The organism is Flavobacterium sp. LM4, assembly GCF_002017935.1.
Taxonomy (GTDB): Bacteria; Bacteroidota; Bacteroidia; order Flavobacteriales; family Flavobacteriaceae; genus Flavobacterium; species Flavobacterium chungangense.
In genome coordinates, this window is record NZ_MUFW01000001.1 from 1,614,802 (window position 1) to 1,672,472 (window position 57,671).

Sequence of the window (57,671 nt, forward strand, 5' to 3'; positions counted from 1 at the left end):
TAAGAATATCTATAAATTCTTGATACAGCAATTCCATTTAAATATTGTGGTTTATAAACCGCAGATATGTTTTTTATCAATTGCTCCAGTTCATTGCAAATATTTGGATTAGGAGCAGTTGCTTTTACATTTGTAATCTTTCCTTCAGCATCTATTTGAAATGAAAAACTAGTTTTGATAATTCCGGTGAGTTTTGTTTTATTTCCGATAGTTCTTTTAAAATTATTGACAACAATTGTTTTAATATTTTCATTCATACAATTGTCCAACTCCTTTGAGCTGGATAAATGGCAATCTTTATCGAAAATTGGAGGCGTATGTACAAAAGGCTTCTCGTTAGACATAATAATATTTTTATTATATCTATTAATGATAATAGGATAACTGTAAGAATCTATAGTGTTTAGAGGTTTGATATTTAACTTTTCAAAGGGAAAATATCTAAAAATAGCAACAAGCTGATTATTAAGCTCTGTATTTGCATTCGTTTTAATATTAATTGGATTGCCTTTTTTGTCAATATCAAAATAGATACTAAGCACAGGAAAATCTATAAGAGGAATATCATTTAACTCCTTGTTACTTATATATTTTTTAAAGTGGAGCGCCAAGTCACTATTAGGATTTAAAAAGGAATCATTTGAATACAACTGTTCATTATATTCTTCTACTTCTTTGGTATATTCATCATTTTTGGATTCTATTTGAAGATCAATTGTTTTTTCATAAGTAAAACTTGTTGGTATACCATTTCTGGTGGCCGGGCTTTTGGCCTTTGGAAATAATGCAATGATGCGATTTAATTCCCGGCTAAGACTATCTGTTGGTGCTTTACAGTTTATTTGTTCAATAACTCCTTTTTCATTTATTAAGAATTTAACACGTAAATTTAATTTACCTAATATTTTAGCTTTAGTAATTTGTACAGGAGATATAGTATTTGCAATATATGCTGAAAGCTGACTATTAAAACAGTTAGACAACTTAGATTTGATTGCAGACGTTTCGCAGCCTTCAAATACTGGATTCCTGTCATAGACTACATTTGTACTGCAATTAACAACCATTTTATTATTTTCTTGAGAAAGAATCTGAAGTGTATAAATATTTAGTTGGCTCTTTTCAGCAATATTCAGATCTTCTATATCAAAATATTTAAAAGCTTCACGAATACTTTTGTTTAATTCTGAATAAGGAGAATTAACAATTATACGAATTGGTTTATTTAATTTGTCAAGGTTAAATGTTAAATAAATATATTTTTTGTTTTTTATCGTATCAGTAATTTGGTAAGAATCAATCAATCTGGAATCGATTCTTTTTGCAAAATATTTAGAGAGATTATTTGTTTTATTTGGTTTTGCATACAAAGCAAATTCTTCATATTTATCAATAAAGGCTTGATATTCTGATTGTGAAAAACCAGTAGTAGTATATAAAAAGAATAATAAAAACAAAAAGTACTTCATAATAGAATATAATTAATGCTATAAATGTATGAAATCACTTTGTAATTTTATTTTTTTATTTAATGAAACCGCTTGGTTTGAGATAAAATTAAGAAAATATAAGTTTTAAAAAAGCCAAAAAAAATTCCAAATCTCAATTTATAAAGTTGGAATTTGGAATTTATTTTTTTTGAAATTTCAACGATTATACATCATCAAAATCTACATAAATAGTTTCCGAAGTTGGATGTGCCTGACAGCTAAGTACCAAACCGTCGGCAATTTCCTTATCGGTTAAGATTGAGTTTTTCGTCATTTCGGCACTCCCTTGAGTTATACGGCAAAGACAGCTGCTGCAAATTCCGCCCTGACAAGAATACGGAGCATCGATTCCTTGTTTTAAGGCTGCATCCAAAATTGTTTGTTTTTGAGACATTTCGAAAGTAACTTCTTCATCATCAACCAAAACAGTAATTTTTGTATGTCCTTCTAAGGAAGTTTTTATTTCGTGCTCTTGAGATGAGGTAGTAAAAAGTTCAAACTTAATAGCGGAGTCTTTTACGTTTTTCTCTTTTAAAATTCCGGAAACCGTATTGATCATTTCTTCCGGACCACACAAATAAAACTTATCAAATTCCAGTTCCTTGTGTTTGTTATTCAAGACAAAATTTACTGCCGATTTATCGATTCTTCCAAACAATGCATTTTCCGCTTTAGCCTGACTAAATACATAATGCACAAAAAGACGTCCTACATATTGTAGTTGTAAATCGTGCAGTTCCTGATGGAAAATAGTTTCATCGGGAGTTTTGTTTCCATAAACCAATACAAAAGTACTTTTTGGTTCACTTTTTAAAACCGATTTTATGATAGAAAGAACAGGAGTAATTCCGCTTCCTGCAACAAAAGCTGCGTAGTTTTTTTGTCTTTCAGCATCAGGTTCAAACGTGAATTTTCCTTCCGGATGACCTACTTCAAGTACATCTCCGGCCTTAAGTTTCGTATTGGCAAATTGTGAAAATAAACCATTCTTAACCGCTTTTACAGCAATTCTCAATTCGCCGCTTTCAGGTCCTGAGCAAATAGAATAAGCACGACGAATTTCCTGATTATCAAGAGTTAATTTTAAATTTATATATTGTCCTGCAATAAATTTATAATCTGGTTTTAGTTCTTCGGGAACATTAAAAAGGATTGAAACAGCATCAATAGTTTCGCGTTTTACCTCTTTAATTATGAGTTTTAAGAATGAAGGCATGATATGATATTTTATGCAAATATACTAAAGACAAAATGTTTCCTGAAAACAAAAAGGCTGAATTTAACATACATAAGTTATCAATGTATAATTTTCTTATGTATATTTGTTTGTCAAATTTAAGATAAAAATGAAAAACTCACAATTATACAAAGGCAGTCTTAACACCATAATAATGAAATTACTAGAAGAAAATGGTAGGATGTATGGTTACGAAATTACCCAAAAAGTAAAATTGATTACAAATGGTGAACTTAATATTACCGAAGGTGCTTTGTATCCGGCTCTTCATAAATTAGAAGCCGATGGTTTGCTGGATGTTGAAATCGAAAAAGTAGATAATCGTATGAGAAAATACTACAAGCTGACAGAATCCGGGCAAAAGGAAACCATCAACAGATTGACAGAATTGGAGAGTTTTATCAAAAACATGCAAAGTTTAGTAAGTCCTAAACTTGAATTTTAATTTTTGGAAACATGAAATTAACCATCGAACAAATTGCAAAAATAGACGAAGCCTTAGTGTTAAACGGAATTATTTATGAGGATATAAAATTAGAGATGACAGACCATATTGCTTCTGAAATCGAGTATGAAATGACCGAAAACGCAACTGATTTTGAAATTGCTTTTAAAGAAGTTTTCAAAAATTGGAAAGAACAATTTAAGCCAAAAACCTATGGTGTTTGGCTTGGAAATTATGCAGGAGCCAAAATTTTTATGGATAGATTTTTACAATTTACTATAGACGAATATAAGGCAGGATTTTGTTTATTAGTAATTTTTATGATTCAGAAAGCATTAAATTTTGATGTAACGTTTACAGATGATGGCGCAAATTTTACAATAATAGCTTTGAAAGCCTTACTGTGTATTGTTTTTATAATAACAGTAACAGGAAGAATTATGCTGAAAAAACATCAATTTAAAACCACTTTTTCAGAAATATTTAAGCGTAGATTTTATTTAACAATTGTTTATTTTTTGGGATTTATGCTTGGAGCTTTTCCTATTTTGCCATCTTTAGAAAACAACTATAGTGACAGTTATTCAATCTTTCTGGTTATAATTTTTATATTTTATAATTTGAATAGTTTTCGATTAGTAGCAAAACATTTCAAAATAAAGAAACAATTTGAAAAGAGTTTTACAAGCTAAGATTGTGCAACATTTGATTTTACGTATTCGTTCAGGGATTTTTAATCTAAAAATTTCAGCTCACGGTTTGTAATTTGGTAAGAAGTTTTCAGCTTCAAAATATTTTGTAACGTTTTCTTACATTTGATTACATACTACGAAACTTAAACCAAATAACCATGATTAAAAAGTTTATTTATCTCGAATGGAAAGCCTTTACAAGATCGGCATCGTTTGGTGCTAATTTAGCAATGAAAATTCTGATAGGTTTTTTAATGGTCTATTTTTCCATCATTTTTGTCGGAATGGGAATAGGAGCATTTTACATCCTAAAGAAAATGAATCTCGAACCCTTACTCACAGTCAATAAATTTTTGATTTATTATTTTTTATTCGATTTAGTAGTTCGATTGTTAATGCAGGCCATTCCGGTATTAAATATCAAGCCATTACTGGTTCTGCCTTTCAAAAAACCAACGATTGTCCATTTTTCATTAGGTAAAACAGCAATATCATTTTTTAATTGGGCACATGCTCTCTTTTTTGTTCCTTTTTCGGTAGTACTTATTATTGAAGGTTATGATGTTTTGGGGATTCTTTTTTGGCTGATAGCTGCTTTTTCCCTAGTATACATCAACAATTTTTTGAATATTATTTTGAGTAATATCGATAAATTATTTGTTGTTTTTATCGCAATCACATTGGCTTTAGGTGCTGCACAATATTATAAATTCTTTGATATTACGTTTTTTACCGGACCAGTTTTTCAGTCATTTTATGATGCTAAAGGATTATTTTTAATTCCGGTTTTGGTATTAATTGGCCTGTATCAATTTACATTCAAATATTTTAAGAACAATTTATTTTTAGATGCCGGCCTTTCTAAAAAAGAAGATATTGCTACAACAGAAAACCTTGTCTGGCTAAATCAATTTGGAACTTTAGGGACATTTCTAAAAAATGATATCAAGCTGATTAAAAGAAACAAAAGATCCAAAACTACAATTTTTATGAGTATTCTCTTTTTGTTTTACGGATTGATCTTTTTTGGAAATACGAATCAACCGGAAATCATGCATATTTTTGCGGGAATATTTGTTTCAGGCGGATTTATGTTTGTCTTTGGTCAGTTTGTACCAAGTTGGGACAGTTCATATTATCAACTCATGATGACACAGAATATTCCCTATCGGGGATACATCACCTCAAAATGGTGGCTGGTTGTCATTGCTACTTTTGTTTCGACCATTTTAGCATCATTTTACCTTTTTTATGGATGGGAAGTTTATCTGACCATTGTGGTTGGTGCAATTTATAATATAGGAGTCAATTCGCATTTGGTCCTTCTGGGCGGGGCATTTACAAAAACACCAATTGACTTAAGTAATGCCGGAGGCGCATTTGGAGATAAAAAGGCATTCAATATAAACGCTATGTTATTGACACTGCCGAAATTATTATTACCATTAGGACTTTATGGAACCGGACTATATTTAGGAGACAAAACCCTTGGATTGTTGCTGGTTGCAGGTGCAGGAGTTTTAGGTTTTGTGTTTAGAAATACTGTTTTTTCTATAATTGAAAAAAGATATAAAATCGAAAAATACAGCACGATCAGCGCTTACAAACAGAAGAACTAATTAGCCAATTTGAAAATGTGTCAATTAGATAATTAGTCTTAATTGATAAATCTAATAATCTTAATTCAAAAATCTAAAATTACCATGATACAAGTAAATCAACTTTCAAAAACATATAACGGAACAACAGTTTTAAACATAAACAATCTTGAAATTCCAAAAGGGCAAAGTTTTGGCTTAGTGGGAAATAACGGAGCAGGAAAAACTACTTTTTTCAGTTTATTACTAGATCTGATTCAGCCTTCAACAGGAAATATTAGCAGTAATAATATTCAGGTAAACACAAGTGAAAACTGGAAATCTTTTACAGGTTCATTTTTGGACGAAAGTTTCCTTATTGGATATTTAACACCCGAAGAATATTTTTATTTTATCGGAGATTTGCGTCATCAGAATAAAGCTGATGTCGATGCTTTATTAGCCCAGCACGAGGAATTTTTTAACGGAGAAATTTTAAAAAACAAAAAGTACCTGCGTGATTTATCAAAAGGAAACCAGAAAAAAGTTGGAATTATAGCAACGCTTATTGGTAATCCCGAAGTAATTATTCTGGACGAGCCTTTTGCCAATTTAGATCCAACCACAGTAAGCCGGTTAAAAAAAATCATTAAAGAATTAGCTGAAAATCCAAACGTTACAGTTCTCGTTTCCAGTCACGATTTACAGCATACGGTTGAGGTTTGTGATCGAATTGTAGCTTTGAATAAAGGAGAAATTGTAAAAGATATTCAAACCTCAAAAGAAACCTTACAAGAGTTAGAATCGTTTTTTGCGGTATAAATTTCTATATTTCAAAAAGAAGCGTATTTTTACCAGTCATTATACTAAAAATCCTTTTTAGAAGTTAAATGATCTAAACTCTTTTCTATTGAAAAAGAATACGCTGAAATATAGTTTTCCTTTTGTTTTTTTGTTTTTTTTGATAGCCTGTTCTACCAAAAGAGATACTTTTTTGGCTAGAAACTCACATGCTTTGAGTACCAAATACAACATTTTGTATAATGGCGGGATAGCGTTGGATAAAGGATTGAAAACCATTCAAAATAACGATCAGGATAATTTTTGGGAAATGCTTCCAATCGAAAAAATGCAAATCGATGAAAGTATTTCTGAAAAGGAAAAAACCAAAAATCCCGATTTTGAACTGGCTGAAACAAAAGCAACAAAAGCGATTCAGAAGCATTCAATGAATATTGGCGGAAGAGAAAAAAACAGTCAGATTGATGAGGCCTATTTAATGCTTGGAAAAGCACGTTATTATGATCAGCGTTTCATTCCGGCGCTTGAAGCATTCAATTATATTTTATATAAATATCCAAATAGCAGTAATATTTATACCGCAAAAATTTGGCGTGAAAAAACCAATATGCGTTTAGGAAATGACGCAATTGTGATAAAAAACATCAAACTGTTATTGAAAAAAACAGATTTAGATAAACAAACATTTTCTGATGCAAATGCATTATTGGCAGAGGCATTTTTACATTTAGAAGAAAAAGACAGTGCCGTTATCAAACTTAAAATTGCCGAAAAGTTTTCTAAAAGAAATGAAGACAAAGCACGCTATCGTTTTATTTTAGGTCAGATGTATCAGCAAGCAGGAAAAAAAGACAGTGCTGTTTATTTTTACAATGGTGTAATCGATATGAATCGAAAAGCCGACAGAAAATATATGATGCAGGCATATGCTAAAAAAGCGCAGATGTATGATTATGAAAGCGATAATGATACTCTGTTTTTAAAGACTTATAACAAGTTAGTTGCTGACCGCGAAAACCGACCATACTATGATGTTCTGTTTTATGAAATAGGGGTTTTTTATGATAAAAAGAAGCAGCAGGAAAATGCTTTGGAATTTTATAATAAATCATTGTCAAGAAAATCGAAAGACTCTTATTTGATAGCATCGACTTACAGAAATATAGGTAATATGTATTTTAAGAATACAGATTATACAATGGCTGCCAAATATTATGACAGTACATTAATAAAATTAAACCCAAAAACTAGAGAGTTTGCCTTTATTGAGAAAAACCGAAAAAATTTGGACAATGTTATCAAATATGAAGCGATAGCAAAACGAAATGACAGTATTATTGAGGTAAAAAGCTTTTCGGATCCGGAGAGAAAATTATATTTTGAAAATTATATAGCAGAATTAAAAAAGAAAGACGAGGCGAAACGCATCTTAGAAGAAAAAGAAAAAGAACGATTAGCGAATATTGAACAAAACACTAATTCTAACAGTGCTCAGGAAGTCGTAAATCCTCAATCAACAGGAAATAATTCGCCTGTTGGTATACCCGGAGGTTTCAATCCGCCAATAGAAAATGATGTTTCAAGTACTTTCTATTTCTACAACCCATCAACGGTAGCTTACGGAAAATTGCAATTCAAAAAAATGTGGGGCAACAGAGGATTATCAGGAAACTGGAGATTATCTGCTTCAAGATCAAATGAAGATACAGCCCTTACGGATGAAATGAATAGGAAACAGGATTCGATAGATGCTTTGAAAGAGGTAATCGTTATCGAAAAGTACACAACAGAATTTTACGAAAAACAACTTCCAACAACTCAGATTGCTATGGATAGTATTGGTAAAGAGCGCAATTTTGCCTACTACCAATTAGGATTAATTTATAAGGAAAAATTTAAGGAGTACGATTTGGCCAGCAATAAATTTGAGCGATTGCTTCTTAATAATCCTGAAGAAAAATGGATTCTTCCATCGATGTATAATTTATATAAAATTTATCAAATTACAAATCCCGCAAGAGCCGAAAGGATAAAATTTGATATTACTACCAATTATCCAAACTCGAGATATGCCCAAATTTTAGGTAATACAAATCCTGAAAGCGGCAACTTATCGCCCGAAAAGGAATATGAGAAATGGTATAAATTATTTACAGATGAGCAATATGATCTTGTTTTAGATAATATTGATAATTTGATTAACCAATTTTCAGGTGATGAAATTGTTTCTAAATTTGAATTGCTAAAAGCAAATACTTTGGCAAAAGCAAACGGTTTGGAAGCCTACAAAAAAGGTCTGGAAACAGTAGCGGATAATTATCCAAATAGTGACGAAGGTAAAAGTGCCCGAGAAATTTTAGAAAAACAAATTCCAGGCTTAGAAAAACTTGATTTTACCACAGTTGATGCAAAAAACTGGAAAATTGTATATCTGGTTTCTAACAGTGACACCAAAACAGCTAAAAAAATCGAAGAAGCTATTAAAGTTTTTTTATTAGTTGAAAATTTCGAAAGACTAACAACTTCTTTAGATAGATATAACAGGACAGAAAGTTTTTTCGTAATTCACGGTATTAAGTCAGAAGCTTATGCAAAAGATCTTTCGGAGCTTTTTCGTGAAGATAACAAGTATAAAATAACACATCCTGCAATTATTATATCAAGTGATAATTATAAAATAGTTCAGATGAAGAAAAATCTTCAGACTTATTTATCACCTAAAACTCCATAATTATGTTTGAAAAAGCAAAAAAAAGCGGCACAGAGCTTTTAGGAAAAACCAACAGAATTGTTGAAGGAACTTCTATTATTGGTGATATTGTTTCTAAAGCTGATTTTAGGCTGGATGGAGAATTGATTGGAAATTTTACGTCACAGGGCAAACTCGTTATCGGATCATCAGGAATTATAAAAGGCGATATTATTTGCCATAATGCTGATATTGAAGGAGAATTTCAAGGCAAACTAAAAGTTTTAGAAATCCTTAATATAAAAGCTACTGCAAAAATTCATGGAGAAGTTGCGGTTGGAAAACTTTCTATAGAGCCAGGAGCAGATTTTACAGCTACTTGTACGATGCTGACACAAGCGAATCAAGTAATTATGTTGGAAGATGGAAGAGGAACCGAATAATAATAGAAGAAATAAATGGCTGGCATTTATTAATATTCCATTTCAAATGGGTATTATTATTTTTGCATTTTCTTATTTCGGAACTTGGCTTGACGAAAACCATCCAAGCCGTAAAGTGTATTATAATACTATTTTTGTATTGTTAGGTGTTGGAATTGCTTTATATAATGTAATTCGACAAGTAAACGATATTAATAAAACAAAGTAGAGTTGCATATTTGCATCAAATTAGTTCAAATGCTTATAAATTATAAAAAACCGATATTTTCTTTTTTTTGTCTTGCTTTGGCAGCTTATATTTTACACAAAGTAATTTTCTTTTTTTTGGAAATTAATGTTCAAAATTTTCATTACAGTTTAGAGTTACAATATTTATTCTTTTTCGGGATTTCTATATTATTATACCTTATATTATTACTAGTAAAAAAGAAGAATTTTGAAATAGTTGGAATGATTTTTTTATTTGGAACTTTTGCACAAATGTTATTAGCATATTTAGTTCTACAGCCAATTTTAAAAAACAGTACAATACAAACAGATGTTGAAAAAATCAGTTTTTTTATAACATTTGTGCTGTTTTTGTTATTTCAGACGCTTTTAACTATCCGATTATTAAATGAAAAGCCTTAAATTAGCGATTCTGTAAAACAACGTTCAAAAATAATTTTTCAGATCCTTTTTAATATTAATAAAAAATGTACCTTTGCACCAAATTTTAGAAACGTAAAAAAATAAGATTTTCCACGATATGGTGATTTCAAACAAACCGCTCAGCTTTATTCTTGCCGCTTTTGTAGCTTCTCTACCAATTATGGGTTTTGCAAATCCAGAGAATGACTCAACGCATGTTCAAACTGAAACAGCTCATGAAGAGAAAGTAGTTTCACATAACGCTCATCAAGGAGAAGAGCATGTAGCTCTTGATCCAAAAGTAAAAGTGGATGCTTTTATTGATCATCACTTACAAGATTCTCACGACTTTGTTTTCTTTCAAGATGAGAAAGAAAACAAAAGCTATGGTTTTTCATTACCAGTTATTTTAATTGATGGAGGATTGAAAATTTTCTCTTCTTCAAAATTGCACCATGGTGAAGCAGTTGCAGAAGTTGACGGAAACTTCTACAAGTTAGTTCATGGTAAAATTTACAAAACAGATGCAGCTGGAACAATTAACTTTAACGAGCACGGACATCCTGAAAACGAAAAACCTTTAGATTTTTCTATTACTAAAAATGTTGTTTCAATGCTTTTTGTTTCAATACTATTGTTCTTCATGTTTACTGGTTTAGCAAAATCGTACAAAAAAGGGCCAATTCCAACGGGATTTGGAAGAGTCTTAGAACCGCTTATTATTTTTATTAGAGATGAAATCGCAGTTCCTAACATTGGAGAAAAAAAGTATCGTAAATATATGGGTTACCTGTTAACTGTATTTTTCTTTATATGGTTATTAAACTTATTAGGAATGACTCCTCTGGGAATTAACGTTACAGGGAATATTGCTATTACAGTTTGTTTAGCAGCATTTACTTTCTTAATTACACAATTTAGTGCAAACAAAGATTATTGGGGACACATTTTCTGGATGCCAGGAGTTCCGGTTCCAATGAAAATTATCTTAGCTCCAATTGAAGTTTTAGGAACACTAACAAAACCATTTGCATTATTAATTCGTTTGTATGCAAACATTACTGCAGGTCACGTAGTAATTATGAGTTTGATCGCTATGATTTTTGTAGGTAAAAACTTAGCTGCAGATTTACCAATCTCTTTAGGATTAACATTATTTATTTCGGTTATTGAAGTTTTAGTTGCATTTTTACAGGCCTTTATCTTTACAATGCTGTCATCATTATTTATTGGTATGGCTGTTCAGGATCACCACCATGATGATCACCACCACGCAGAAGAAAACGCAATTATTTAATTTAGAAGTTTAATTTTATATATATAAATACTTATGGGAACAATTCCAACTTTAGTAGGTGCAGGTTTAGTAGTAATCGGTGCAGGTTTAGGTTTAGGTAAAATCGGTGGATCTGCTATGGACGCTATTGCTCGTCAACCAGAAGCTGCTGGTAAAATTCAAACTGCGATGATTATTATCGCGGCTTTATTAGAAGGTTTGGCATTCGCTGCTTTAATCCTAGGAAAAAACTAATAAAGAAAGAAATAACAGCATCTTTGACGGTTGGTTAAAGATGTTGTTACTTTAAAAGAAATTAAATATTTTAATATAGTATAAAATGGATAAGTTAATTAACGATTTTTCATTCGGTTTATTCTTCTGGCAGGCATTAATCTTGTTAGTATTGATTTTGCTTTTAGTGAAATTTGCATGGAAACCAATTATGGAATCTATTACTGCAAGAGAAGAAGGTATCAAAAATGCATTGCTTTCTGCTGAAAATGCAAAAAGAGAAATGGAAAACTTACAGGCTGATAATCAAAGAATTTTGAATGAGGCTCGTTCAGAACGTGACGCGATGTTAAAAGAAGCTCGTGAAATGAAAGAGAAAATTATAGCTGATTCTAAAAACGAAGCACAAGAAGCGGGTCAAAAAATGATCGAGCAGGCAAAAGCTGCTATCGAAAGTGAAAAAAATGCTGCAATGGCAGAATTGAAATTACAAGTTTCAACTTTATCATTAAGCATCGCTGAAAAATTATTGAAAGAAGAATTATCTAACAAAGAATCTCAAACTAAATTAGTAGAGAAAATGTTAGGTGACGTAAAGTTAAACTAAGATTATGGCAAGTACAAGAGCAGCAATTCGTTATGCAAAAGCAATTCTAGACTTAGCAAACTCTAAAGGTGTTGCCGAAGCTGTCAATAACGATATGAAATCAATTGCTTCTGCAATTGAAACTAATACAGAATTGAGTACATTTATTCAAAACCCAACTACAAAAGTTGAAGTTAAAGAAAGTGCTCTTTTAGAAGTTTTCGCAGATGTTAATGGTGTAACTAAAGGTTTATTTCATTTATTATTCGAAAACAAAAGATTTGAAATTTTAGAAGCAATTGCATTAGAATACAGCAAAGTATTTGATGAAGGCAATGGAATAGAAGTAGCAAAAATTACGACAGCAATCCCAATGGATGCTGCTTTAGAAGCTAAAGTTTTGGCTAAAGTTGCAACTTTGTCAGATAAAAAAATAACAATTGAGAATATAGTAGATCCAACAATTATTGGAGGATTTATTTTAAGAATAGGTGATCAGCAATACAACGCTTCAGTTGCAAACAGATTACAAGTATTAAAGAGAGAGTTAAGTAATTAGTTTTTATAACACAAAAAGTGTCTAAATTATAAATTAAGATGGCGGAAATCAAACCTGCTGAAATTTCAGCAATATTAAGAAAGCAAGTAGAAGGTTTTGAATCTGGTGCTACGCTAGAGGAAGTAGGAACAGTACTTCAAGTTGGAGATGGTATTGCTCGTATTTACGGGCTATCTAATGTACAATATGGTGAGTTAGTTGAATTTGAAAACGGACTTGAAGCTATTGTATTGAACCTTGAAGAAGACAATGTGGGTGTGGTACTTTTAGGGCCATCAACGGGTATCAAAGAAGGATCAACAGCAAAAAGAACTCAACGTATCGCTTCTCTTAAAGTAGGTGAGCAAATGGTAGGGCGTGTTGTAAACACTCTTGGTTTTCCTATTGATGGAAAAGGACCAATTGGTGGAGACTTATACGAAATGCCTTTAGAAAGAAAAGCACCTGGTGTTATTTTCCGTCAGCCAGTTACTGAGCCGTTACAAACTGGAGTAAAAGCAGTAGATGCTATGATCCCGGTTGGTCGTGGACAACGTGAGCTTGTAATTGGTGACCGTCAAACAGGTAAATCAACTGTTTGTATCGATACGATCTTAAATCAAAAAGAATTTTACGATGCAGGAAAACCTGTATTCTGTATATATGTTGCAATTGGACAAAAAGCTTCAACTGTAGCAGGAATCGCTAAAATGTTAGAAGAAAAAGGCGCAATGGCTTATACAGTTATTGTTGCAGCTAATGCTTCTGACCCGGCTCCGATGCAAGTTTATGCTCCTTTCGCAGGTGCTGCAATTGGAGAGTACTTTAGAGATTCAGGTCGTCCTGCCCTTATTGTGTATGATGATTTATCTAAACAAGCTGTTGCTTACCGTGAGGTTTCTCTTTTATTAAGAAGACCACCGGGACGTGAGGCTTACCCTGGAGACGTTTTCTACTTACACTCTCGTTTATTAGAGCGTGCTTGTAAAGTAATTGCTGATGACGGAATTGCTAAAAACATGAATGATTTACCGGATTCTATCAAGTCTATCGTAAAAGGTGGTGGTTCATTGACTGCTTTACCAATTATCGAAACTCAGGCTGGTGACGTTTCTGCATATATCCCAACAAACGTAATTTCGATTACAGATGGTCAGATTTTCCTTGATGGAGATTTGTTCAACTCTGGGGTTCGTCCTGCGATTAACGTAGGTATCTCTGTATCTCGTGTTGGAGGTAATGCTCAGATTAAATCAATGAAAAAAGTTTCTGGAACATTAAAATTGGACCAGGCTCAATTCCGTGAATTAGAGGCTTTCGCTAAATTTGGTTCTGACCTTGATTCAGTTACTTTAAACGTAATTGAAAAAGGAAAAAGAAACGTTGAAATCTTGAAACAAGGTTTGAACGATCCTTATACAGTTGAAAATCAGGTTGCTATTATTTACGCTGGTTCTAAAAACTTATTAAGAAACGTTCCTGTAAATAAAGTAAAAGAATTTGAAGCTGATTTCTTAGCTTACTTAAACAGTAAACATAAAGACACGCTTAACGCGTTGAAAGCGGGTAAATTAGATGACAACATTACTGATGTTATCGAAAAAGCGGCAAAAGAAATTTCAGCAAAATATATCTAATTAGAGAATTAGTCAATTAGATAATTAGAAAATGTCTCTGGACTTTGTCTAATTATCTAATTTTCAAATTGTCACATTTTTAATTAACAAATGGCAAATTTAAAGGAAATCCGTAATAGAATTACTTCCGTTTCATCGACGATGCAAATTACATCGGCTATGAAAATGGTTTCTGCTGCAAAGCTTAAGAAAGCACAAGATGCAATCACTGCAATGCGCCCTTATGCCGAGAAATTAACGGAGTTGCTGCAAAATCTTTCTGCTACACTTGAAGGTGAAGTAGGTGGTGATTACACAACACAACGTGAAGTAAAAAAAGTATTGCTTGTTGCTATAACTTCGAATAGAGGTTTATGTGGTGCATTCAATTCAAATATTATTAAAGAGATTAAAAACCGTACTCAGTTTTACGCTGGAAAAGAAGTTGATGTTTTTCCAATAGGGAAAAAAGGAAACGACGTTTTGACTAAAACGCATAAAGTTCACGGTCATCATAATGCAATCTTTGATCATTTAACTTTTGAAAATGTTGCTGCAATTGCTGATAAATTAACTGAAAAATTCTTATCAGGAGAATACGATAGAATTGAATTAGTTTACAATCAGTTTAAAAATGCTGCAACTCAAATTGTTCAGGTTGAGCAATTTTTGCCATTAGCTCCAATTAAATCTGATGTAGTGGTTTCTACAGGGGATTATATTTTCGAGCCCTCAAAAGAAGAAATCGTGTTAACTTTGATTCCAAAATCATTAAAAACACAATTATATAAAGGTATTCGTGATTCATTTGCTTCAGAACACGGAGCGCGTATGACAGCAATGCACAAAGCTACTGACAACGCAACTGAATTAAGAAATCAATTGAAATTGACATATAACAAAGCTCGTCAGGCTGCTATTACTAATGAAATCTTAGAAATTGTTGGTGGTGCTGAAGCCTTGAATGGATAAGTAGATTAGAATTTATAAATACAAAAAAGAGCCTGCAATCAAATGCAGGCTCTTTTTTTGTGTTTTAAGAATTCCCCATAATTCTTAAATCAAATTTTAAAATGGTGATTCCTGAGAATTCTTTCCCCAAGAATCAGTTCCATTTTAAAGATTGTCAGTGGAAATAATACCACTTTGCTTTGTCTTTTATGGGAACAAACTAGCTTTATAAGATCCCAATGCTCTGTTTTTTTTAAGGGTTACATATCAGCTCTATCAATCCCTTGCTTTGTTTTTGTGGGAACAATATAGCTTTAAATCCCAGTGCTCTGTTTTTTTAAGGGTTACAAATCAGCTGTACTCAATCCCTTGCTTTGTTTTTATGGGAACAATATAGCTTTAAATCCCAGTGCTCTGTTTTTTTAAGGGTTACAAATCAGCTGTACTCAATCCCTTGCTTTGTTTTTATGGGAACAATATAGCTTTAAATCCCAGTGCTCCGTTTTTTTAAGGGTTACAAATCAGCTGTACTCAATCCCTTGCTTTGTTTTTGTGGGAACAAACTAGCTTTATAAGATCCCAATGCTCCGTTTTTTTAAGGGTTACTAATCAGCTGTACTCAATCCCTATGCTTTGTTTTTGTGGGAACAATATAGCTTTAAATCCCAATGCTCCGTTTTTTAAGGGTTACAAATCAGCTGTACTCAATCCCTATGCTTTGTTTTTGTGGGAACAATATAGCTTTAAATCCCAATGCTCCGTTTTTTAAGGGTTACAAATCAGCTGTACTCAATCCCTATGCTTTGTTTTTTGTGGGAACAATATTAGCTTTAAATCCCAATGCTCTGTTTTTTAAGGGTTACAAATCAGCTACGCTCAATCCCTATGCTTTGATTTTTTATGGGAGCCAATTAGCTTTATATACCCCAAAGCTCTGTTTTTTTAAAGGGTCACATATCAGCTGTATTACTCCCTGTGTTTATTACAATTTTTTAATAAAAAACATTTGCTTTTTATTATTACAAATATTTAATTATATTCTTAATATCACAATACCCACATTTAGTGATTTTTAACTTTATTTTTTAAAACGCTGCATTTAATTACCTAAACCATTATTTGTTACATTTATAGCTAATTAAGGATGATAATGAAAAGATTAGAAAACGTATTATTGAACATCATATCACATTTACAATGAATTTAGAAATAAAAGAACTTACAACAATCAAAGAAATGTTAGTTCAAATCGAAACAATCAAATTTCTTTATCCAAAACTTTCATTAGAAAAATATGAAACATTTTTATCAGAAATGATAGCACATAATTATATTCAGATTGCCGTTTTTGAAAATAATGTTTGTCTTGGAATTACAGGTTGTTGGTCAGGAACGAAATTATGGACAGGTAAATATCTTGAAATAGATAATTTTGTGGTGCATCCCGAATTTAGATCTAAAGGAATAGGAAAGCTGTTAACGGATTATATTGAAAAAAAAGCAATTGACTTAGGTTGTAGCAGTATTGTTTTGGACGCTTTTACAGGTAATTTCCCGGCACATCGCTTTTATTACAACCAAGGTTTTGCACCAAGAGGATTTCATTTTGTAAAGATATTGGACGAAAAAAAACTCACCCAATAGTAAACTTGCTATATTTTTTAAACTATTTGAGATATGTTAATCAGAAATTGAAATTATTATGATGATGTAATAAAAGCAAAAAGAGCCAGCATTTAACAGCTGGCTCTTTTAATATATTTAAAATTTTATTTTTTCTAATATTACTTATAAAATGGTGATTCTCAATTTCCCCAAAAAAGTGAGAATCACTACCATTTTATAAAATTACTGGACAGATTATTATCTGCAATTGCTTTGTCTTTTATGGGAACAAACTAGCTTTATTAGTCCCAATGCTCTGTTTTTTAAGGGTTACATTTCAGCAGAATCAATCCCTTGCTTTGTCTTTTATGGGAACAAACAAGCTTTATTAGTCCCAGTGCTTTCTTTTTTATAAGGGTTGTATTTAGCTTTACTCAATCCCTGTTTAGCAAATTTAAGAACAGAGTGTAAAAAAAGGGTTACATAATTTTTAGTTATTTTTTATATATTTCACATGTTAAGAGATTTTTTCAAAAAAACTACAAGAAAATTAAAGAATAATAAATCAGGAATGACTTATTTCTTGATATTAATACAATTGACAAATCAGATTTTATTAAAAGTAGTTAGTTTTCAATTAGATATATAATTTTTTGGATTCGTTGCAGGAAATTTTACCGGACAACATCTAATAGAATTGTAAATGTTCTACTAATTTTAATTTTGTTTTAATAATATAAAAAAAATTAAAGTAATAAATTAGTATAAAAGTGTTTTTTATTGAACCTTTAAAACCATTAATAAACCAAAGAATTGGTTATTTTTGTTTTTGCAAACCTTATTATTTTTTATTTTGGGATTATATAAAAATCTATTCAAACAAACAGCTATTTATGGATTAGCTACAGTATTGCCCCGTATGCTAAGCTTTCTATTAGTTAGGTTATATACTGGTATTTTACCAACTGCTGAATATGGTGAAGTTTCGATTGTATTATCCTGGATGGTTTTCTTTAACGTAATACTTTCTTACGGAATGGAAACCGCTTTTTTCAGATTTTACAGTGCTGAGGATGATAAAAAAAATGTAATTGCAACAGCAACAATATCAATATTTTGGACTTCAATTGGTTTTTTGTTTGCAGCTTTAATCTTTAGAAATACTTTGGCCAATTTAGCTGAAGTTGATACACAATTTGTTACCTATTCTGTTTGGATATTAGTATTGGATGCTTTGGTTATAGTGCCCTTTTCTAAACTTAGAGCTAATCAGAGACCAATGATTTATGCTGCTATTAAAATTGGAAACGTTATCATAAACCTTCTACTAAATGTATTTTTCTTACTGTATTTACCAAAACTTGCAACTGAAAATCCAAATTCTGTCTGGGATAATTTATATGTTGAAAATTTTCAAATAGCTTATATATTTATCGCAAATCTTTTGGCGAGTTTGGCAACATTTATTGTGCTTTCGCCGAATTATCTTTCACTTGGAAGAAGATTTGATCCAGTACTTTGGAAAAAAATGATGCAATATGGTTTGCCAATTTTGGTTGCCGGAATTGCATTTGCCGTTAACGAACATTTTGATAAAATTTTACTGGGTTATTTATTACCAGAAAATTTAGCAAAGTCAGAAGTAGGTGCCTATTCTGCCTGTTATAAATTAGGATTGTTTATGGTTTTGTTTGCTACAGCTTTCAGACTCGGTATAGAACCGTTCTTTTTTAGTCATGCAAAAAATGAAAACGCACCTCAAACCTATGCTGTAATCACGAAATATTTTGTGATTTTAGGATCTCTTATTTTATTAGGCGTAATCGTTTTTGCTGATCTTTTAAAACTTCTTCTGCTTGATAATAAATCCTATTGGGAAGCTATGAAAGTAGTTCCGTTAATTATTCTGGCAAATTTTTTCTTAGGAATTTACAACAATTTATCTGTTTGGTATAAGTTAACAGATAAGACGAAAATAGGAGCTTACATTTCTATTGTTGGAGCAGTTATAACATTACTTTTAAATTATTTTTTAATTCCAAAATACAGTTATTACGGATCAGCGATTGCAACAATTTCAGCTTATGGAAGTATGATGCTGATTTCTTATGTTTTAGGAAATAAATACTATCCAATACCGTATGATATGAATAAAATTGGAGCATATTTAGGAATTTCAATTGTGTTTTCAGCGATTTCTTTTTATGGGTTCGATGGAAATTATTTTGTTGGAATTCCGTTATTACTTTGCTTCATGTATTTTGTTTATCATAACGAAAAAGAGACTATCAAAGCAATTATGAATAGAAAGTAATTTACTTTTTAATTTTTTAGACTAAAATGAACATACAAATTATCAATAAATCACAGCACGATTTACCTAATTACGAAACAATTGCTTCGGCAGGAATGGATTTACGTGCTAATTTAACAGAATCAATAACGCTAAAACCATTAGCAAGAGTAATAGTTAAAACAGGACTTTTTATTGAATTGCCAATAGGTTACGAAGCACAAGTTCGTCCCAGAAGTGGTTTGGCTGCAAAAAAAGGTGTTACCGTTTTAAATTCTCCAGGCACTGTTGATGCAGATTACAGAGGAGAAATAGGGGTAATTTTAGTAAATTTATCTAATGAAGATTTTGTAATCGAAAACGGTGAGCGAATTGCACAATTGATTATAGCCAAACACGAAAGAGCTGAATGGATTGAAGTTCAGGAATTATCTGAGACTTCAAGAGGTGAAGGCGGGTTTGGAAGCACAGGAGTAAAATAGAAATTTAATAATTTAAAGTTTTGATAATTTAAGGATTCAACGGCCTTTTTTTCAATCTTTAATCTCAATAAAAAAATATGAAAATAATCGTTCCAATGGCGGGTCGCGGGTCAAGGCTTCGTCCACATACTTTAACTGTTCCAAAACCATTAATTCCAGTTGCAGGAAAATCAATCGTACACCGTTTGGTCGAAGATATTGCTAAAATTTTAAAAGAACCAATCGAAGAAGTTGCCTTCATATTAGGTGATGAAGCTTTTTTTGGACAGGATTTAGTTGAAAGCCTGGAAGAGCTGGCAGGAAGTTTAGGCGCCAAAGCATCTATTTATCGTCAGGATTTACCTTTAGGAACCGGACACGCAATTATGTGTGCTAAAGATTCTTTGTCAGGACCGGCAGTAATTGCATATGCAGACACTTTAATCAGAGCCGATTTTGAATTGGATCCGGCTGCTGATGCTGTAATTTGGGTAAAACAAGTAGATCAGCCAGAAGCATTTGGCGTTGTAAAATTAAACGCTAATAATGAAATTATTGAATTGGTAGAAAAACCAAAAGACTTCGTAAGTGATTTAGCAGTTATAGGAATTTATTATTTTAAAGAAGTCGGCGATTTGAAAAAAGAACTTCAGGGGGTTTTGGATAATAATATTCAAAATGGTGGAGAATATCAAATCAATGACGGAATTAAGGCCATGATGGCTAACGGAAAAATTTTTAAAACAGGAAGCGTTGACGAGTGGATGGATTGCGGAAACAAAGACGTAACGGTCGAAACCAATACCAGGATGTTAGGGTTTTTGCATAATGATGGAGAACATTTAGTTGATTATGATGTAACTTTAGAAAATTCAACCATTATTCCGCCTTGTTATATTGGAGAAAACGTAGTCTTGAAAAATGCAACAGTGGGGCCAAATGTATCATTAGGAAAAGGAACACGTGTTGAAAACAGTACAATCAAAAATAGTTTGATTCAGACAAATTCTCATATAAAAAATGCTGATTTGAATAATGCAATGATTGGAAACCATGTTAGTTATGATGGTAAGTTTACCAGTATCAGCATTGGTGATTATTCTGTTTTAGAATAAGATAGTAATTTTTAATGAAATTATGTAAAGGATGAAAAGAGGGGTTTTAGTATTTTTATTTATCGTTTTTCTTGGCAGTTCGGCTTTGGTTTCAGCACAGACTGAACCGGAAGATATTGCTATGGCTACAGATGAATATCAGGACTCTTTTTATGAATCATTAAAACAGAAAGGAATTGAAAATTATGACAAAGCAATTGTTTCGTTAGAAAAATGCATTAAATTAAAACCCAATGACGCTGTTGCTTATTTTGAATTAGGTAAAAATTATTTAAAGCTAAAGGATTACCAAGCGGCTCAAAATTCGTTTGAAAAAGCGACACAATTAGATCCAAAAAACAAATGGTACTGGTTGGGGATTTATGATGTGAGTTATGAAACCAAAAATTATTCTTTAGCAATTGAAACGATTCAGAAAATTATTCCTTTTGACGAAGAATATAAAGATGATCTGATTTCGTTGTACATGATTACTAATCAATTTGACAAAGCGCTTTTGACGATTAATGAAATGAATGATAAGTTCGGAAAATCTGAAGATCGCGAAAGATATAAATTGCAGATTTTATCCCAAGGAAAACATCAGAATGTTGAAATTGATAATTTAATCAATCAGATTAAACAAAATCCCAAAAAAGAATCTAATTATGTAAATCTGATTATTTTATATTCACAATCAGAAGAAACGGATAAAGCTTTGGAAGTTGCAAAACAATTGGCTAAGGAAGTCCCATCATCAGATTGGGCGCAGGTAAGTTTGTTTAAAGGATATATAGATAAAAATGAGGGAGACAGCGCAATAAAATCAATGAATTTTATTTTATCCAATCCAAAAATTGACTCGAAAATCAAGCACAGAACGCTGAATGAGTTTTTGATTTATGTGAATAAAAATCCTCAGTATGCTTCAGATTTAGAAAAAGCTATCGGTTATTTTGACAATGATCCAAATGTAGATGTTGCTAAAGAAATTGGAAAATTTTATCACAACAAAGGTCAATATGAGAATGCTATTAAATATTATGAGAAAAATTTAAGCGCCAATTCAGATACAGATCGTGAGACTAATATGCTTTTGCTTGAAGTATATACCCTGGCTAAACAATTTGAGCCAATGACCAAAAGAGCGATGAGCATGATTGAGGTATATCCAAGTCAGCCGCAATTTTATTATTATGCAGGATTAGGAAATAATGAATTGAAGCAATTTAAGAATGCAAAAACCGTTTTAGAAATGGGACTTGATTATGTAGTAGATGATAAAAAGATGGAAGCAAATTTTAATATTCAGTTAGGAGAGGCGTACAATGGATTGGGAGATGCTAAGAAAAAAGAGGAATACTTTTTGAAAGCAAATGAGTTATTAAAACAAAAAAAGTAAAATTTAGATGAAAAAATATATAGTAATAATGTTGGCAGCAATCTTTATGATTTCCTGTAAAACAAAATCGGTTGCTGTACAAAATAATAATACTGAAACACCAACTAAAATTGATAATAAATCAATAGAGAAGCATTACGAGAACAAATTAGATTTTTCTACTTTATATATCAAGGCAAGTGCAAAATATGTTGATGAAAAGCAAAGCCAAAATGTTACTGCCGAAATTAAAATCAAGAACAATGAACAAATTTTAGTAAGTGTTCGTTTTCTGGGGATTACTATGGCAAAAGCATTGATTACACCTACTGCCGTAAGTTATTATGAGAAAATAAATGGTACTTATTATGAAGGTGATTTTACAAGTTTAAGCAAATGGCTTGGCACAGAACTGGATTATACTAAAGTGCAAAATTTATTAGTTGGAGAAGCTTTAGACGATTTAAGAAAAGGAAAATATACGCAAACCATTGTAGAAAATCTTATTCGTTTAGAAGATGAAAAAGCAACGAACCTGAAAAAGAACTTCTTTTTGGAGCCGGAAAAATATCTGCTGCAAAAAGAACAGATTTCGCAAGCTTCAGAAAATATGATGTTAGAAATTAAATATTCTGATAATAAGGTTTTTAATCAGGGGACGCTTCCAACCAGTATTGAAATTAATGCTATTCAGCCAAAAGGTAAAACAGATATTAATTTAAATTATAATAGTATTTCGTTTAATGAAGAACTTTCTTTTCCATATAGTGTTCCAAGTGGCTATAAAAAAATTATAATTAAGTAAATTTGCAAAAAGATATCAGAAAGATGCCAAAATTTCTCCTAAGCCTAATTTTTATATGCGCCACAACTTTTGTGTGGGCACAGGATTCGCAACAAGAAAAACTTGAAGAGCGAAAAGCTCAGATTCAGCAGGAAATCCGAGATAATGAAAAGATGCTCCAGTCTGTAAAGAAAAAAGAAAAATCAGCGGTTAATGTTTTTTTGATTCAGCAAAACAAAATCAAACTGAAAGAGAAGTTGATCAATACTACAGCTAAACAAGAAAGACTTTTAAGCAATGATATGTATATTAATCAATTGAAAGTAAATAAGCTTAAAAGAGAATTGGCGGTACTAAAAGAAGATTATTCTAAAATGATCCTTAAATCATACAAAAGCCGTTCTGAACAAAGCAGGGCTATGTTTATTTTATCTTCGGAGAGTTTTTTACAGGCATATAAAAGAGCACAATATTTAAAACAATACACCAATTTCAGAAAAAACCAAGGGTTAGAAATTCAATCTAAAACAGCAGAATTAGTGGATTACAACGCTAAACTGAATGGTCAACGACAGGTAAAGAAAAAGATAATTGCTGAAAATCAGAAAGAAAAACAAAGCTTAGAAGTTGAAAAAAAAGAACAACAAAAGCTAGTTAATTCGATTAAAAAAGACAAGAGTAAAATTATTGCTGATACTAAAGCAAAGCAGAAAGAATCTAAAGCAATTGATGCAAAAATTAAGCAGTTGATTCGTGCTGCTATTGCTGAAGCAAATAGAAAAGCGGAAGAAGAAAGACGAAAAAGAATAGCAGAAGGTAAAGCCACTGAAAGCAGCGAACCAGCACCAGCTAAAAGTTATTCATCTGATAGAATTGCATTAACACCAGAAGGCAAAATTTTAGCAGCTGACTTTAAGGCAAACAGAGGCAAATTACCATGGCCGGTAGAAAAAGGATTTATATCTCTTGGTTACGGAGATCAGCCTCATCCACTGTATTCGACACTAACTGTTCATAATTCCGGTGTAGAGATTACTACTGAACAAGGAGCAACAGCGCGTGCCGTATTTGAAGGAGTAGTTTCAAAAGTTATAGCATTATCTCCTGTAAACAGAGCTGTTTTTATTCAGCATGGAGATTATTTCACCGTTTATCAAAACCTAAGTTCAGTATCAGTTGAGCAAGGTGATAAAGTAAAAGTTAAACAAAGTATTGGAAAAGTAAGAACAAGTGGTGACACAGGAAAAACAATCATTAAGTTTTTGATTCTTCAAAACACATCAAATAATAACCCTGAAGGATGGTTACAAAACAGATAAAAAAAAAGGAGCTTCATCGAGCTCCTTTTTTTATGACTTTTGTTAATTAAGATTTTGCTATTGAAATTTGTAACTTAATATTGTCATTGCTGTTGCTGTAATTGATCCATGTAATTTAATTGCTCCTGCACCCTTGATGAAACTTCCTGTAATTGTACATCATTTATTTCTTCAAAATGCCGCCCGTCTTCATATCCAATAGAAACACATACAGACAGCGTTTGTCTGGCCAGACCTTTAAAGGTTCCTTTTATGGGTGTGCAATCGCTAAAATTTCTCCCTACTGAAAGACGAACATGATTGTCCATTGTCCAGATATTATTAGTTGGATCTAAACCCAGCCAACCCTGAGTTTTGGTATAAATTTCTACCCATGCATGCGTAGCGCCCTCACCTCGAAGCCCACTTTCATTAGGACAAATATAACCACTCACATATCGTGATGGAATACCGGCTGTACGTAAAAGATGCAATAGCACGTGGGCAAAATCCTGACAAACCCCTTTTTTAAGCATTAAAATTTCATCAACAGTAGTTTCAATATTGGTAATTCCTTTGGTATAGATAAAGTGTTCAAAAATATACGTATTGCACTGTTGAGCAATTTCAATTATAGATTTATTTTCTATACCTATTTTTTCTAATATGCTTTCAATTTCTGTTTGTTTTTCAATTTTATCGATGTAGCAAAGGCGTAATAATAAAATACTTTTTTCTTTTTCAGCCTGAATATCTTTCACGGAGGTGGAATCCATTTCGGGAATTTTAAGGGAATGATTTACCCGGACCAGCATTCGGGATTCAATGGTCATTTCATTATGAGTGTCTAACACATTAAAATTGCCAACACGGTTTCCATAATAATCCTGAGAGATATCAACGTTAGGTGCATGAGTAATTAAAAGCTGATATTGCAATACTTCCTGGTTTTCAAAATGATGAGGAAACAAACGTATTTCGTTAATACTTTCTTTTATAGGATAATTATATTGGTATTTTGTAAGGTGAACTATTTTAAAAAGCGCCATATTATTAAGTGTAAGAAAAGAATAATTTTGAAAAATCGGTCGAAAACTGAATTAACTGGTTTTTGGTATTTTGCAAAACATCCTCTAATTCCTGATTGGTCAGGTGTTGATAATCTGTAAATTCAATATAACTTTTCAACCGTCCAAACTGGTTCATCAATGTTCGCGCTTCACTTAAATTCGTGTCTTTAAACAAACAATCCAAGTAAGTATTAATGAAATCCAGGGTGTAGATTACAGAGTGTGCAAAATCCATATTAAAAATTACCTGGTGTATCACTTTTCGATTATGAGAAATATTACTGTAACTTTTCAGATATAATTCGTATCCCGAAAGTGACAATAATAATCTTCTCCAATACATCAGATCTTCTTCGCCCTCCAGATTGTAATTGATTGGAGCAAAGTAAGCCTGAGTCATCGATATAGTTTGCAGGCATCTTTCGATATGTTTGCCAATACTCGAAAAACACCAGCCTAAACCACGTGGCATAGTTACCTGAAGGATTCCGTTGTAGAGCAGTAAGTCCTTATTGAGTTTTGTGATTACGCTTAAGGCATCAGAGGTTTCGAGTTTTTTGGGTAAATCAGGAGAGTTCATAAAATGATACATCGAATTAATGTGCTCCCACAATTCTTTGGTAATTTTATCCTGAGAACCTCTGGCATTTTCTCGTGCTTTAATGACTAAGTTTTTTACCGAATTGTCATTCTGGTTATCACAAATTATGTATTTCAACACATGAGGTGTGTCATATTGTATAGAATGAATTTTGGCCTTAGATAAACTCGTGTAATATTCTAAAAGCGGTTTGTAGCCCTGAGAATCATTAATTTCTTTATCGAAAGATAAAATATAGGAAGTGTTTAAGGTAAGTAACATTCCGTCTGTTCTTTCCATGTACCGGTTAAGCCAAAACATTCCATCAGCAACTCTACTAAGCATATCTTTAATTTTTTTTTGAATGTTTATATTATTTAATAATCCAGGTGTCCTTGCTTCCGCCACCCTGAGATGAATTTACAACCAAAGAACCTTCAGTAAGTGCCACACGCGTTAGACCGCCCGGAACAATCTGAATTCCTTTTGGACCGCATAAGGCATATGGCCTTAAATCGACATGGCGTAATTTAAGCTGTCCGTCAATCAGACACGGAACCGTGCTGAGCTGAATAATAGGCTGTGCAATAAAATTTCGGGGATTGCTGGTGATCGCAATTTTAGCTTCGTCCATTTCTTCCTGAGTTGCTTTGTTTCCCATGATCATTCCATAACCGCCACTTTGGTTGGTTTCTTTTATAACCATACTTTCCATGTTGGCAAAAACATGCTCGCGTTCGTCTAAATTTTCCATACGATATGTTGGAACATTTTTCAAAATTGGTTCTTCGTTCATATAATATTTAATCATATCCGGAACATAAGCGTAGACAGCTTTATCATCTGCGACTCCGTTTCCTACGGCATTAACCAAGGCTACATTTCCCTGACGATAAGCGCTGATTAATCCCGGAACACCAAGTGCGCTGTCTGGTTTAAAAACCAAAGGATCCAGATATTCATCATCCAGACGTCTGTAAATGACATCAACTTGCTGTAAGCCCGAAGTGGTTTTCATGTACACTTTACTATTGTTAACTACTAAATCCCGACCTTCAACAAGCGGAATCCCCATTTGACGTGCCAGATAACTATGTTCATAATAGGCAGAATTATAAACTCCGGGAGTCAGCAAAACGACATTTGGATTCGAAACATTTCGGGGTGAAAGTGAAACAAGAATACTGTGAAAAATCATCGGATAATTGCTTACCATACTCACATGATTCGACGAAAGCATATCCGGAAAAATTCGTTTTGTAATTTCACGGTTTTCGAGCATATAACTTACCCCACTTGGGCAACGTAAATTATCTTCCAACACATAAAATTCGCCTTTTGCTCCCCTGATCAAATCGATTCCGGCAATGTGCACATGGATATTATGAGGTACTTTTATACCCTGAACTTCCTGAATATAATGCGGACAGGAAGCAATTAATCCGGCCGGAATAACCCCGTCTTTTATAATGTTTTGCTCATTATAAATATCCTCCAAAAATAAATTTAAGGCCAATAAACGTTGTTTGATTCCTGATTCTATTTCTAACCAGTCTTCTTGTGTGATGATTCTGGGAATAATATCAAAAGGGAATATTCTTTCTATTCCATTTTCATCATCACTATAGACCGTAAAAGTAATTCCCTGATTCATGAATAAATCAGAAGCCTGTTTTTGCTTACTTGTCAGCGTTTTATGATTCAAACCTTGTAAAGTTTGAAAAACCTGACGATAAGAATCCCGAACGCCTTTATTAGAAAACATTTCATCCCAACCTTTATGATTTAAACTAGGTGCTAATTTCGCCATACTTGAATTATTAAATAAATGCCATTTTAAGTAATTTAATAAAAATTATTCATTTTTTTAATCCAAAATACAACTTTTTAAGATGATTGTTTTTCTTTTTTATGTGAATTTTGTAATTTATGTCAGATTCGTTTTTTGAGGTTTTAATTTTGAAAATTTTCTTTTTTAAGGCTTTGTTTTTTTGAGATTTGATATTCTCTAAAAAACATTTCGGATGATTTTCATGTCTTTTAACAGAAATAAAAGATTTTAATTTTAGAATCAAATAGTAGAATTTGATCAAAGCAGCATTAATCGTATAAAAATCATTTGAATGTTGAATATGAAATTATACGATTGAAATTAAAAATAGTATTTTTGTAGTATGGAAACAAACAGACAGAAAAAAATAGGCGGTGTCATCCAAAAAGATTTGGTTGATATTTTGCAAGGTGAAGTGAGAAAAAACGGAATTAATAATTTAGTAATTTCGGTATCCAAAGTAAGTGTTACAACAGATTTATCTGTGGCGACTGTGTATTTAAGTATTTTTCCACAAGAGAAAGCACAAGAAACTTTAGAAGGAATAAAATCAAATTCAACTTTAATAAAACACGATTTATCTCAGCGTGTGCGTTTGCAATTGCGACGTGTACCAAATCTGGTATTCTTTATCGACGACTCTTTAGACTATATTGAGAAAATTGACAATGCTTTAGCCAACAGAGAAAATCCAATTGAAAACCGTGATCTTTTAGAAAAAAGAAGAAAATCATAAATTGAATTTCCCTCTCTACATAGCCAAACGTTATCTTTTTAGCATCAGTAAAAATAATGCTATAAATATCATCAATTTAATTGCCAGTCTCGGAATTATTGTTGGTACCATGGCTTTGTTTGTGGTTTTATCCGTTTTTAGCGGATTGAAAGTTTTCAGTCTTTCATTCACGAATGAAATTGATCCTGACTTAAAAATGACCAGCACCTACGGAAAGTCATTTTTGATTACGCCTGCTCAGGAAAATCAAATTAAAAAAATAGAAGGAGTTGCTTCATACACCAAAATTATCGAAGAACGCGTTTTGTTTTTATTTAAAGACAAACAGCAGGTTACTTATTTAAAAGGTGTTGACAGCCTTTATCCTGTGGTTAACAATATCAAAAAAAAACTTTTTAATGGTCAATGGCTAAAGCCGGACAGTTATCAGGTTGTAATTGGATATGGAATTTCACAGGATTTTTCGATGGGAATTCTGGACTTTGAAAATCCGTTGCAGGTATTTGCGCCAAAACCAGGAAAAGGAGCAATCGAAAATCCCGAAGAAGCTTTCAATAAAACAGATGTACTGCCTGTCGGAATTTATTCCATTAGTGAAGAACTGGATTCTAAATATATTTTTGCAGATTTAGGCTTGACGCAAGAATTATTAATGTATAAACCGAATCAGATTTCCGGTATCGAATTCAAATTGAAATTAAATGCTGATGAGAAAGCAATACGCTCTCAACTCCAGACCATTTTCAAAAATAAAATTACGCTAAAAAACAGAGCCCAGCTTAATGAGTCCTTATACAAAATGCTCAACACAGAAAATATTGTTGTCTACCTGATTTTTACGCTGGTCATAATTGTAGCACTTTTTAATTTGGTAGGGGCATTAATTATGATGATTTTAGAAAAGAAAGGAAACTTAAAAACCCTTTTTAATTTAGGTACCGAAATCAATTATCTTCGAAAAATATTTTTGCTTCAGGGAACTTTGTTAAGTGTTTTTGGAGGGATAATTGGTCTTTTTTTAGGTATGATTTTAGTACTGCTGCAGCAGCAATATGAATTGATTATGATTACGCCAACTTTGGCCTATCCCGTTGTTTTTTCTTTTGAAAATGTACTAATTGTAATGGGAACCATTGTTACTCTTGGTTTTGTAGCTTCTTTAATTGCCAGTAGCCGTGTGAGTAAAAAGCTGTTAGATTAGTATTTCTTCATCAAAAATATTACTTATATTTACCACCTTAAAAATTCTACAGCATATGATTGTTTCTGCCTAATCCTAATTTTATTTTTAGAATAATTTAGGATACTTACGCTTTTACTTTTTTCAGTTCAGATTACTACATCTGGACCAATTTTATCATTTATCCTAAAATATCATGACAGAAACAGTTATAAAGAAAAATCTATTTTCTAAAATTTTTACCACATTAAAACAAGCGCTGAAAGGAGACGAATCATTTGATTATACATCCGGAAGCATCAAAAAAGCAGTAATTCTGTTAGCCATTCCAATGGTTTTGGAAATGATGATGGAATCCGTTTTTGCATTGGTCGATTTGTATTTCGTAGGGCATTTGGAACACAGTAGTTTTGCGATTCAGACTGTTGGTTTAACCGAATCAGTTTTGACAATTATATATTCTCTTGCCATTGGAATGAGCATGGCAGCGACAGCAGTTGTGGCCAGACGAATTGGAGAGAAAGATCCGGTCGCTGCAGCAAAAGCCGGAATGCAGGCTATTATTATTGCTTTTGCCGTTAATAGTGTATTGAGCATTTTCGGAATTATGTATGCGAAAGACATTCTAGTACTTATGGGATCGTCATTAGAATCTGCAGAACACGGTTTCAGGTTTACCCAAATCATGATTGGTTCCAGTTTATGCATTATGCTTTTGTTTTTAATAAACGGAATATTTCGCGGTGCAGGAAATGCAGCAATAGCTATGAAAAGTCTTTGGATTGCTAATATCTGCAATATTATTTTATGCCCGATTTTAATTAACGGTTTAGGACCGGTTCCGGCTTTTGGATTAATTGGTGCAGCTTTGGCGACTACCATCGGAAGAAGTATTGGAGTAGTATATCAATTATATCATTTATTTTCAGGGAACGGAATTTTAAAAATCAAAATTTCATACTTCGCTCCGGATTTTACACAAATAAAAGCTTTGGTAAAAATTGCAGCTCCGGGAATTTTACAATTTGTAATCGCATCCTGCAGTTGGATTTTCCTGGCAAAATTGGTAGCTACAACCGGAGGAGATCATGGGTCGGCAGGTTATCAGACCGCACTTCGGATTATGATGTTTTTTATCCTGCCTGCCTGGGGATTGAGTAATGCAGCGGCAACTTTAGTCGGACAGAATTTAGGAGCCAAACAAATCGAACGTGCTGAAAAATCGGTTTTTACAACAGCAAAATACAACGTGATTTTCATGGCTTCAATTATGATTATTACATTAGTTTTTGGGAACTATATTATCTCTTTTTTTACGAATGATCAAATGGTCAAAACAATTGCCGCTGAAGCATTGCGTACGATGAGCATCGGATTTATTTTTTACGGAATCGGGATGGTTTTGATTAATACTTTTAATGGAGCAGGTGATACCTGGACACCAACCGGAATCAATTTCTTTGGGTTTTGGCTGTTTCAGATTCCGCTTGCTTATGTATTGGCAAAACATTTTAATATGGGACCAACTGGAGTTTTTATTGCCATTCCGGTTGCAGAAACTGCGATTACTTTAGCCGGAATCTTTTTCTATAAAAGAGGAAAGTGGAAACGAGTACAAGTATAAAAAATATAAAAGACCTTTAGCTAAGAAGGTCTTTTATATTTAAAGTTAAATATTCTGAAAATAGAGTTTTCAAATGTAAAATATTGTACATTTGAATGTACAATATAAAGTACTTAATTATGAAGGCAATTACTATCTCAACATTAAGAAAAAATATCAAAAATTATTTTGATGAAGTATCAGAATCCTCAGAAATAATCGTAGTTCCAAGAAATTCTGAAGAAGATGCGGTTGTAATAATTTCGATGAAAGAGTATAATTCAATATTAGAAACACAACATTTACTATCAACTAAGGCAAACAGAAAACGACTATCTGAATCTATTGAACAAATAGAAAATGGAAAATTGACTTCTTATAACTTAGATGAATTATAATGATCTTATATGGATATTTGTTTTACAAAAAATGGATGGGAAGATTTTGAATATTGGATTGAAAACGATAATGATACAGTTTTAAAAATAAAGGAATTAATTAAATCAGTTCGAGAGAATCCTTTTAAAGGAATTGGAAAGCCAGAGCCTTTAAGACACGATTTAAAAAGTTTTTGGTCCAGAAGAATTAATGGAGAGCATCGGTTGGTTTATAAAGTTTCGGGAACCAAAGGAATTGATCAAAAGTGTATTATATTACAATGTCGATTTCATTATGATGATAAATAAAATATAAGACCTTCAGTTACGAAGGTCTTTTTTTATGTTTTAAACAAATTCATATCCTGCATAAACCTGTTCAATTTCTTTCATAACAGAGAACAAATCCTCAGGGCCATCAGTAGTAACCAGTTTTTGTTTATATTCTTTAAAAGAGTGAATTCCTTTGAAATAATTGGTATAATGACGGCGCATTTCTACAATTCCCAATCGTTCTCCCTTCCAATCCATAGACCATTGCAAATGATTTCTGGCTGCTTCTACACGATCAGCAACAGTTGGAGCAGGCAAGTGCTCGCCTGTTTTAAAGAAATGTTTGATTTCATTAAAAATCCACGGATAGCCAATAGCTGCGCGACCTATCATGATGCCGTCAATACCGTATTCGTTTTTATATTGTAATGCTTTTTCAGGACTGTCGATATCGCCGTTTCCAAAAATAGGCATTGTAATTCTTGGGTTGTTTTTTACACGTGCAATATGCGACCAGTCAGCGTGGCCTTTGTACATCTGGGCACGTGTCCTGGCATGAATGGTTAAAGCCTGAACACCAATATCCTGCAATCTTTCGGCAACTTCGTCAATATTAATCGAACTTTCATCCCAGCCTAAACGTGTTTTTACGGTTACAGGCAAATCAGTACTTCTGATCACGGCTTTTGTCAAACGAACCATCAAATCGACATCTTTCAAAACACCGGCTCCGGCACCTTTGCAGACTACTTTTTTTACCGGACATCCAAAGTTAATATCGACTAAATCCGGTTTTACGGTAGAAACAATTTTAGACGAAAGCGCCATTGCTTCTTCATCACCGCCAAAAATCTGAATTCCCACGGGACGTTCGTAATCAAAAATATCGAGCTTCATCCGACTTTTGATAGCATCACGAATTAATCCTTCTGATGAAATAAATTCAGAATACATCATGTCAGCTCCGTGCGTTTTGCATAATCTGCGAAACGGCGGATCACTAACATCTTCCATCGGTGCGAGTAATAAAGGAAATTCGGGTAATTCTATGTTGCCAATCTTGACCATCTTCACTATTTTGTGCAAAATTACAACATTTAGTTTAATTCACAGCAAAACAATTAATAAGCTGAAATTAAACCATATAAGTAATATAAGTTCATTTAACTGGAACGTAAATTTCAAAACATATAGATAATTGAAATTCAAAAAAGTCATTTTACTAATTTGAAATGCACATAGTTCTGCCGCCCTGTTTTGCGCAAAGTTTAAATGAACTTATATTACTTATATGGTAAAAAAAAGTTCTATATCGTATTTCGGTAATCAAAAAAACGAATTGGTTTTCGACTCATTGGATTAAAAACCAAAGGATTTAAAGCTTCTTTTGTAGCAAATTCTATTTTTGGAGTTACTCTTAATTTCGCTCTAAAATGATCTTTTATTTCCTGTAAAAATTCGGGTGTCTGATTTTTAGCTGCAATTTTAATCAGGATTTCATCAGTCCCTAAATCGTTGGTAGAAATTTCGACAAGATGATTTTCAATAGTATCAAAACTGCTCAAAACATCATCCATCGCTGGCGGATAAAGTGTTGTGCCTTTATATTTGATCATTTGTTTTTTACGGCCCACAACCGGCCCAACACGCAAAGTATGTCGCCCGCAGGAGCAAGGTTCGTTATGGAGCTGTACAATATCCCCGGTTTTAAAACGGAGTAACGGCATGGCTTCAATTCCTAAAGTAGTAAAAGTCAGTTCTCCCGTTTCACCATTTTTTACAGGCCTATTATTTTCGTCCAGAACTTCAACGATAATCAATTCCGGATGGTGGTGACCGCCCTGACCGTATTCACATTCTGTAAAAGCCGTACTCATTTCGGTAGAAGCATAAGTCGAAAACAACCTGATGTTCCATTTATCCGTAATTTTTTTGGATAAAATATTCATCGAAAAATCCTGTTCTCTCAGAGATTCCCCAATACAGACAGCACCTTTTATACTCGAATTATTGTAATCGATTCCGTGTATTTCGGCGTATTCAATTAATTTTAAAAGGAAAGAAGGAACGGTAATTAAATAGCTCGGATTGTATTTTAAAATCGAATCCCATTGCATTTCCGGAATTCCGGCGCCCACACGGATAATGCCTGCTTTCAATTTTCTTAAACCTAAAAAATAAGCCAGACCAGCCATAAATTTACGGTCAATTGTTGTCATTAATTGCACAACATCGCCTTCTCTAATTCCGGCACAGGCGAATGAAATAGCTTCGTTATACGCCAGCCGTTCCAGATCAGAATCGGTTAAACCAAAAGTTACAGGATCGCCCAAAGTTCCTGAAGTCGAAGCATAGTCAATAATTTTATGTTGCGGAACACACAAAAAATCATCGTTGTATTGTTGTAAATCTTCTTTAGTAGTTACCGGTAAATGCTGTAAATCTTCAAGGGTTTTAATTTTCGAAATATCAATATTTTGTCCTGCAAAAAGCCTCTTGTAAAAAGGGGAATTTTGACTAATATAGGTTAAAGTTTCTGCTAATTTTTGCTCTTGAAAATTTTTAATTTCTTCTAAAGAATTTTTTTCTATTGCTGGAATCATTGTAATTTTCTTTTGAGTTTTTTTAAATATTTTTCAATTGCTTCTTTATCAGGAACAGTTGTGATTTCTTTGGTTAATGCTTTTTGAAAGTTTTCCTGAGCAAGCAGAAAGTTCTTTTTTTGGTAAAAATACAACCCTGCTTTATAATATACAACCCAATAATCAGGGTTTAAAGATTGATAAGCCTGAATAAAATCTAACGGAACTTCCGTTTTATTTTTTAAATATAAATCTATTTGGTGATCTTCGATTCTGAATTTTTTATAGTTCTTAAATGCAGTAGTTCCCAAAAATGGATCTTTGGCAATATTCAGGTTTTTATCTTCAAATGAAACAATAGGGTTCTTTTTTCTTTCTTTAAAAACGGAATCTAAATTATAACACACAAATTCACCTAACTGATACGGATTTGCAGAAACCCAGACTAATTTTTCTTTCGGTTTAAAAATAACTCCGTGATGTGCGATCAATTGATTGAGTGCTTTTTCGTTGCCGTAACCCAATGCTATATTTTGTAAACCTTCCTTATTTCTTAAAATCTCTGAAGCAATTTGAGGATTAATTTTTGGATTTTCAACAAACAATTCCTGCATTCTCTCAAAGCGATATTTCGAATGGCTATTGATAATTTGCAACGCATTTCGTTTGTCATTTTTATAAGTTTCACTCTGAAAATGATTCGAGCAGATCAATTGTTTGCTGTTTGGAACATCAAAAACACCCATTTTTTCAGGTGAAACCTCAATCAGAATTGCTTTGTTATCCTGAGCACTTCCAACCATAATTGACTCAGAAACAAATACGTTTCTTTTTTTTGCAATAGCAATCGCTTCATCAATATTTTTGGCATACTGTAAAATTTCTCGTGTGAGCAGAGAAATTGGTGTTTTGGCAGTCAATGGAATTTCAGATTTTCCGGCATTTATGGTTACCGTTACACCTTCTTTATTCATTCCGGAAACAGCACCAACCATTCCCGGCCAGGTAACCATCATAAAGGGATGCCCTTCTTTTGGATTTATAAACGCCGCTATTTTATTTTCGGCGAAAGCATCATTTACATAAAAATCAAAATTACGCCCCAGAATTAAATTACCATCTTCAGATTTTTCGCCCCAGGCTGCAAAAGAAGAGCAGCCTACCAAAGCCAAATCCTGCAAAGCGTGACCAATATCATGTGCAGCATGAAGGTACAAACTAAGCTGGTATTGATTGGCGATGTTATCAAAATTATGAGAAGTGTATTGTGAAACTCCGTAAATTTCTGCTTGATATTCATTTGGTACATTCTGATATAATTTTCTGTTGTACCATTTTAGAAAACTTCGAAGTAAAGCTTGTTGAAATTTTGACGGAATGATATCTTCAATTCTGGAAAAAAAAATCTGCTGTTGTTTTTTTAGAAGAGAATCGGATAAGGCTCCGGTTGTTAGGCCAATTTCCAACGGATCTCCTTCTACATATAATTCCCAAAGACCTTGTTTGTTTTTTGAAATCGAATTTTTCCCAGAAATAAAAACACTATCTGATTGTTTTATTACAATTGGCTTTGTGGTATTATAATTTGAAATATTAGGCTTATGTCGCATAGACTTTGAAGTCCCACACGAAACAAATATTAATAAAAAAAGGAAAAATAAATGGATTATGAATCGATTCTTCATATGTTTTTTATTCAGATGCCAGATTGATTTTATTAACCAGATACTCTTTTCCAACAATTTCAGAACAGGTTACGACTGCACCGATAGTGACACCTAAAACGCCATGCATGTTGATACCCTGCCCCGTTAAGTATAAATTATCCAATTTGGTTTTTGATGCAATAAAAGTTTTCATTGGATTATTAGAGTCTTTTACATAACCATACATATTGCCATTATGTCCTCCAATGTAATCACGATAGGATAGTGGGGTAGAAGTATGTACAGATTTGATGCAATCTTTAATTCCAGGAAATTTTATTTCGATTTCTTCTAAAAAACGAGCAGCTTTTCTGGATTTAAATTCTTCATAGCTTTCGCCGCGATCGTTTTCTTCGGCAGTAGTATTAAAAGTATTTACCCATGGTAATAAATCATCATACTTCATGTAAGTGATAAAAGTCATTCCATCTGCCCATTCTTCTATATTTTTAGAGGCATTCATTGAAGCCATATATGCTTTTGGCCATGAATTTTCATCGTATTCATGAGCATTCCAAACGTCATTACTATTCTTAAAATGATAATAATTATGATTGATATATTTGAAGGTTTTAGGTTTAAAAACAATATAAAGGCTAAAAGCAGAAATCACTCCTTCAAGACTCTGGATCCTGCTATAAAAAGATTTTCTGAAATTTTCTTCACCTACCATTTTCAAGGTAGTTTTAGGTTCAATGTTCGATATAAAATAAGTTCCAAAAACTTCAGTTCCGTCTTTCATTTTGGCAGAGATCACTTTGTTATCTTCGACACTAAAATGGGTAACTTCCTTATATTTATAAAATTCACCACCATGTTTTTTAAGCTGTTTTAAAAGCTGTTTTGTGATCTGGCTTCCTCCGTTTATGCATCGCCATGAACTCTGTATATAAGAATTTACAGAAAGTGCATGAACATAAAAAGGTGATTTATCAGCAATTCCGGCATATAAAAAATTTGATCCGGCCAAAACCGCTTTTAGTTTTTCATTTTGGGTAAACTGGTCAATTGTTTCTTTAGCGTTTAATGTCAGTATTTCACTATCATATTTTCCTTCCCATTGTAAGTTGTATAACGGGAATGAATCGCACGTTGATTTAACTTTTTCGCAATAATTTTCAATAGCTTTTTTTTCCTCGGGGAAATGTTTTGCTAATTGATTTACAAAATTTTCATATCCCTGAGCATGCGGATATTCTTTGTTTTCATCTTCAAATGAGATAACATCAAAAGCATCTTCGTCCATTTTTTTTAAATTTAAATGATCGATAATGCCAATGTACTTAAAGTATTTGTACAAATTTTGCCCTTCGCTTAATCCACCAATATAATGAATTCCGGTATCAAAAATGGTTTTGTCCCGTACAAAAGTCTGAAGATTTCCACCATACTGATTGTTTTTTTCGAGTACGCATACACTATAGCCTTCTTTGGCTAAAATAATTGCCGATACTAATCCGCCCAAACCACTGCCTACAATTACAACGTCATAATGATTTTTCATTCTAATTTTTCTTTAATATGACTATTGAATTTTCTTCTAAAACACATTCAAAACCTAAGTTAATCAAAGTGGTTTTTAAACTTTGACAATTTACTAAAATAACACAGGAAGATACAGAAATGATTTTTTCAATATCATTATTATAATTTTCTTCCGAAATCAAAATAACATCATATTGGTTTTGAATAGCTGTTTCCAGATTTTCCTGATAATAAATTTTTCTTTTTGTAACGAAATAATTGTTTTTTGCAACAGATGTTTTTTCTTCATCTGAATTATAAGAATATATTTTTCGTTGGGGTTGCTGTAAAGCCAATAATACATCTAATTGCCCATAATCATTAGACAAATGTAATATTTTCGCTTTAGCCGAAATGTGCTTGTTTAAATGGTAATAAATTTCCAGGTGTGTTTTTAAATTGCTTTTTATACTATTTATAATTTCTGCTTCTTTGTAATCATAACTGTTTATAAGCATTTTTTTGAAATATTCCGGACCTTCTAATTCTTCACGGACTTTTTGAAATTCGATTTTAAAAAACGAACTCAATTGTTTGGTTCTTTCCGTATAATTTTTTCCGTACGAAAGATTATCAGGTGCAATTCTTTCCAAAACAGAAACAGTAAGATTGGTGTCATGAATTACAAAATCACCTTTTGGAATTGCTTCAGATGCACCGTGAATAACCAAAGGAAGAATATCTAAATTAAACTGTTCAGCAAGATAAAAAGCACCTTTATGAAAGCGTTTAATCTCATTACTTTCTGAACGGGTTCCTTCCGGAAAAATCATTAATGAATATCCTTCGTTTATTTTTTGACGTAAATGTTCAACCCCGCCTTCAAGACCTTCTGAAACAGGATAAAATCCTGCTTTTCTAACCGTAGCGCCAAAAATAGGGGAGTTGTAAACCCAGTCATTTACTAAAAAAATAATGTTTGGGCTTAGCATTCCGCATATTAAAATGTCTAGAAATGAAGAATGATTTGCAATTATAATAGCCGGTTTTTCAAAGTTCTCATTAAAGGGATTAATGACTTTTTTATGAAGAAACGGATTTGAATATAATACTGATTTCATGAATTTAGAAATCGCATATCGGAATCCTTTCATTTTTGTTTTTTCATTAAGGGGAATAATCGGCATAATGATTAAACTAAAAATTGACATTAAAACACCACCAAATCCATAATAGAAAAAAGAGAGTATACCGTGAAGAAAGGTTCTTAATTGAAATGGAGCATTCCCGTTTTTTGGGCGGTTTGAAATGAATAATTTAAAAAGAATCGGATAGAAGATAAAGGTAATAATGAGTGCGGCAAAAACTCCAATTAAGGATACAGATGAAATAGATTTTAATGCCGGATGCTCTGCAAAAATCATGGCACCAATTCCTAAAATGGTAGTAATTACTGCTAAAATTATAGAGGTTCTGTAAATTGCAATTTCGTTTTTTCCGGTTGTATATTCTTTTTGTAGTGCGCTCGTCATGAAAATGCTAAAATCGACCCCGTGGCCAAAAATAAGCGTGCAGACAATCATGCTGAAAATATTCATCTGAATATCAAAAATGCCCATTATACCTGTTGTCACAATTCCTGTTAAGGCAATAGGAATACAGCTTACAATAACCAGTTCTATTCTTCGGAAAAAGAAAAATAAAATCAGGATCACGGCAATAAACGAATAATTTATAAGAGAATTGAAATCAGTTTTTAAAGTGCTGAAAAACGTTTCATTCATCTGCTGACGATCGATAGCAATCAGATTTTTTTTAGTTTCAGCCATCTTTACAAAAGCGTCACGTTGTTTTGGAGCTACTTTTACTAAAGTTGAAATCGTGAAAAAACCATTTTTTTCGGTTACGAATTCATGCAGTTGCAGCGCTTGAATTTTTAGATAATCAGCTGCTGAAATCGGTTTGAAATTAAAATCTAAATGGTCAAAAAACGTACTATATGTTGTAGGTTTAAATCCTAATTTTGAACCTTCGGAAATTAAATTGGATTTTAAGAGTTGTTTTTTATTACTATCCCAAAAAGAATTCCATTTTTCAATTTTCTGTTGCTGTTCTTTTTGCGAAAGCATAATTCCGCCAATTGAACTAAAGTTTAATATTTTTTGCTGTTCTTTTGCTGCAGACAAATCTGAAAAAAGGCGGCTGTTGTTTTGCAGAACTTCTTCCATACTTTTTCCGTACGAAGCAACATATATTGTTTTTGATGTTAAGCTGGTGCTTTCTTCCAGCTCTTTTTCTGCAGCTTTTATTTCTTTCGGAACAAAATTAAGCTGTGACAAATCGTTATTGAAGCCAACATTATTATAAGTAAAACAGCAGATAATCGTAATGAGAACACAAAAACCGATTAGGAATTTATTATTATGAAATGAAAAATGCGCCAGCTTGTCGATTACATTTTTCTTGTATTCAAAATTATTTTCTTTCGGTTTGTATAAATGCGGAACAATTAAGAGGGAGAAAAATGCAGAAGCCATAACAATTACAGCAGCAAAAATCCCTAAGTCATTAAGCGCTTCCGATTTCACAAATAGCAAACATAAAAATGCGACAGCCGTAGTCGAACTGCTCATAATCAAAGGCATAGTGATGTCTTTGTATAACGTTTTTACATCACTGTTGTGTTTGTAATGCGTAAGGATATGAATGGAATAATCAATCGTAATTCCTAATAAAACTGAACCAATTCCTAGGGAAATTGCGGAAATTTGTTCTTTTACAAAAAATAAAAAAGCAATAGCAAACAGAGCTCCAAAAACGGTAGGAATAAAAATGATTAATGGGATTAATATTTTTCTGTAGAATAAAATCAGGATCAACATTAAAGTGATCATCGCGATTGTTGTCGTCAGGATAATATCGCTTTTAATTTGGTTGGCATTGGCAACAGCTATCAAAGCTGAACCAAAATAACTAATTGAAGTTTTTGCTTTGAATTTCTGATTTAGATTGTCCTGAATTGATTTTAGCTTTGCAGCAAAAACAGTATTTTTTTCAGTTTCGCTCGATGGGAGATTTGATGTAATAAAAAGTAGTAATTTCTTTTTGTCTTTGGTCATCACGTATCCATTATCAAGGGTAAAGTCATCACCAACATTTAGTTGTTGCAATTTCTTTAAAGCGATAAAAGAAATCCCAAGCGGATCCTCCAAAATGAAATCTTTGGTCAAAAATCCAGAAGGCGAGATAATCGATTTATAATTTCCCTGAACGGTTGCTACAATACTATCTTTATTGAGTTTGTTTTGTATAGCGGCATAATCTTTATTGTCAAGGAATAATGGGAGATTGTTGTACACAAAATCTATTGTTTCCTGGATGTTTTCTTCGTCAACCTTTCCTTGAATTCCAGTTATATATGGCTTACATGATTTAGAAACACTATCTGAAAAAATGGCAGCCATTTCTTTTAAATCTTCACTGGTTCCGTTTTTTTCTAACTTGAAAATAACCGTAATTTTATCTGCAAAATTAAGTTGTTTAAGCACTTTTGCAGTAACATCAGATTTGTCGTTTGTTGGAATAAGCTTTGTAATATCTTCCTCAAATTTAATTTTAGAAGCAAAAAATCCCAAGACAAAAAGCATCAGAACAGCCAATAAAACCGAAAGGGATTTTCTTCGGTTAACAAATAAATGAATGGCGTAAAAATAGTGATGCATGTTTATTTTTTATTTTTAGTTGAATTAAAAAAGGTTAAAAGTAAATAACTCAAAAAACCTATAGTTAGTGAAGAAACGGTTGCTAAAATAAGACTTCCAACGATATATTGTGTAGCATTTTGCTGAATGTCGTCAAGTGTAAGTGAACTGTCTAAAACCAAAGTGGTTTTATTGGATACAAAATAACTTCCCATTTTTAAAGAACCATAAATAATAAATGGAATAAAAGGTGGAAAACTAACATTTGAAGAGAGATAAGCAATGACTTTATTGAGTCTGAGTAAGGTGGCAAATGATAAAAGTAATACGGTTTGAAATCCCCAAAATGGAGATATACCGATAAAAATACCTAATGCAATTGCAGCCGCTTTTTTGAAATTAGAATCGTTGCTTTCTAAAATATCTTCAAGAAAAAACTTTTTAAAACCTTTTTTTTTTGCTTTCCGAAAAAAGTCTCTGGGCTTGATATACAAAAGCGAATTTAGAACCAGAACAGTATTTAGAATACTGATTCTGGTAAAATCTTTAAAAGGGCGAAAATGTGAAACACGTTCAGCAGGATCATATAAAATCTCGATTGCAATATTTTTTACCAAAACACCTTTCCATGCAGAACGAACAATAACTTCAATCTCAAACTCAAATTTATTGGTATAAAATTGTTTCGGCAATAATTGTAAAGGGTATAATCTGTAACCCGATTGCGTATCATCAAGTTTAATTCCGGTTTCAAATTGAAACCAAAAATTTGAAAATTTATTTCCAAAACTACTTTTTTTTGGTACGTTTTCCTGTGTCATATTCCTGCTGCCAATCAATAAAGAATTCGGTTCTTTTTGAATTTCAGCAATAAAATTTGGTATATCAGAAGCAAAATGCTGACCGTCAGAATCTATTGTAATGGCATATTCAAAACCTGTTTCAATCGCTTTTCGAAAACCGTTTCTCAAGGCTCTTCCTTTTCCTAAGTTTTCAGGATGATGAATTTGTATCAGATGAGAATATGATTTTAAAATTTCACTCGTCTCATCAGTAGAACCGTCATTAACAATTATTACATTTAAAGTGTAATCTAAAACGGAATCCAGTACTCTTTTTAACGTTTTGTGATTGTTGTATGTTGGAACAATCACACAAAAATGCGTTAAACTTAGTAGCTCCTGCTGTAATAAAATAGGTTTCATGGGTTGTGTTTTCTTTATCTACTTCACCAATTGTCTCTCTTTTTCAGAGAAACTTTTAGATTGTAATATAAAGTTTTTAAGATATTCTTTTAAAGAGTTACTTTGCTCATCATAATGTTCAGTTATGAATTTTTTATCTTCTTTAATATTTTTTTTATAACCCGTAATACCAGGTACATTTTCCTGAATGCTCAATCGGATCATTCTGATTTCGATATTGTTGGGTTCACTTTTTACAGTAGATTCAAGAAGTTTGGCACCTTCTTTAAAGCGTTCCATTTTTGCGCCTAATTTTTTTTCAAATTTAGAATCCAGCAAAATCGAAGCGGCTTTGTAAGCTACCAAAATTTTGTCATCATTGCCAGATATTCCGGCAAGTTTGTCTAAAAATTCTTTAGCATTGGTTTCTGATTTTGAAACGTCTGTATACATTTTGCGAATGGAAGCCAAGTCAGGATTTCCTGCAAAATTGAACCATAGGATAAATGTCAGTAGTAGTTTCATAATTATATCTTTTTATACACGTTGCTTAGTTTCAAAGCAACGGTGTCGTTAAAATAAGTAGTGTTTTTTACTTTTACCAAATCATCTTCGGTAGTTACAATATCAAGTTCTAAACGCAATTCCGGAGTAACCTCTGGATTAATAAGTGCCATGAACTTTACATTAGCAAGTGTTTGAATTACCAAATTGGCTTTTGTAATAGTCTCAGTAAGTTCTTTAATAATCTGAATCATGCAAACGCCAGGCATAATTGGATTTCCAGGAAAATGACCTTTGAAAACTTCGTGTTTTTCGTTGACCAAAATCGTAAAATTGTACTTAGAATCTCCTGTTTTTTCTTCTGAAAGTATTTTGTAAAAATCTTTTAAAACCATATTTTTTTATTTACCAAAGGCATACGAAACACCCAGTTGAAAATTCACATTTGTATTATAATCTCCAAACAAATAATCGCTGTTATCATTGCTGCTGTAATAATCACTGTCTATAACATCGATTAAACCTTTTTTGATACGAGCTTCAATTGTTAATCCGGTCAAAGGCACTTTATAACCAAAACCAACAACGAGAGTTAAATCAGCATCAGACTTTTCATAGCGTAAATTATCTCTTGTTCTAAAATCCAGAGTTGGACCAGCCTGAACCTGAAAACCATTAAAAGTGAATTTATTGATCATCGCAATCGAAACATAATCAATGTCTAAATTTTTTGATTCCACAATTTGTTCGCCATCATTAGTGTAGCCAACAAAAGTTTTAACGTTATTAGAACCCTGTCTGCTATATGTAATTTCAGGTTGTAACGCATAAATCCGGGTTAATTTAATTTCACCAAACCCTCCAATATAAAAATCACTTTTATAGGAAGAACGTGTATTTGAAAACGTTGAAAAAGCAGCTCCGGCTCTTAGACCTGGTTTAAATGTTACCTGAGCATTTATTGAATTTATGAATAAAATAAAAACGATGGCAATTAATTTTTTCATGTATCTTATCTTCCTTTAAATGTATAACTAATACCAATCTGCAGTACCTGATTTAAAATAACTTCATCATAATTTCCGTTATTATTATCATCATAAACACCATCATAACCGTAAATATCAATAAAACCTTGTTTAATTCTTGCTTCAAATGTTAATCCGTTTGGTAACGTATATCCAACGCCTCCAACTAGCGCCAGGTCAAAACCTTCAGGATTAGAATTGATGTAATTATCATCAATTTTGAAGTCTAAAGATGGCCCTGCTAATACGTGAAATCCGCTTCCGTTAAAGTTAAATTTAGCAACGGCTCCAACTGTTATATAATTTAGCTCATAATTTATATTTCTATAACTACCATTCTCCAAATATGTTCCTTTATCGCCTTGTCTTGAATACGATAATTCAGGCTGTAGCGAAAAATACTTATTGAACTTGATGTTGACTAATCCTCCAAGATAAAAATCTGTTTTGGTACTATTGTCGTCAATATTGGTTAGTGTAGAAAAGTTTAAACCGCCTCTGACTCCCGGACTTACTTTTATCTGTGCCTGTGCTGTTATTAGACCTATAAATAAAACGAATGCAATTAGGATTGATTTTCTCATTTTTAATTGTTTCAAAGTTTATTAGTGATTTTAAATTTCTGATTTTAAATAATTTAACGTGATTTCCAACTTAATATTTTGATGAATAATCTGAATTTTTTCTGCAAAAATATTGTTTTCTGAACTAAAAAGAACAGTAAATTTTTCTTTTGTTTGAGATGAGTGAATCACTTTTTCTAACTTTTGGTCTTTCTTGGTCAGAAACAGGTAATTATCACGGTTTTTATCTGCCGATTTGTAAATGTTAAAAAAATCGTTTTCAAATTGTTCCTGAATCAAATATTTGTTTTTAAGAAGCAGTCTGAAATCTTCTTCTAAAGTATTTATTAGAATTTTACGATCTAATTCTGACACAATTGAATTTACTTTAAAAGTTGTTTCGGAAATTTCAAAATCAAACAATTTGTTACCAAACTCTGTTGTAAAAACAATCCGGTGTGTTGTATCATTTATTTTTTTGGCAATGAAAATTCCAGACAATTCATTTCCGTAAACCGTGATATTGGTTTTGTATACATAATCCGTTTTTGAATCTGAGAAATAAGGAACCTCGTAGGATGTTTTGTCTAATTTTTTTGGTGTATAATTTTTTGTGACGGAGCCACAGGAAAATAAAACAACTGCCAAAAGGCTGTTAATTACTAAATACTGAATCGTCGATTTTTGCATTGATCACTTTATTTTTAAGTACAATTCGGGTATAATCATCTGATGATTCCAATAGTTTTACTTGTACGACTGTAGCTTCTTCTTTATCAAAAGTAAGTTCAATCTGTTTGATGTATTTCTTAAGCGTTGCATCTTTTGGAATAAATTTCGCCAGATTTTGTCCTTTCACTTTAAAGTACGAAATCGTAAATTCTTTGTCATCAAACATATTGCCACTTACGCTTCCCACAATTAGTTTATTGATTCGGCCAAAGATTTTGCTGTTTCCAATATCAACCGAACTTTTTTTTCCTTCATCGTTAATCAGGATTTTACCGTTTTTAAAAACGATACTGTAATTGTATGGTTTTTTGTATTGCCATTGAAGCAAATAAGGTTCTTTAAAAATCATTTTTCCGGAGGTTTCAATGTCTTTCGATAAAAAATCCAAATGTTTGTACTGAATAAAATCGGTACTCAAAGTTTTGATTTTTTTGGAAACAATATTTACATCTTCTTTAAATGAAGCTATTTCGGCAGCAGTCATTTTTTGCTCTTGTGCAAAAATAGAAATACTAAAAATGTTTAGGAAAAAAAGAAATATATATAATTTAGTTTTCATAAGCTTTAAGGTTCAAAAGTTCTTCTACAGAAACCACTTTATAATGGTTTTGTTGTAAAAATTGCAAAAACTGTTCCAATACCAAGACAGAGTGCGAAGCCGTGTCGTGCAAAAGTACAATTCCGCCGGGAGAAACTCGTTTTATTATTCGGTTGAAAATTAATTTTTTATTTTTTGTACCGCCATCAAGTGAACGTATATTCCAGCCAATAACTTTGTGTCCGGTTATTTTTAAAGCCCTCCGAATTGAAGGGGTGGTAACTCCGTAGGGTGGACGAAAAAAGTTAATTTTTTTTGAAGTTAATTTTTCTAAAAGCGTATCTGTTTTTTGAATTTCTTCTATAATTTTTTTCGCATTATAAAAATCAAAAAAAGGAGAATGTCCGTAGGAATGATTTCCAGTCAAATGACCTTCGTCTATAATTTGTTTTACAATTTCAGGATACATTTCAATATTTTTTCCGATGCAAAAAAATGTCGCTTTTACATTATATTTTTTAAGAAGATCAAGAATTTCTAAAGTATAAATGCCCGGTCCGTCATCAAATGTAAGGGCAATTTTTTTCTCCTTTTCTAAAGCATTCCTGCAAAAAGCTTTTACATGATAGTTTGATGCTATTAGAGATGAACCGACAATATTAAATACAAACCAAATGGAAACAATAATAGCAAACCACCAAAAATTAATTGCTGTATAAAGGTTCAGAAGAAGCAATAAAAGCAATAAAAAAATAAAAAATAGTGAGATGTTTTTATGCGTTATCATTTTGAGATTAACGTAAAACTATGATTTTTTCCGTTTAATTGATTGTATAACAAAATAGTATTATAAGCAGGTTTTTCAACTGAATTGACTTTTATAATTTCTGGAATTTCCTGTGTTTTTATAATTTTTGAGGCCATCCATAATGCAAAAGCCGAAGCCGTATCGTATTCGCCGCTTAAATGTTTATAATATAAAACAGGTGTTTGTGCAAAAGCATTTTCGGCAAGATTTTTATAATAAATTTCAAAATCGACATTCCCATCAAATCCTAAAACCAAAGCATCAATATCTGAAATTTCCAGCTTATTTGCTTTTAGAAAAGATTTTATTTCTGTTTCAATTTCGTTTTCTTCCAACGTATTTATGATAGTAACATCGAGAAGTTTTGCGTATGTATTTTCTTTTCTTTCATTTTCCAAAACAAAAAAGCTGGCGCCTTCTCCGTAAATTGCACCGCTTGTTTCAGAATTTAAAACGGCATAAGACTCATAAGTATCTTTTTTAATTCGTCCGTTTAATTTAAAAAGAGCTGTTGTATAATCGCCATTTTCATCAACTCCGCCTACCAAAATTGAATTGGCTTCGTCTCCTTCGATTTGCATTTTAGCATCAATTAAGGCCGATTCAAAAGAAACAGCTCCGTTTACATAGGTAAAATTATAACCTTTGCATTGCTGTAAAAGTGCAATTTGTGCGCCAACGGTATTGTGTGTTGATTGAATGAAGGAAGTAGGGGTTAGAAACTCTTCGTTATTATCCAGAATGTTTTTCAGAAATTTTTCAGAATCTTCAATACAGCCCAAACCTGTTCCGGTAATAATGGCATCAACATTTTCGATATTCGCATCTTTCATAGCCAAAGCCGAAGCTACGATTCCGTTTTTTACGCCTTTTGCCATTCTTCTGCTGGCTGCCGGTGAAATAAAATCTTTGTAAGCCGGAGAAACTATTTTAAGAACATTTTCGTTGTTATCATGTATGGCCTCTTCTAAAAAAACAGTATCAAATGTTTTTTGAGTCGAAATGCAACCTATTCCATTTATATATGTTTTCATTCGCTTTTAGAAAATATAAGAGTTGAACAATTTCCACCAAAACCGAAAGAGTTGGATAAAACGTGTTCGATATTTTTGTTTTTTAAAATAGTTTGTGGTTTCAGATCAAACTCCTCCATTGGAGTTTCGAAATTCAAATTAGGATAAACGATATTATTTTGAATCGCCAAAACACTGTAAACGGCTTCAATTGCTGCTGCTGCTGCTAAAGTGTGACCCGTAAAGGGCTTTGTAGAACTAAAATCGGGAATTTTTTCATTTTCATAAATTCGGAGTAAAGCTCTTCCTTCAGATAAATCATTGTTTGGCGTTGCGGTTCCGTGAACGTTGATATAATCAATTTGAGAAGGTTTTAAACCCGAAATTTCAAAGGCTTTTTTCATTGCCAGATACGCACCATCGCCGTTTTCTGATGAAGCAGTTTGATGAAAAGCATCGTTTGCATTTCCGTAACCAGAAACGCGGGCCAAAACTTTTTTGTTTTGTCTCAGTACTACATCATCTGATTCTAAAACCAGATAGGCAGCAGCTTCACCCAAATTTAAACCTTTACGGTTATTATCAAAAGGCTTGTTGTAATCATCAGATAAAATCATCAAAGTTTTGAATCCATTAATGGTAAATTTTGCCAAAGCATCAGTTCCACCAACAATAACACGATCCAGTTTTCCGGTTTTGATTAATCGGGCACCTAACATAATTGCATTTGCTGCAGATGAACAAGCTGTACTTATCGTTGTGACCATTCCTTTTAAACCTAACTCCTGAGCAATTTTATCTGCAACATCGCCGCCATCGTTACAACTAATGTATTTTATAAGTTCAGGATGTTTGAAATAATCGTAATAATGTTTTTCAGTCATATCCATTCCGCCAACACTGGTAGCCGAAATAAGTCCTGTTCTAAATTCATTTATCGATGTAATTCCGGCCTCTTTTACAGCTTGTTTGGCCGCAAAAACACCAATCATAGCTGTTCTTGAAAAATTATTATCAGGTAAAAGTTTCAATTCATTGACCAATTCATCGTTGGTATTTTTAATTTCTCCAACTTTAATACTATCGGCATGAACGGTCGAAATATTTTGGATTCGGGAAATACCAATTTTATTTTCGATTAGCGAAATATAATTTTCTTCGACTGAATTTCCAATCGAAGAGATAATTCCCATTCCGGTTATTGCGACACCTTTCATTTTTTGAATTCTTAGAGTATTAGACATTAGACTTCTTAGATTTTTGGACTTGTTTGGATTGTTATTTTTTTAGCTTAGACAGTTTTGTCTAAACAGCTTAAAAATCTAAGCAAGTTTTAAGAGTCTATTTTGTTCTGTTTGCGCTAATGTAAGCAGCCATTGTTTCAATTGACTGGAAAATGGACTTTCCTTCTTTTGGGTCAACTAATTTGATTCCGTAATCTTTGTCTAAAATTACGATCAGTTCAAGTGCGTCAATTGAGTCTAAACCTAAACCGTCTCCAAACAAAGGATCGTTATCAGCAATATCTTCAATTGCTATATCTTCAAGATTTAAAGTTGTAATAATTTTATTTTTTAATTCTGCTTTTAATGCTTCCATGATTATTTATTGTATAAAGTATTGATCGTTTCGTTTGTATATTTTGTGTTTTCTTTACCACTTATGGTGCAAAGAAAAGCTTTGTAATTGTCATTAAAAAATTCAACCCATCCGCAAAGCACCGTATCTGCTTTGTTTGAATTTAGAAGAATGTTCGAATAATTCGACATAAATTCAGGATTAAAGGCCTCAAATATAAAGAAAGAATTTTCACTTTTCAGCTGATGGCGGATACTTATTTCGCCCAGACAAATATTTGGGAGCGTATAGACAAAAACTGCCGGACTCGGAAAGTAGTTTTCTTTGTCTGAAATCGATTCCTGATATTTCACATCCGTATCTAAACTTGATGATTTATTGGCCAAAACCAAAGCGATATTGTTTTCTGCTTCAGAAGAAGTTATTGGACTCAAAAGCAACTCTGCACCTAAAAAAGCCAATTTGCTCAAAGCATCCATTTTGAAAAACTTTGGATATTGCATTTCAAAATTACGATAAGCTTGTTTAGAGAAATCGCCAAAATCGGTTGGTTCTGTTTTGAATATCGTTTCTCCGTCCAAAACAATTTCGTTGTTTTCGATTTTGATATAAGAATGTATGTAGGTGTTTTGAGTCATTTTTGAAAAAAGTATTATCAGGAATTATTTTTTTTTAAAATTCCTGTTGCAAGTGAGCCATCTGTCAAAGTAGCTCTGTAAACATAACTTCCATCACTAAGAATATCGATAATTTCGACATAGATTTTTCTGCCAATAAAAAAATCCAGCCTTTTATTGCTGCCTGTTAAATAGGTTAAAATATAATTTGTGTCATTTGGCCACTCAATTTTGAATTTAGAGGTTTGCTTTTGATTTTTTTCTATCTGAAATTCATCATTACGTATAATTGTGATTTCAGGAAAAGAACCGTCTACATATTTATAACTGCCTTTTCTTAATTCGTAACATTTGGAAATTTTTGAAGAGTCGAGTTTGTTATTTTCATATTTTGGATTAATAAATATAAAATTATAATCATGACACTCATTTCTTTGTTCGCTATCCGGAGAGAAATAAATGTTTTTAAGATCATCTATAACCTCTTTTATTTTCTCTTTATTTTTATAAGTTGTTTTTTCAGGAATAATAGCTACGGAACTTACATTTCCAAAATTATCTACACAATAGTTAACAGACAAAATTTCAACATTTTTTGAATCATCAACAAAATATTGTCTTTGTATTTCATCAGCGTTTTTTTTGCATCCAACAAAAGAGATAATCGAGAAAAAGAGTACTATAAAGTTTAGTGTTTTTGTCATTTACATTATTTTTTCAAAGATTACCGCCGTATTACAACCGCCAAATCCGGAAGCTGTTTTCAAAAAGAAATGAATAGTTGCCTCTTCATTTTTTTCAATCAAATTAATAGTTTCGCTTACGCCAATTTCATCAAAACCTTTTGATTCAAAAAGCATATTTCGATTTGCGGATTCTATCGCAATAACCGTTTCCAATAATCCTGAAGCACCTAATGTGTGTCCGTAAAAACCTTTTAAACTATTTATTGGAACGTTTTGTAAATCTAAACGATTTAAAGCAATAGCTTCCATTTCGTCGTTATAAGGCGTTGCGGTTCCGTGTGCAGAAATATAATCTAATTTGTTGGCTTCAATTTGTGCTTCTTTCAAAGCATTCTGAATACTTCTGAACAAACCTTCTCCCGTTCTTGACGGACCCGAAATATGATTGGCATCGTTTATCGAACTGTCTCCAATGATTTTTATTTTAGTGTTTTTGGCTTCCGCCGAAATTAAAACAGCAGCGACTGCTTCGCCTAAACTAACTCCGGTTCTGTTTTTAGAATACGGTTTGCAAGGCAGTTCGCTCATTGCCTGAAATGCATTAAAACCCGACAAAACAAATTCTGAAACTTCGTCGCCGGCGACTACAAAAATGGTATCATAAAGTTCAGACTGAATCATTCTTTTGGCGACCGAAACAGCTAAAATTCCGGAAACGCAGGCATTGGAAACGACTATTGGCTGCGTTTTAAACTTGAAGAAATTGGCAATATTTTTTGCCAGAACATCTAAATGCGCATTGTTAAAACTGTCACCAGAATTGTCTTTTAAAGCCGTAACATTTCCTTTTGTGGTTGAAAGTATAAGAGCAGTTTTCGAATTTAATTCGACTCCTGAATTTTTGATAATCGGCTCTAAAGCGAGAATCATCATTTTTTCTAAACGGGAATATTTTGTTTCAGAACTGATTTCCGCGAAAGCGTTATTTATATTTTCATCACTGATAATCGAAGCATAAAATGAATTTGGCATCAAAGAAACGTCACTATGAAGCTGAATTCCGGAATCACTGCGCAATATTGCTTCAATGTTGGAGTCAACATCAAATCCTAAAGGCGTGATACAATTGGTTTCGTTGATATATATTTCTCTTGTCATTTTGTTGCTTTCCTGCAAGGTTTTTAGAAACCTTGTGGTATACTTTTAAATTTTAATTTAATGCTATGTAGTTATTACAGATTATTTTTTGGATTTGACTGGTTCATAATAATTCTCTATAACAAGTTAAGCGGCACAACATAACTAGCTGCATAGAGAAGATTTTTCTTTTCTTCTTTTAAGTTTTCGAACGCCTTTTTATACCAATTAGGGTCGAACGGATTATTACCCCAATCTTCTACAACAATTACATCATAAAATTCCTCATCAAACCATGGCTCGATGCCATTAACGCCAAGATTTAAATCTTCAATTCTATCTAATATTATTTTAAAATCGTCTTCTAAAAAATACTTTATAGATTCAGAATCGAATCCAGAATTTTGATTCTCAAGACCAAAAAAAACATTTCGATTTAAATAATCAAGTTTTTTGTCATTTTCCTCCTTATTAGCTTTACACTTTTGAAACTTTTCAATATCGGATTTCGCTTTACGACCATATTTTCTCGCATAAAATGCTCCTATTAATATTACTATTATAAATAAGATTTGTTGTGTCATTTTTCTCAATACCTACAAGATTTTGAAAATCCAGAAGATGGGTTAGACTATTTTATTTTTAATTCGTGCTAATTCGTGTTTTATTTTAACAATCCTACTTTTCGTTTCCATTCCTCATAAAAAGGAGGATTTGTCAACATTAAATTTCCGTCTTTATCTAAAAAAACCTGAATGGTTTCTCCTGTACAAGCCACTTCTCCTTGGGCATCAATAATTTTAAATCGGTAAATCATTTTGGCAGCGGGTGTATCTACTACCGTTGTTTCAATCGTTACCACATCGCCATAGCGCAAGGACAATTTGTGTTCGCATTTCGATTTTACAATTGGAGTAGTGTAACCCGTATTACCAATATCTAAATAGGTAAGTCCGTGCTGGCGTCCGAAAGCTTCGCGTCCATCTTCGAAATAGGTAATATAATTGCCGTGCCAGACAATCCCAAGCGGATCAGTTTCGTTAAAACGAATTCTGATTTCGTGCGAAACAGTTAAGTCTGTGGCTTCGTTATACTGTTCTTTTCTTTTTGTCATAATATAGGGCAATGGAAGTTGTGATTATAAAGAACAAAAATAACAAACTTATTTTTGGAATGATTTCAAAGAAAGAAACGTTACGCAATAAAACATCATAAAAAGCTTCGAGTCCCCAATTCATAGGAGATGATTTGGCGATAATCTGCATGATTTTCGGCATCGCAAAAACGGGAACCCAAACACCGCCAATGGCAGCCAGGATAATTACACTGGTAGCACCAAATGGGGCCGATTGTTCCTGAGTGCCTGCAATGGTTCCCAATAATATTCCGAATCCAATAGCAGCAAATCCTGAAAATAAAGCGACAACACTCATTAAAAATAAATGTCCTTCAATATTCAGCGAAGGCAGACCAATGTGAGGAAATAAAAATATCGCAACTGCCACCATCATATAAAACTGAATCATACAAATAACTAAATAGGTGACCGTTTTGCCCATAATGACAACCAGATTAGAAACCGGATTGGTCAGTAAACGTACAAATGTTCCTTGTGATTTTTCTTTTACGATATTGATGGAAAGCGGAATCACAATAAAAAATATTGCAAAAAGTGTCCATGCCGGAACATTGTGCTGAACCGAATTGGGCAATATTTCTTTGTTGTTAATTCTCGGAATTATTTCTTTGAACGTAATAAAACTCTTTTGTTCAAATTGTGCATTTTCTTCTCCAAACTGATTTTGAAAGGCCGTATAAATCGATTTGGTTTCGATCTGTGAAATCATTTTGTCAATCGAACTCATCACCGAATTTTTGAAACTCAGCTGAACGGCCGGATCAAAATATAATTTTACTTCTTTTTGCTGAATTACTTTTGAAGGCTGAGGTGCTGTAACAGCATCTGAAAACCCCATTTTGCTCACAATATTTTGTACATTCTGGTCGATTTTTGCCTGCAAATCGGCACTTAGATTTTTGGGTATAACAATTGCCAGCTGAAACTTTCCTTTATAAACATTTTCCCTTGCCATTGCTTCCGTAATGGGTTTGTTGTCAATTTGCGTGACAACGCTGAAAAATTTGTTTTTTTGCAGGTTTTCAAAAACGGTTTTTGAAACGCTGCCTTTATCCTGATCGACTAATAAAATAGGAATTTTATTTTCGGTTGCGGCTTTAAAAGTACTGTCCTGAATAAGGGTTACGGTAATTACCAATACCAAAGGCATGACAAACAATATGATTAAGCCGCCTAAATCCCTTTTCAGTAAAAGAAATTCCTTAACGATTGACATCCAGATTTTATATATCATCTCTCAGGGCTTTACCGGTTAATGAAATAAAAACATCTTCGAGATTTCGTGCATCTTTTACAGATTCAATTAACGCCAGTGGAGTATCTTGGGCGTAAATCTGTCCCTGATCTAAAATCGCAATATCAGAACAGAAATCTTCGGCTTCAGCCAAATGATGTGAGGTATAAATAATCGTTGTGCCGTTTTGGTTTAATATTTTTAAATAATCTATGATAGCATTTTTAGACTGAACGTCAACTCCAACCGTTGGTTCATCCAGAAACAATACCTTCGGATTGTGCAGGATTCCGGCAATCAGATTCACGCGGCGTTTCATTCCGCCAGAGAACGTCTGAACCTGTTTGTCGGCAAATTTCAACAAACCTAAAAGATCTAAAGTTTCGATTACCTTATCTTTTAAATCAGTTCCTTTCAAACCGTACATGCTTCCAAAATAATGCAGATTTTCTCTGGCAGTCAGTGTAGGATATAAAGCATATTCCTGTGGTACAACCCCGATTATTTTTTTAATTTTTGAAGAATGGCTGCTGTAGTTCAGATCATTAATAGTGAAATTACCCGAAGTGGGTTTTATCAAACCGCAGAGCATCGAAATTAAAGTCGTTTTTCCAGCGCCATTTGGCCCTAATAATCCGAAAATCTGACCTTCATTTATGAGCATCGAAACTTCGTTCAAAGAATACATTTCTGCATCTTTATACTTTTTCGAAAGGGATTCTATTTTTATAATGGGATTCAAAATATAATTAGCTAACTGCTTTTTTTAGTTTTTTGAAAAAGATTTCTTCGCGATTTGCGATGTCCAAAAGCTCATCGGCAATAACGTTGTACGCATCTTCTTTGGCGCTTCTGTTTTTGTAAATACGGGAAGCTTCTACGGCAAAATCTCTCCAGGAATCGCCAATCTGAGTCATTTCTTTCGAAAGATTTTTTAATTCTTCATTACCCAAAACAACCGAAGCTTCTTGTAAAAATGCTGCATAAATAAATCGGAAACCACCGCCTCCGGTACCAATTTCTTCCTGCATGCGAACTATTTGTGCCAAATAATGATTTGCTTTTTTGACACCATGTTTTACAGGCCATTTCCTGATTTGGCGAGAAACAAATTTAATACCGCGAACACCCACAATTGGCATAGGTGCCAGCATATATCGACAGGTATTTTGGATTCCTTTAATAATTGCACTTTTCAAATCAACTTCTTTTGGAATCTGAATTGGATAATACATCTGGCCTCTTGGAGCAAATGCTCCTTTGGCAAAACGCACTTTATCCAGTTCGTCATGTTTTAAAGTAGTCACGGTTTCCATCACCGGATCGCTGATTAGATAATCGGTTTCGGTTTTTCCGTAAACGACTAGATTGTGTGCGTTGAAATGAAAGCGGTATTCATCAGGAAAATAGCTCAAATGATACACACCTACTTGTAATCCGGTTGGGATATTGTTTTTAAGATTTTCTTCCAAAGCTTTATTGGCAGAGCTTACCGAAGAAAATTTTTGTCTTTTTATTTTTAGATTTAAACGATTGGCAACTTTATTAAAAATCTGTCCCGGCAAAGTACGGTAACTGATGGCAGGCGCATGATTGACTTTTAAGAAAGGCAGATAAACGAAAATAAGCCCGGAACCAATTCCAAAAACCATGGGTTCGCTAATATGGAGTCCTTTGTTTTTTAACAGGTTTGAAGCTACTCCGTTTTCACAATGAGCAGATTGGTGATGTGTAAAAGTAACTTGCATTAATCTGTTTTTATATTTTTTAATTCGGCTATTGAGATCTCAAAAGCATCGGCATATTTCTGTAAAATTTTATCGTTCAGTTTAGCAAAAACAGCGGGTTTAAAATGTCTTTTTACACGCCATTTCCACATTTCTACATAACCCGCAAGGATAGAAAGATCCATTTTGTTAAGTTCCATATAATAGCAAATAGGACTTATTTCGCCCTTTAGTACTTTCTGTTTTGCTTCTTCGGCACGTTCTTTTATATCATCAATCGCGTTAGAAAGTGCAATAGCTTTTGGTTCCCAGCCTGTGCTCAGGGCTGTGGTGTAATTGCCGTTTTCATCTGTAGCATAAACGAGTTCCCGTAGATCCTTTTTGCTTAAATTTCCATCGTGCTGCGGGACATTTTCTTTTTCCATGACGGTTTAATTTTTCAATTTAGCTTATATTGCTGCAGAAATTGTTTTTTGAATAAACAAATTAATTTCGCATTCTAAAAGTATTTTGTCTTTGAGCATGCTTTGGCAACTCATTGTGCATAAAGTATAATCGTCGCCAACAAATTTTGAAACCAGGGTAGCTTTGGTAGTTATGGTATCGCCAACTTTTGGTAGCGAATAGATTTTCAGATTTTTTAAGGCGCTGATAAAACCAATAACATTTACATATTGGTTTTCTGTTCCGTCTTCATCAAAAAAGTATTTTTTGCCTACAATTGACGAACATGTTTGTGCTGTATTTTCGATTAAACCTGCTTCAACAAAAATGTTTTTGTCGACAAAAATATTGTCTTCTTTGATTAAGAATATGGTTGATACAAAGTTGGTGTCGATATCTAAAATCAAATCAACCATCAGCATTGGAGCTCGATGAGGCAAGTAATTTTGGATGTCAATTCCGACTTTCATAATCTATATTATTTAGCTAAAACGGTTTTCATTTGTCCGCTTGCAATTTCTTCATTATTTAAAAAAGTCACAATGTTAACAAGAGTGATTCCGGCAAACTCCTGTAAAATCGAAACTGTCGATTGAATTGTATCGTTGATTTGGGGTAACTTTTTAATTTCAATATCTTTAATTGAACCGATATAGCCAGTTGGTCCAATTTCATTTTTCAAAAAAAACGTATAACCGGTATGCAGCGCCACTGACTGTGCCATATGTTCAATTAGACCTGATTCTAAAAAAGTGGTATCTTTTAAAAAGATATTATCTTTTTGAATATTCAAACCAGCAATCAAGGATGTTTCAGAATAAGAAATCATACGATCTACCATTACAAAAGGAAACTTTTGTGGTAATAGATTTTCGACAGCTTCTTTTTCTAAAAGTAAAGTTGTTTCCATTAGCAAACCGTTAAATACGCATACGCAAAAGAGAATCTTCCGCTTTCAGGAACTGATAAAAGAATACGATCTCCTTTTTTTAATTTTCCTGAATACAATAATTCTTCAAGTGCAATATAAATCGAAGCAGAACCAACGTTTCCAACCCTTAAAAGATTCATAAACCATTTTTCATCGGTAAGAACAATTCCTTTTTCATTTAATCCATTTTTCAATCCTTCAACAAAAAAGTTAGAAGAAACATGTGGTAAAAAATAATCAACCTGTTCTGCTGTAATATTATTTTTTTCCATAGCATGGCTCATACTTTCAACCCCCTTTGGTAAAATAAATTCGTCCAGCAATTTTACGTCCTGTTTAACTGCAAATACAGATTCGTTTAACCATTGTTCTGGGGTGAAGTCACTCCATGGTTTTATTTCTCCATTAGCTAATTTATCACCCCCGGCATACATACACGTTTCAAGTTCGTATGCATATGAATAAGATTCCATCCATTCAATTTTTAATGAGACAGCACCTTCGCGTGGTTTATTTTCTAATAGAAAAGCTCCGGCGCCATCAGATAGCATCCAGCGTAAAAAATCTTTTTTGAAAGCAATAATT

The 57,671-nt window shown here is 32.7% G+C and carries 58 protein-coding genes (2 of these 58 only partly in view); 25 read left to right on the forward strand and 33 right to left on the reverse strand.

Going from position 1 to position 57,671, the window contains the following annotated elements; all coding sequences use genetic code 11:
* Together BXU10_RS07225 and BXU10_RS07230 are read right to left on the reverse strand one after the other, a co-directional pair.
* Positions 1-1,304, reverse strand: the 5' portion of a protein-coding gene (locus BXU10_RS07225; RefSeq protein ID WP_123921964.1) for a hypothetical protein. Its footprint begins 64 nt before the window's first position; only the first 1,304 of its 1,368 coding nucleotides appear in the window; its start codon is at positions 1,302-1,304; its stop codon lies off the left edge, out of view.
* Between the two features lie 349 nt (positions 1,305-1,653).
* Positions 1,654-2,706, reverse strand: a complete 1,053-nt coding sequence (locus BXU10_RS07230) for a ferredoxin--NADP reductase (RefSeq protein WP_078226763.1) — start codon at positions 2,704-2,706, stop codon at positions 1,654-1,656.
* A gap of 130 nt (positions 2,707-2,836) precedes the next feature.
* On the opposite strand from BXU10_RS07230, the gene BXU10_RS07235 reads away from it, so the two are divergent.
* The 20 genes from BXU10_RS07235 (at position 2,837) to BXU10_RS07340 (ending at position 24,142) form a co-directional block, all read left to right on the forward strand.
* The gene (locus BXU10_RS07235; RefSeq protein WP_078226764.1) at positions 2,837-3,172 is read left to right on the forward strand and encodes a PadR family transcriptional regulator; all 336 of its coding nucleotides are present in this window, start codon (positions 2,837-2,839) and stop codon (positions 3,170-3,172) included.
* Positions 3,173-3,183: 11 nt separating this feature from the next.
* Positions 3,184-3,864: a hypothetical protein gene (locus BXU10_RS07240; protein WP_078226765.1), complete on the forward strand. Its 681-nt coding sequence runs from the start codon at positions 3,184-3,186 to the stop codon at positions 3,862-3,864.
* A gap of 158 nt (positions 3,865-4,022) precedes the next feature.
* A complete protein-coding gene (locus tag BXU10_RS07245; protein ID WP_078226766.1) occupies positions 4,023-5,483 on the forward strand; it encodes a DUF5687 family protein in 1,461 nt (486 codons plus the stop codon).
* Between the two features lie 84 nt (positions 5,484-5,567).
* Positions 5,568-6,263 (forward strand): ABC transporter ATP-binding protein, encoded by a 696-nt coding sequence (locus BXU10_RS07250; protein ID WP_078226767.1) that lies wholly within the window; start codon positions 5,568-5,570, stop codon positions 6,261-6,263.
* 88 nt (positions 6,264-6,351) lie between these two features.
* Positions 6,352-8,973, forward strand: a complete 2,622-nt coding sequence (locus BXU10_RS07255; RefSeq protein ID WP_078226768.1) for a tetratricopeptide repeat protein — start codon at positions 6,352-6,354, stop codon at positions 8,971-8,973.
* 2 nt (positions 8,974-8,975) lie between these two features.
* Entirely contained in the window at positions 8,976-9,374 is a 399-nt protein-coding gene (locus BXU10_RS07260; protein WP_078226769.1) for a polymer-forming cytoskeletal protein, read from the forward strand.
* Positions 9,355-9,582: an AtpZ/AtpI family protein gene (locus tag BXU10_RS07265; RefSeq protein WP_078226770.1), complete on the forward strand. Its 228-nt coding sequence runs from the start codon at positions 9,355-9,357 to the stop codon at positions 9,580-9,582. The genes BXU10_RS07260 and BXU10_RS07265 overlap by 20 nt, the downstream gene beginning before the upstream one ends.
* A 540-nt stretch (positions 9,583-10,122) precedes the next feature.
* Complete coding sequence (gene atpB / locus BXU10_RS07275; protein WP_078226772.1) at positions 10,123-11,301, forward strand: F0F1 ATP synthase subunit A; 1,179 nt, start codon at positions 10,123-10,125, stop codon at positions 11,299-11,301.
* A gap of 33 nt (positions 11,302-11,334) precedes the next feature.
* Positions 11,335-11,535 carry an ATP synthase F0 subunit C gene (gene atpE, locus BXU10_RS07280; protein ID WP_026727281.1) on the forward strand — a complete coding sequence of 67 codons (201 nt, stop codon included), beginning with the start codon at positions 11,335-11,337 and terminating at the stop codon, positions 11,533-11,535.
* Positions 11,536-11,620: 85 nt separating this feature from the next.
* On the forward strand, positions 11,621-12,121 hold the full coding sequence (locus BXU10_RS07285) for a F0F1 ATP synthase subunit B (protein ID WP_078226773.1): 501 nt from the start codon (positions 11,621-11,623) through the stop codon (positions 12,119-12,121).
* 4 nt (positions 12,122-12,125) lie between these two features.
* Entirely contained in the window at positions 12,126-12,659 is a 534-nt protein-coding gene (gene atpH / locus BXU10_RS07290) for an ATP synthase F1 subunit delta (RefSeq protein WP_078226774.1), read from the forward strand.
* A gap of 38 nt (positions 12,660-12,697) precedes the next feature.
* The gene (gene atpA / locus BXU10_RS07295) at positions 12,698-14,275 is read left to right on the forward strand and encodes a F0F1 ATP synthase subunit alpha (RefSeq protein WP_078226775.1); all 1,578 of its coding nucleotides are present in this window, start codon (positions 12,698-12,700) and stop codon (positions 14,273-14,275) included.
* 90 nt (positions 14,276-14,365) lie between these two features.
* Positions 14,366-15,226, forward strand: coding sequence for an ATP synthase F1 subunit gamma (gene atpG / locus BXU10_RS07300; RefSeq protein WP_078226776.1), 861 nt, complete (start codon positions 14,366-14,368; stop codon positions 15,224-15,226).
* A gap of 1,176 nt (positions 15,227-16,402) precedes the next feature.
* The gene (locus tag BXU10_RS07310) at positions 16,403-16,849 is read left to right on the forward strand and encodes an N-acetyltransferase (RefSeq protein ID WP_078226778.1); all 447 of its coding nucleotides are present in this window, start codon (positions 16,403-16,405) and stop codon (positions 16,847-16,849) included.
* Positions 16,850-17,663: 814 nt separating this feature from the next.
* The gene (locus BXU10_RS07315) at positions 17,664-19,124 is read left to right on the forward strand and encodes a lipopolysaccharide biosynthesis protein (RefSeq protein WP_078226779.1); all 1,461 of its coding nucleotides are present in this window, start codon (positions 17,664-17,666) and stop codon (positions 19,122-19,124) included.
* Positions 19,125-19,150: 26 nt separating this feature from the next.
* A complete protein-coding gene (dut, locus tag BXU10_RS07320) occupies positions 19,151-19,585 on the forward strand; it encodes a dUTP diphosphatase (protein ID WP_078226780.1) in 435 nt (144 codons plus the stop codon).
* Between the two features lie 77 nt (positions 19,586-19,662).
* Positions 19,663-20,679, forward strand: a complete 1,017-nt coding sequence (locus BXU10_RS07325; protein ID WP_078226781.1) for a sugar phosphate nucleotidyltransferase — start codon at positions 19,663-19,665, stop codon at positions 20,677-20,679.
* 31 nt (positions 20,680-20,710) lie between these two features.
* Positions 20,711-22,060 (forward strand): lipopolysaccharide assembly protein LapB, encoded by a 1,350-nt coding sequence (locus BXU10_RS07330; RefSeq protein ID WP_078226782.1) that lies wholly within the window; start codon positions 20,711-20,713, stop codon positions 22,058-22,060.
* Positions 22,061-22,067: 7 nt separating this feature from the next.
* Positions 22,068-22,844: a DUF4292 domain-containing protein gene (locus BXU10_RS07335; protein WP_078226783.1), complete on the forward strand. Its 777-nt coding sequence runs from the start codon at positions 22,068-22,070 to the stop codon at positions 22,842-22,844.
* A 23-nt stretch (positions 22,845-22,867) separates the two neighbouring features.
* Positions 22,868-24,142, forward strand: a complete 1,275-nt coding sequence (locus BXU10_RS07340) for a murein hydrolase activator EnvC (RefSeq protein WP_078226784.1) — start codon at positions 22,868-22,870, stop codon at positions 24,140-24,142.
* 83 nt (positions 24,143-24,225) lie between these two features.
* Here BXU10_RS07340 and BXU10_RS07345 read toward each other — a convergent pair whose 3' ends face one another.
* From BXU10_RS07345 to BXU10_RS07355, 3 genes are read right to left on the reverse strand one after another with little or no spacing between them, the layout of a single operon-like run.
* Positions 24,226-25,170 carry a transglutaminase family protein gene (locus BXU10_RS07345; protein ID WP_078226785.1) on the reverse strand — a complete coding sequence of 315 codons (945 nt, stop codon included), beginning with the start codon at positions 25,168-25,170 and terminating at the stop codon, positions 24,226-24,228.
* Positions 25,171-25,174: 4 nt separating this feature from the next.
* On the reverse strand, positions 25,175-26,116 hold the full coding sequence (locus tag BXU10_RS07350) for an alpha-E domain-containing protein (protein ID WP_078227936.1): 942 nt from the start codon (positions 26,114-26,116) through the stop codon (positions 25,175-25,177).
* Positions 26,117-26,144: 28 nt separating this feature from the next.
* Complete coding sequence (locus BXU10_RS07355) at positions 26,145-27,581, reverse strand: circularly permuted type 2 ATP-grasp protein (protein WP_078226786.1); 1,437 nt, start codon at positions 27,579-27,581, stop codon at positions 26,145-26,147.
* Between the two features lie 364 nt (positions 27,582-27,945).
* Here BXU10_RS07355 and rbfA point away from each other — a divergent pair, with 364 nt between their 5' ends.
* The 5 genes from rbfA to BXU10_RS07385 all read left to right on the forward strand — a co-directional run bounded on the left by rbfA (position 27,946) and on the right by BXU10_RS07385 (position 31,807).
* Positions 27,946-28,338, forward strand: coding sequence for a 30S ribosome-binding factor RbfA (gene rbfA / locus BXU10_RS07365; protein WP_031453891.1), 393 nt, complete (start codon positions 27,946-27,948; stop codon positions 28,336-28,338).
* A gap of 1 nt (position 28,339) precedes the next feature.
* A complete protein-coding gene (locus BXU10_RS07370; protein WP_031453892.1) occupies positions 28,340-29,539 on the forward strand; it encodes an FtsX-like permease family protein in 1,200 nt (399 codons plus the stop codon).
* A gap of 175 nt (positions 29,540-29,714) precedes the next feature.
* A complete protein-coding gene (locus tag BXU10_RS07375; RefSeq protein WP_078226788.1) occupies positions 29,715-31,142 on the forward strand; it encodes an MATE family efflux transporter in 1,428 nt (475 codons plus the stop codon).
* Between the two features lie 119 nt (positions 31,143-31,261).
* Entirely contained in the window at positions 31,262-31,519 is a 258-nt protein-coding gene (locus tag BXU10_RS07380; RefSeq protein WP_031453894.1) for a type II toxin-antitoxin system Phd/YefM family antitoxin, read from the forward strand.
* Positions 31,520-31,528: 9 nt separating this feature from the next.
* A complete protein-coding gene (locus tag BXU10_RS07385) occupies positions 31,529-31,807 on the forward strand; it encodes a Txe/YoeB family addiction module toxin (RefSeq protein ID WP_031453895.1) in 279 nt (92 codons plus the stop codon).
* 39 nt (positions 31,808-31,846) lie between these two features.
* On the opposite strand, the gene dusB is transcribed toward BXU10_RS07385, so the two are convergent.
* The 28 genes from dusB to BXU10_RS07525 form a co-directional block, all read right to left on the reverse strand.
* Entirely contained in the window at positions 31,847-32,839 is a 993-nt protein-coding gene (gene dusB, locus BXU10_RS07390) for a tRNA dihydrouridine synthase DusB (protein WP_078226789.1), read from the reverse strand.
* 239 nt (positions 32,840-33,078) lie between these two features.
* Positions 33,079-34,374, reverse strand: coding sequence for a phenylacetate--CoA ligase family protein (locus BXU10_RS07395; RefSeq protein WP_078226790.1), 1,296 nt, complete (start codon positions 34,372-34,374; stop codon positions 33,079-33,081).
* On the reverse strand, positions 34,371-36,038 hold the full coding sequence (locus BXU10_RS07400; protein WP_078227937.1) for a C45 family peptidase: 1,668 nt from the start codon (positions 36,036-36,038) through the stop codon (positions 34,371-34,373). The genes BXU10_RS07395 and BXU10_RS07400 overlap by 4 nt, the downstream gene beginning before the upstream one ends.
* Positions 36,039-36,045: 7 nt before the next feature.
* Positions 36,046-37,563, reverse strand: a complete 1,518-nt coding sequence (locus BXU10_RS07405) for an NAD(P)/FAD-dependent oxidoreductase (protein ID WP_078226791.1) — start codon at positions 37,561-37,563, stop codon at positions 36,046-36,048.
* Position 37,564: 1 nt separating this feature from the next.
* On the reverse strand, positions 37,565-41,245 hold the full coding sequence (locus BXU10_RS07410; protein ID WP_078226792.1) for a 1-acyl-sn-glycerol-3-phosphate acyltransferase: 3,681 nt from the start codon (positions 41,243-41,245) through the stop codon (positions 37,565-37,567).
* 2 nt (positions 41,246-41,247) lie between these two features.
* Positions 41,248-42,429 (reverse strand): DUF2062 domain-containing protein, encoded by a 1,182-nt coding sequence (locus tag BXU10_RS07415; protein ID WP_078226793.1) that lies wholly within the window; start codon positions 42,427-42,429, stop codon positions 41,248-41,250.
* An 18-nt stretch (positions 42,430-42,447) separates the two neighbouring features.
* Positions 42,448-42,933 (reverse strand): hypothetical protein, encoded by a 486-nt coding sequence (locus tag BXU10_RS07420; RefSeq protein WP_078226794.1) that lies wholly within the window; start codon positions 42,931-42,933, stop codon positions 42,448-42,450.
* A 2-nt stretch (positions 42,934-42,935) separates the two neighbouring features.
* A complete protein-coding gene (locus BXU10_RS07425; protein ID WP_078226795.1) occupies positions 42,936-43,307 on the reverse strand; it encodes a 3-hydroxyacyl-ACP dehydratase in 372 nt (123 codons plus the stop codon).
* 6 nt (positions 43,308-43,313) lie between these two features.
* Positions 43,314-43,919: an outer membrane beta-barrel protein gene (locus BXU10_RS07430; protein ID WP_078226796.1), complete on the reverse strand. Its 606-nt coding sequence runs from the start codon at positions 43,917-43,919 to the stop codon at positions 43,314-43,316.
* A gap of 5 nt (positions 43,920-43,924) precedes the next feature.
* Positions 43,925-44,524, reverse strand: a complete 600-nt coding sequence (locus BXU10_RS07435; RefSeq protein ID WP_078226797.1) for a porin family protein — start codon at positions 44,522-44,524, stop codon at positions 43,925-43,927.
* 30 nt (positions 44,525-44,554) lie between these two features.
* On the reverse strand, positions 44,555-45,193 hold the full coding sequence (locus BXU10_RS07440) for a hypothetical protein (RefSeq protein WP_078226798.1): 639 nt from the start codon (positions 45,191-45,193) through the stop codon (positions 44,555-44,557).
* Positions 45,159-45,794, reverse strand: a complete 636-nt coding sequence (locus BXU10_RS07445) for an outer membrane lipoprotein carrier protein LolA (protein ID WP_078226799.1) — start codon at positions 45,792-45,794, stop codon at positions 45,159-45,161. Before BXU10_RS07445 ends, BXU10_RS07440 begins: the two co-directional genes overlap by 35 nt.
* The gene (locus BXU10_RS07450) at positions 45,784-46,560 is read right to left on the reverse strand and encodes a polysaccharide deacetylase family protein (protein ID WP_078226800.1); all 777 of its coding nucleotides are present in this window, start codon (positions 46,558-46,560) and stop codon (positions 45,784-45,786) included. The genes BXU10_RS07445 and BXU10_RS07450 overlap by 11 nt, the downstream gene beginning before the upstream one ends.
* Complete coding sequence (locus tag BXU10_RS07455; RefSeq protein ID WP_078226801.1) at positions 46,557-47,615, reverse strand: beta-ketoacyl synthase N-terminal-like domain-containing protein; 1,059 nt, start codon at positions 47,613-47,615, stop codon at positions 46,557-46,559. Before BXU10_RS07455 ends, BXU10_RS07450 begins: the two co-directional genes overlap by 4 nt.
* The gene (locus BXU10_RS07460; RefSeq protein ID WP_078226802.1) at positions 47,612-48,811 is read right to left on the reverse strand and encodes a beta-ketoacyl-[acyl-carrier-protein] synthase family protein; all 1,200 of its coding nucleotides are present in this window, start codon (positions 48,809-48,811) and stop codon (positions 47,612-47,614) included. Before BXU10_RS07460 ends, BXU10_RS07455 begins: the two co-directional genes overlap by 4 nt.
* Positions 48,812-48,935: 124 nt before the next feature.
* A complete protein-coding gene (locus BXU10_RS07465) occupies positions 48,936-49,193 on the reverse strand; it encodes a phosphopantetheine-binding protein (RefSeq protein WP_078226803.1) in 258 nt (85 codons plus the stop codon).
* Between the two features lie 2 nt (positions 49,194-49,195).
* Positions 49,196-49,810 (reverse strand): 3-oxoacyl-ACP synthase, encoded by a 615-nt coding sequence (locus BXU10_RS07470; protein WP_078226804.1) that lies wholly within the window; start codon positions 49,808-49,810, stop codon positions 49,196-49,198.
* A 17-nt stretch (positions 49,811-49,827) separates the two neighbouring features.
* The gene (locus BXU10_RS07475; protein WP_078226805.1) at positions 49,828-50,493 is read right to left on the reverse strand and encodes a hypothetical protein; all 666 of its coding nucleotides are present in this window, start codon (positions 50,491-50,493) and stop codon (positions 49,828-49,830) included.
* On the reverse strand, positions 50,494-51,633 hold the full coding sequence (locus tag BXU10_RS07480; RefSeq protein WP_078226806.1) for a beta-ketoacyl synthase N-terminal-like domain-containing protein: 1,140 nt from the start codon (positions 51,631-51,633) through the stop codon (positions 50,494-50,496).
* Positions 51,634-51,749: 116 nt separating this feature from the next.
* Positions 51,750-52,196 (reverse strand): hypothetical protein, encoded by a 447-nt coding sequence (locus tag BXU10_RS07485; protein WP_078226807.1) that lies wholly within the window; start codon positions 52,194-52,196, stop codon positions 51,750-51,752.
* A gap of 80 nt (positions 52,197-52,276) precedes the next feature.
* Positions 52,277-52,726, reverse strand: a complete 450-nt coding sequence (locus BXU10_RS07490; RefSeq protein ID WP_078226808.1) for a thioesterase family protein — start codon at positions 52,724-52,726, stop codon at positions 52,277-52,279.
* Positions 52,701-53,984, reverse strand: coding sequence for an ABC transporter permease (locus tag BXU10_RS07495; RefSeq protein WP_078226809.1), 1,284 nt, complete (start codon positions 53,982-53,984; stop codon positions 52,701-52,703). The genes BXU10_RS07490 and BXU10_RS07495 overlap by 26 nt, the downstream gene beginning before the upstream one ends.
* Complete coding sequence (locus tag BXU10_RS07500) at positions 53,974-54,672, reverse strand: ABC transporter ATP-binding protein (RefSeq protein WP_078227938.1); 699 nt, start codon at positions 54,670-54,672, stop codon at positions 53,974-53,976. The genes BXU10_RS07495 and BXU10_RS07500 overlap by 11 nt, the downstream gene beginning before the upstream one ends.
* Before the next feature lie 61 nt (positions 54,673-54,733).
* A complete protein-coding gene (locus tag BXU10_RS07505; RefSeq protein ID WP_078226810.1) occupies positions 54,734-55,732 on the reverse strand; it encodes a BtrH N-terminal domain-containing protein in 999 nt (332 codons plus the stop codon).
* Positions 55,732-56,136 (reverse strand): hypothetical protein, encoded by a 405-nt coding sequence (locus BXU10_RS07510; protein ID WP_078226811.1) that lies wholly within the window; start codon positions 56,134-56,136, stop codon positions 55,732-55,734. The genes BXU10_RS07505 and BXU10_RS07510 overlap by 1 nt, the downstream gene beginning before the upstream one ends.
* Positions 56,137-56,160: 24 nt before the next feature.
* Positions 56,161-56,625, reverse strand: a complete 465-nt coding sequence (locus tag BXU10_RS07515) for an ABC transporter permease (protein ID WP_078226812.1) — start codon at positions 56,623-56,625, stop codon at positions 56,161-56,163.
* An 8-nt stretch (positions 56,626-56,633) separates the two neighbouring features.
* Positions 56,634-57,065, reverse strand: a complete 432-nt coding sequence (locus BXU10_RS07520) for a hypothetical protein (protein WP_078226813.1) — start codon at positions 57,063-57,065, stop codon at positions 56,634-56,636.
* Positions 57,065-57,671, reverse strand: the 3' portion of a protein-coding gene (locus tag BXU10_RS07525) for a beta-ketoacyl-ACP synthase III (protein ID WP_078226814.1). The gene runs 530 nt beyond the window's last position; the window shows 607 of its 1,137 coding nt (coding positions 531-1,137); its start codon lies off the right edge, out of view — the gene reads right to left on this strand; it ends in the stop codon at positions 57,065-57,067. Before BXU10_RS07525 ends, BXU10_RS07520 begins: the two co-directional genes overlap by 1 nt.

What these genes read in the sequence shown, in the direction of transcription:
- BXU10_RS07500 (WP_078227938.1), bottom strand. Translation starts at nt 54,672, where the DNA reads ATGTATTCTTTGAACGAAGTTTCGATGCTCATAAATGAAGGTCAGATT.
- dut (WP_078226780.1), top strand. Translation starts at nt 19,151, where the DNA reads ATGAACATACAAATTATCAATAAATCACAGCACGATTTACCTAATTAC.
- BXU10_RS07310 (WP_078226778.1), top strand. Translation starts at nt 16,403, where the DNA reads ATGAATTTAGAAATAAAAGAACTTACAACAATCAAAGAAATGTTAGTT.
- BXU10_RS07250 (WP_078226767.1), top strand. Translation starts at nt 5,568, where the DNA reads ATGATACAAGTAAATCAACTTTCAAAAACATATAACGGAACAACAGTT.
- BXU10_RS07380 (WP_031453894.1), top strand. Translation starts at nt 31,262, where the DNA reads ATGAAGGCAATTACTATCTCAACATTAAGAAAAAATATCAAAAATTAT.
- BXU10_RS07510 (WP_078226811.1), bottom strand. Translation starts at nt 56,136, where the DNA reads ATGGAAAAAGAAAATGTCCCGCAGCACGATGGAAATTTAAGCAAAAAG.
- BXU10_RS07400 (WP_078227937.1), bottom strand. Translation starts at nt 36,038, where the DNA reads ATGAAGAATCGATTCATAATCCATTTATTTTTCCTTTTTTTATTAATA.
- BXU10_RS07435 (WP_078226797.1), bottom strand. Translation starts at nt 44,524, where the DNA reads ATGAGAAAATCAATCCTAATTGCATTCGTTTTATTTATAGGTCTAATA.
- BXU10_RS07245 (WP_078226766.1), top strand. Translation starts at nt 4,023, where the DNA reads ATGATTAAAAAGTTTATTTATCTCGAATGGAAAGCCTTTACAAGATCG.
- atpB (WP_078226772.1), top strand. Translation starts at nt 10,123, where the DNA reads ATGGTGATTTCAAACAAACCGCTCAGCTTTATTCTTGCCGCTTTTGTA.
- BXU10_RS07230 (WP_078226763.1), bottom strand. Translation starts at nt 2,706, where the DNA reads ATGCCTTCATTCTTAAAACTCATAATTAAAGAGGTAAAACGCGAAACT.
- atpG (WP_078226776.1), top strand. Translation starts at nt 14,366, where the DNA reads ATGGCAAATTTAAAGGAAATCCGTAATAGAATTACTTCCGTTTCATCG.
- BXU10_RS07375 (WP_078226788.1), top strand. Translation starts at nt 29,715, where the DNA reads ATGACAGAAACAGTTATAAAGAAAAATCTATTTTCTAAAATTTTTACC.
- BXU10_RS07425 (WP_078226795.1), bottom strand. Translation starts at nt 43,307, where the DNA reads ATGGTTTTAAAAGATTTTTACAAAATACTTTCAGAAGAAAAAACAGGA.
- BXU10_RS07420 (WP_078226794.1), bottom strand. Translation starts at nt 42,933, where the DNA reads ATGAAACTACTACTGACATTTATCCTATGGTTCAATTTTGCAGGAAAT.
- BXU10_RS07465 (WP_078226803.1), bottom strand. Translation starts at nt 49,193, where the DNA reads ATGGAAGCATTAAAAGCAGAATTAAAAAATAAAATTATTACAACTTTA.
- BXU10_RS07240 (WP_078226765.1), top strand. Translation starts at nt 3,184, where the DNA reads ATGAAATTAACCATCGAACAAATTGCAAAAATAGACGAAGCCTTAGTG.
- BXU10_RS07480 (WP_078226806.1), bottom strand. Translation starts at nt 51,633, where the DNA reads ATGACAAGAGAAATATATATCAACGAAACCAATTGTATCACGCCTTTA.
- BXU10_RS07520 (WP_078226813.1), bottom strand. Translation starts at nt 57,065, where the DNA reads ATGGAAACAACTTTACTTTTAGAAAAAGAAGCTGTCGAAAATCTATTA.
- dusB (WP_078226789.1), bottom strand. Translation starts at nt 32,839, where the DNA reads ATGGTCAAGATTGGCAACATAGAATTACCCGAATTTCCTTTATTACTC.
- BXU10_RS07490 (WP_078226808.1), bottom strand. Translation starts at nt 52,726, where the DNA reads ATGACAAAAAGAAAAGAACAGTATAACGAAGCCACAGACTTAACTGTT.
- BXU10_RS07405 (WP_078226791.1), bottom strand. Translation starts at nt 37,563, where the DNA reads ATGAAAAATCATTATGACGTTGTAATTGTAGGCAGTGGTTTGGGCGGA.
- BXU10_RS07410 (WP_078226792.1), bottom strand. Translation starts at nt 41,245, where the DNA reads ATGCATCACTATTTTTACGCCATTCATTTATTTGTTAACCGAAGAAAA.
- BXU10_RS07495 (WP_078226809.1), bottom strand. Translation starts at nt 53,984, where the DNA reads ATGATATATAAAATCTGGATGTCAATCGTTAAGGAATTTCTTTTACTG.
- BXU10_RS07515 (WP_078226812.1), bottom strand. Translation starts at nt 56,625, where the DNA reads ATGAAAGTCGGAATTGACATCCAAAATTACTTGCCTCATCGAGCTCCA.
- BXU10_RS07235 (WP_078226764.1), top strand. Translation starts at nt 2,837, where the DNA reads ATGAAAAACTCACAATTATACAAAGGCAGTCTTAACACCATAATAATG.
- BXU10_RS07325 (WP_078226781.1), top strand. Translation starts at nt 19,663, where the DNA reads ATGAAAATAATCGTTCCAATGGCGGGTCGCGGGTCAAGGCTTCGTCCA.
- BXU10_RS07505 (WP_078226810.1), bottom strand. Translation starts at nt 55,732, where the DNA reads ATGCAAGTTACTTTTACACATCACCAATCTGCTCATTGTGAAAACGGA.
- BXU10_RS07385 (WP_031453895.1), top strand. Translation starts at nt 31,529, where the DNA reads ATGGATATTTGTTTTACAAAAAATGGATGGGAAGATTTTGAATATTGG.
- atpE (WP_026727281.1), top strand. Translation starts at nt 11,335, where the DNA reads ATGGGAACAATTCCAACTTTAGTAGGTGCAGGTTTAGTAGTAATCGGT.
- BXU10_RS07455 (WP_078226801.1), bottom strand. Translation starts at nt 47,615, where the DNA reads ATGAAAACATATATAAATGGAATAGGTTGCATTTCGACTCAAAAAACA.
- BXU10_RS07460 (WP_078226802.1), bottom strand. Translation starts at nt 48,811, where the DNA reads ATGAAAGGTGTCGCAATAACCGGAATGGGAATTATCTCTTCGATTGGA.
- BXU10_RS07445 (WP_078226799.1), bottom strand. Translation starts at nt 45,794, where the DNA reads ATGAAAACTAAATTATATATATTTCTTTTTTTCCTAAACATTTTTAGT.
- BXU10_RS07350 (WP_078227936.1), bottom strand. Translation starts at nt 26,116, where the DNA reads ATGCTTAGTAGAGTTGCTGATGGAATGTTTTGGCTTAACCGGTACATG.
- BXU10_RS07395 (WP_078226790.1), bottom strand. Translation starts at nt 34,374, where the DNA reads ATGATTCCAGCAATAGAAAAAAATTCTTTAGAAGAAATTAAAAATTTT.
- BXU10_RS07345 (WP_078226785.1), bottom strand. Translation starts at nt 25,170, where the DNA reads ATGGCGCTTTTTAAAATAGTTCACCTTACAAAATACCAATATAATTAT.
- BXU10_RS07440 (WP_078226798.1), bottom strand. Translation starts at nt 45,193, where the DNA reads ATGCAAAAATCGACGATTCAGTATTTAGTAATTAACAGCCTTTTGGCA.
- BXU10_RS07340 (WP_078226784.1), top strand. Translation starts at nt 22,868, where the DNA reads ATGCCAAAATTTCTCCTAAGCCTAATTTTTATATGCGCCACAACTTTT.
- BXU10_RS07330 (WP_078226782.1), top strand. Translation starts at nt 20,711, where the DNA reads ATGAAAAGAGGGGTTTTAGTATTTTTATTTATCGTTTTTCTTGGCAGT.
- BXU10_RS07415 (WP_078226793.1), bottom strand. Translation starts at nt 42,429, where the DNA reads ATGAAACCTATTTTATTACAGCAGGAGCTACTAAGTTTAACGCATTTT.
- rbfA (WP_031453891.1), top strand. Translation starts at nt 27,946, where the DNA reads ATGGAAACAAACAGACAGAAAAAAATAGGCGGTGTCATCCAAAAAGAT.
- atpH (WP_078226774.1), top strand. Translation starts at nt 12,126, where the DNA reads ATGGCAAGTACAAGAGCAGCAATTCGTTATGCAAAAGCAATTCTAGAC.
- BXU10_RS07260 (WP_078226769.1), top strand. Translation starts at nt 8,976, where the DNA reads ATGTTTGAAAAAGCAAAAAAAAGCGGCACAGAGCTTTTAGGAAAAACC.
- BXU10_RS07285 (WP_078226773.1), top strand. Translation starts at nt 11,621, where the DNA reads ATGGATAAGTTAATTAACGATTTTTCATTCGGTTTATTCTTCTGGCAG.
- BXU10_RS07485 (WP_078226807.1), bottom strand. Translation starts at nt 52,196, where the DNA reads ATGACACAACAAATCTTATTTATAATAGTAATATTAATAGGAGCATTT.
- BXU10_RS07355 (WP_078226786.1), bottom strand. Translation starts at nt 27,581, where the DNA reads ATGGCGAAATTAGCACCTAGTTTAAATCATAAAGGTTGGGATGAAATG.
- BXU10_RS07450 (WP_078226800.1), bottom strand. Translation starts at nt 46,560, where the DNA reads ATGATAACGCATAAAAACATCTCACTATTTTTTATTTTTTTATTGCTT.
- BXU10_RS07470 (WP_078226804.1), bottom strand. Translation starts at nt 49,810, where the DNA reads ATGACTCAAAACACCTACATACATTCTTATATCAAAATCGAAAACAAC.
- BXU10_RS07430 (WP_078226796.1), bottom strand. Translation starts at nt 43,919, where the DNA reads ATGAAAAAATTAATTGCCATCGTTTTTATTTTATTCATAAATTCAATA.
- atpA (WP_078226775.1), top strand. Translation starts at nt 12,698, where the DNA reads ATGGCGGAAATCAAACCTGCTGAAATTTCAGCAATATTAAGAAAGCAA.
- BXU10_RS07335 (WP_078226783.1), top strand. Translation starts at nt 22,068, where the DNA reads ATGAAAAAATATATAGTAATAATGTTGGCAGCAATCTTTATGATTTCC.
- BXU10_RS07265 (WP_078226770.1), top strand. Translation starts at nt 9,355, where the DNA reads ATGGAAGAGGAACCGAATAATAATAGAAGAAATAAATGGCTGGCATTT.
- BXU10_RS07475 (WP_078226805.1), bottom strand. Translation starts at nt 50,493, where the DNA reads ATGACAAAAACACTAAACTTTATAGTACTCTTTTTCTCGATTATCTCT.